The sequence below is a fragment of the Autumnicola musiva genome, from assembly GCF_031846585.1.
Taxonomy (GTDB): Bacteria; Bacteroidota; Bacteroidia; order Flavobacteriales; family Flavobacteriaceae; genus Autumnicola; species Autumnicola musiva.
The window spans coordinates 1-57,671 of the sequence record NZ_JAVRHK010000007.1; the positions used below are offsets into that span (position 1 = coordinate 1).

Here is a 57,671-nt window from a genome sequence, read left to right on the forward strand (position 1 = left end):
GCCTTCAGCTAAAAATTGATGATAATCAATTAAACTAACACTTGTAAACGGAACTTGGATCTATGTTTTGTTTAAAGAAAAATTGAAAATCAATAGGAAATATTTTACTCCGGTTATTCACAAGAAAATTCCATTTTGTATTGTATCTAGTTTTTAATATCGATTTAAATGCTTTATTTATTTCCTCATTGTCATATTTTTCAATAATCAACTTAGGTTTATCACAATTAAAATATAGCCTCATTTCCTTCTTAGTTAGTAGGCTGAGTTGAAATTTTGTATCGATTTTATTGCTTAAACTCGCTTTTCTGACTTCATTATATTTGTTTTTTTCGTACACCCATAGTCCAATATTTTCCGGAATCATCGCTAACGCATTGTCTAGATGAATTTTATCAATAACTAAGTAATTGAATTCAAACGCTTTTTGATAATCATTTAGCTGTTTGTTTAATTTATATAGGTTGTCTAATCTAGATTTAATTTCAAAACTGGTAGACACACCATTTATGGCAAGGAAATCTAGCCTGCTACTATTCACGTTTATTTCAAATGCTGCGGTTACTCGTTTAAGAGATTTGAATTTCTCAACTAATTTGTATTTATGTATATTTTCCCCGGAGTAATTATTCATTAGGAGGTTATTTATTATCCGGTGCAAGTCGAATTTAGAATGTCCATGAAAGTTCTTTTTTGGATATGCTTTTTCTAAATGCGACAATAGAGTTATTGGGTAATCAAGTGTATTATAGTCTTTTGCAATGCGTTTAACAATATCAATATCCAAGTTATCTTGTTTTATATTCATTATAATAAATCCACTCTTTTCATATTTCACAAATTAACTTTTAAATAATTAATAATTCAAATTAATTCTATGTCCACTATCTCTCTTACAAAATTACACACAACTCGTTCTACCCCATCTAAAATAACCATTTAATTTAAAGAATACCGGGATAAACCCAGTTTCCCTAAATATAAAACATTAAAATAATAGAAAAATACGGCAAACCGTAAAGAAAAGAGTTGTGAGCAAAGTTAGAGGATAAGCATTCAGTTGGAACTATAGACTTTTCAATTTGAAGTTGAGGTATACCATAATTACTTCTACAAGTAACAATTAGACCAGTTAGTTAAGCTTATTTGTTTCGAAATTGAATAATTATTTCCCCAATTTCTTGAAAAAATTATGAAGGCTAATTCCTTGACCATCACAAATTTTTTCGAGAGTTTCCACCGGAATACGATATTCTGCTTTTCCTCTAATTTTTCTTATGATTCCTTCTTCCACGTTACATTTATCAGCGAAAGAACGTTGCGATCGTTTCTGATCAAGCCATGGCTTTATCCACTCCCTATTTATAAAATCACAAATAATAAAATTTATACCAGCCATATAACAAAAGAAGAGGAACTTTGAAAAATAATTGCGCACGATCGTACGCACTTAAAAATTTTTATATATATTTGAGTGATATTATATTTGCGTTTACTTCTAAAAAATATAGAAGCATACGCTTTGAATCTCGTATAGGAAAACTGGCGTTTTAATATTACCACGGGATGATAAGTGATCATGCTCACGCTCATAAAACGGCGTGGGCTCACTTATTTGTGGTAAAGGTACCGCCAGTACCTCCTATACAATAAGTTGAGTTCCACGTCTATTTTTTAGTTCGAACTACGTCGTTTCTCTTCATAATTTTCAAGGTGATTTTCTACAATTTTTTAAGTTCCGCAACACCAAAATAATTGTTTTGGTTATCTAAAAGTATGTCTAATCTTAGGCTTGTTGCGGGACAGGCCAAAATTTTTACAATCCCGTGGGTGCTGTAATGCCCTACATTTTTTTACAGCTTGGGTTGGGAAAAGCCCCTTAAGGGCTTGGGATCATTAGTAATATTGCAGTTTCGGCTATAGGGAACCGGAATGCCACTATTCCTTCATAGAGGGTAAAGGGGCTATTTGAATTAAGCTAAAAGCCTTCCCTTACTAAAGATTGGCGTCTGGAGGGGAAGGCCTAAGCTTAAATAAAACAATGTTTCATTCAAAACACACGTAAAATTATGAAAAATAATTACTCGCGCCTTAAATGGGTGGCGCTAATTATTCTTGGCGGGATACTCTTCTTCCTGTCAAAGGCTGCCAATGCAGCACCTACTACTCCCCTATTTCAGCAACAACAGGAAGTCTCGGGAATAGTAACCGATACAAACGGCCTTCCTATCCCGGGCGTGAGCATAATAGTAAAGAATACAACACGAGGGGTAGTCACCAACCTGGACGGGGAATATTCCATTCCGGCAGCGCCAGGCGACACACTCGTCTTTTCTTACCTCGGCTTTAAACCCGTTGAAATCGTACTGCAACAGCAACAGCAGGTAAACGTGGAAATGGAAGAGGATATCTCCGCTTTGGGGGAAGTGGAGATCAATGCAGGGTACTACAACACCACCGAAAGGGAGCGTACGGGAAGTATCGCCAGGGTAACCAGCGAAGACATTGAGTTGCAACCCATTGTAAACCCAATTCAAGCGTTGCAAGGAAGAATGGCGGGGGTGGAAATAACCCAAAGAGGTGGGGCGCCAGGTATGGCTCCAAAAATCCGTATCCGGGGACAAAACAGTTTACGGGATACCCAGAACGACAATGGAAACCTACCACTATACATCATAGATGGGGTCCCAATCAATTCTGCACCCATACCCAGTTACACGGTGGATATTTCCAATACAGGTATAGATCCACTTAACACCATTGGATTATCCAATATTGCAAGTATCGAGATTTTAAAAGATGCCGATGCAACGGCAATTTATGGTTCCAGGGGTGCTAATGGAGTGGTACTTATCACCACTAAAAGAGGATACGCAAAAAAAACAGCAGTAAGTGCACGATATTATTCTGGAATGGGACAGGCTTCCCGAAAAATGGATTTGCTAAACACGCAGGAGTATATAAGCATAAGGGAACAAGCTTTCGAAAATGATGGAGTAGAACCAATTGTATCCAATGCTTTTGATTTACTGGTATGGGACCGGGATAGGTACACTGACTGGCAAAAAGATTTTTTTGGTGGGACAGCAGAAATTCAAAATGCACAACTTTCAGTCAGTGGTGGAAATAAGAACACCTCCCTGAGGTTGGGAAGTGGCTATCACAAGGAAGGAACGGTTTATCCAGGCGATTTGGATTACCAAAAAGTGACCACCTCCCTACAAGTAAACCACACCTCGGACAACGGGAAGTTCAATATGGATATTTCCCTAAATTATGGTGCTGATACCAATAACTTCCTCCATTCCTTAAATTCCTCACTGGTTTCCACAGCAGTTAACCTCCCCCCCAATGCGCCTTCTATCTACAATGAAGATGGCACCTTAAATTGGGAAGATTGGGAGGCTGGAAACAGGACCAATCCTCTTGCTGGCTTATATAATACAAGTACCACTAAATCGGAGAATTTATTGGCCAATGCGGGTTTGTTCTATGAATTAATGAAAGGTTTGAGGCTTAGGGCCAACCTGGGCTATACCAACTATAATAGTGACGAACTTCTAAAAATGCCCAAACGATCGTACAACCCAGAAAATTGGGGATCGGTCTCCGCCCGCTCCATCAATTCAATTGTAGGCCGAAAATCCTGGCTTGCAGAACCACAACTGATTTTTAACAAGCAGTTTGGCCAAAATGAATTGGACGTTCTTATTGGGGCTACTTTTCAGCAAAACAGTGATTCCCGCATCACCATGAGTGGTTATGGGTATAGTGCCGAAGCCCAAATTGGGAATTTAATGGTGGCCGAAGATGTCATTGTAAATACAGACCGTACCATCGATTATAGGTACAACGCATTGTTTGCCAGAATAGGATATAATTGGGAAAAGAAGCTGTTTTTAAACCTGACCGCTCGTCGTGATGGATCTTCGAGATTTGGATCGAACAAACGGTTTGCAAATTTTGGGGCTGTAGGTGCCGCATGGATATTTTCTGAAGAAAACTTTATAAGTGACAACTTGACCTTTCTAAGTTTTGGAAAGCTTCGAGGTAGTTTTGGTACAACAGGTAACGACCAGATTGGTGATTATGGGTACCTCGACGCCTACGAGTCGACACAGGCGCCGGGAGGGCTCATTCCAATACAACTCACCAATCCAAATTATTCCTGGGAAGAAAACAGGAAAATAGAAGCGGCAATTTCTTTGGGGTTCTTTGAGGATAAATTGAACACAGAAGTTAGTTGGTACCGGAACCGTTCTTCCAATCAGCTGGTTGGTTTTCCACTACCATCAACAACAGGCTTTAACACTATTTTGGCCAATCTCCCCGCCACAGTACAAAATACGGGTTGGGAATTCGTTTTTACAAGCCGGAATATTTCCACCAGGGATTTTAATTGGAGAACTTCATTCAACATTAGCTTCCCCCGGAACAAGCTCTTGGAATTTCCCGATATTGAGCAAACCGCTTATGCGAACATCTACCGCATTGGGGAACCTTTGAACATTAACCTCTTGTACCGCTACATAGGCATTGATCCTGAAACTGGTTTGTACAGTGTTGCGGATATCAACAATGATGGAAGTTTTGATTATCAAGATCGCACCGTGGTACGTAACAATGGGCGCAACTACTTTGGAGGAATTGACAACACTTTCATCTACAAAAATTTTTCAGCACAATTCCTATGGGAATTTGTAAAGCAAAAAGGGCGAAGTGCCTTTTTTCAAACGGGCAATGTTGGCAATATTGTTAACCAACTACAAGGTGTGGCCGACTCCAATAACCTACAGGTCCCTTCCCAAACCACCTTGGCAGGCAGACAGTATACACTGGCTTCCAATAGTAGCCTCACAACCACTGATGCTTCCTTTTTAAGGCTAAAAACCTTTTCTGTAGCCTATAATTTCCCCCAGGTTTTCACCCAAAGAATAGGATCAACCAATGGAAGGATTTTTCTGAACGGGCAGAACTTGCTCACTTTCACCCCATACAAGGGATTGGATCCACAAGACATAGGCACCTACCTGCCAGTATTGCGAACAGTAACCACTGGTATTGAATTAACTTTTTAAAATGAAAATTATGAAAATATCGATAAACATAAAGAGGCTCTTATTTTTAATGGGCACCTGTTTGTTAGCTTCCTGCGAAAGTTTTTTGGAGGTTGATGTTCCTGATGATAAAATGGTCACAGAAACGGTTTTTGCTTCTGATGAAACTGCTGAAAGTGCAATGCAGGGTATATACTACCAACTCTTCAATGCCACTTTTTCAGGGGGGACCACCAGCAGCATTTCTGTATTAGGTGGTCTATCTGCCGATCTACTGCAACCAGTGACCAGCAATAATGCTTTTTTGGTTGAGTTTTCTGAAAATGAAATCTTTACAGAAAATACCGGGGTCCTGGCGATTTGGAGAAGTACCTATAACATTGTTTACCTAGCCAACAACCTCCTGGAGGGTATAGAAAACTCAACAGGAATATCTGAGCCTGTTAGGGATAGACTTGAGGGGGAAGCCCTTTTTATAAGGGCCTTTTGCCATTTCTACCTGGTCAACCTTTATGGAGATGTCCCATTGGTCCTTTCTACCGACTATGACAAAAATTCCCTTATACCCCGTACTGAAACCTCCCAAGTTTATGAACAAATCATTCTTGATTTGGAACGGGCAAGGGAGGTATTGGATGAAGATTATATCAATAATGAACGTTACTATGTGAACCGATATGCTGCCACTGCCCTACTGGCACGGGTGAATCTATACCAGGAAAACTGGAACCAGGCCGAAGAATTGAGTTCCGAAGTTATTGATGCTTCTTCCCTATATAGCCTGCCATCCTTAAATGAAGTTTTTCTCGCCAATAGCTCTGAGGCAATCTGGCAAATCTCCCCAGCAGGGCGGGGAAACATATTGACATCAACCAATGAAGGCTATACGTTTATAGGCAGCTCTTCCACTTCCATTAAACTCAATCCCGAATTTGTTTCCACACTGGACAGCTCAGACTTAAGATCAACCAGTTGGATTGGCCATTTCTCTAACGAAAACTATGAATATGATTTTGTCCATAAATACAAAGATCGGTCCAGCATCAACAATATTACCGAGTATGCCACGGTTTTACGGCTTGGTGAACAATACTTAATAAGGGCGGAAGCACGTGCAAATTTGGGCAACATTTCAGGAGCCATTGATGATATAAGCAAAATAAGGGAAAGGGCTGGTATAGATTCAACATCTGATATAGATCCAAATCTAAACCTTTCAGAAATCATGGACCTAGTAATGAAGGAGCGTGCAAAAGAACTCTTTGCTGAATGGGGCCATCGATGGCTGGACCTTAAGCGTCTTGAAAATGCAACTGAAGTATTAGGTGAGACTCCAACTTGGCAAGAGACGGATGTGCTTTATCCTATTCCCGCAGAAGAAAGAAGCAAGAACCCTAATCTAGGCCAGAACCCCGGCTATTAAATATTGTCCCAGATGATCTATAACAAAATGCAAAATATGGTTTCAATCCCGTTGGTTGTTTTATGCTCCATAAACCTACTGTTGGGGCAGAACAACAAAATGGAAAACAGGAATTTGAATACGCTCGAAAACCACTTGCAATATGGAAAATTTGCCAATGGATTTTCCTACTATATCAAACAAAGTGGAGATAACAGCGGAAAAATCCATCTGAATTTACTGGTTAAGGTAGGAAGCCTCCAAGAAGATGAAAATCAAATGGATATTGCCCATGCAGTAGAGCATTTGGTTTCGGAAGGCAGTACAAATTTCCCAAGGGGTATTAAACAGGATTATGAAAAATTTGCCGGTAAGGGTGTGGCGTACAAAATATTCAATATAGGTTTGGACAAAACAGAATATCAATTGATCGTTCCTACAGGTAATGGGGAGGCTTTCAATGCAGCAATGCTATTCTACAAAGATATCCTTTCTGGTATAACCTTGAGCGAGACCGATATCAATTCTGAAAGAGGGGTTTTGCGACAGGAATTTATTTCCCAGACCGATCAAAACCTTGAGACAATAATGTTACAGTCCAGTTTACGGAGCCAACTGTTTCCTTGTAGAAATGATTTCAGCACCTTTTTTAGGCATAACAAAGATTTTCCCATAGAGGAAGTCAGGAAATTCTATAGAGATTGGTATCGCCCTGATCTCATGACTTTGATAGTGACCGGGGATATAGTTGATCCATTAAAACTTCAGAATACCATAACGAAAACTTTTTCAAATGTGCCTAACAAGCCAAATCCGCGCCCCATTAAAAATTGTGATTCACTTTACTTTACACAACCGGACCAATACGTGGTTATTGAGCGAAATAGTGATTCGATAAAACAACAGAAGCCAATTCGAACTGAAATACAATTATTTTTCCGTGACCCTAAAATGGCAAAAATGCCTTCGCCTTTTGGTAGGGCAAAACGAAAACTTATATGGGAGGCCATGACCCGAACATTAAATGATCGCTTTAAGGAACAATCAAACGAGTACCTAAACACCTTTGATATATTGTCCAGGTACTCTTACAAAAGTCATCCACCAGCTCTAAAACTGGAATTGAATTCCGATCCTGGGGAAGAAACTTTAGGGCTAAAACGGATGATGTACATTTTGAACCAGATGAAGGAATTCGGTTTAAAGCCAGAAGAATGGGCATTGGTTAAAAATGAACTGCTTTCAGGTTTACAAGGATTGAATTTCAAGGATTCATCCTTTTTGCTAAACCAGATTAGGGACTTTGAAATTTACTCAGAAGGTATGGGTGAAGAAGAAATTGAAAAACAAATCTATTGGTTATCCCATTTATCCTTGCCGGAACTTAACCGTTCGATTAAAAATATGATCCACCTTTCCCCAAATGACATTGGTATTATAACATCCCAAAATAGTGGGATCTCTAAATTTTCTGAACAGCAGTTCAGGAACGAGATTCAGAAAGTCCATAAGAGACCATTGCAGGAATATACCCCGCTTGAAACCCCAAATGTTTTGATGAACGAAAATACTAAAAAAGCATTGGAACCAGCCAATTATAAAACAATTGGTGTAGGGGCTTACGGGGAGAAAATTTTAGAGCTACAAAACGGTGTAAGGATTATTTTGATGAACTATACCCCAACATCTGGATTCAACCAGGAAAAGATCGTACTGCACGGATTCAGGAACCAAGGAGCTTCCTCTTTTCCAGAAGAGGATTATTTTTCTTCGATCAATGCACCCAAAATAGTAAAAAATTCCGGGGTTGGTAAATTTGACAAATTCCAGTTAAACCGTTTCCTTAAAAATAACAGTTTTTGGCAGGGGGTGCAGCCATATATTGAGTATGAAGAAACGGGAATAAAAGGTAGTGCAGACCCTCAAGATTTCGAAGGGTTGTTGCAGTTGATCTATTTGTTTATTACCCAACCACGGCAAGATCCTTTAGCTTTTAAAGACTGGAAGAAAAATGAAGAAGCATTCATTGAAAATCCGCCAAGTGACAAGGTCTACGCCTATTTGACCGACGCAATTGCGGAACTCCTGGATGACAAAGCAACAACTTTAAATGGAGCTAGAGCATTAAAAGGAATAGACAACACAAGAATGGATACTGCCTATAGAATATTCGATAGCCTTTATGGAAATGCCGATAGGTTCAGTTTTATTATAACCGGCGCATTTCAGGAGGAAAAAATAATATCCCTGGTCTCGAAATATTTAGGGAATTTGCCTTCAAACCGTCGTAGCTTACCGAAGCCGACCAGTACCGATTACAGTAAAATTCCTAAGGGCCCTATTTTTAAGGAATTCCATTCCCCCTTTCCCCAAACAAGTGACCGATATACCACCAAATTCATAATTAAGGAGAAAGGTGTTTATGATTGGCAAGAAGAAATCAAAGTCCAGTTATTGGGGATGATCACCAACCATAAAATACAGTTTTTAAGATATGAAAATAAACTCTCGGTCTATCAAAAAGGGGCTATGGGAATATTTGAAGACAAATTGGATCGTATGGAAGTTGGGGTTACCATAGCTTGTCAACAATCCGACTTTAAAGCTATTAGGGAAGCATGCAACCAAATTTATGTAGAAATAAAGAGAGGTGATTTTGAAAAAGCAATATTCGAGGATTCCAAAAGCAATTTAGCGAATTATTACCGTGAGGCTTATATGGAACGAAATGACCAAATGAACAACAAGCTATATGAGGTATATCGATACAATAGAATTTTACCAGATTCAAACCAGGCTTTAGATTATATTGCTACACTATCTAAAGAAGATATTACTGACCTGGCAAAAATTTATTTTCAGGAAAACAATAGGTATGAATTTGTATGGAGAGCAAATAATCAATAACAAAAAGGGAATACCGGGATATCCGGGTATTCCCTTACAACAAGTCCGATTTATGGATTAATTAAAATCGCTTCGGTCGCACCTCCGGTCCTCATGGTTTCCAGATCCGATTCAAAAACCGGATATTCCTGGCCATTCTGTGAAAATTTAACTTCACAGTTGAGTTCTCCGTCACCACAATCAACAGTAACAGGTTGCCATGCATCATTTCTGAAAATGTAACCCGTTGATTGATCTTCAACCACATCCGCTGATGTGAATGCCATACCGATTGCACAAATAAAAGCCATCATCGGTAACATTAATTTTCTAGTTTTCATAATATACATTTTTATGAATTCAAATTTTGCCTACTTTCTTTTACAGGTGTTCAGCTCACATTCCTGTCTTCATCGCGATAAAATTTATAATAGTTCATGTCTTCCTTTTGGCCAGATGGTATCCAAGAAATGACAGGAGGAGGCTCACTAAATTAAAAACCAAATGTTGCTTCCAAGACAGAAGTGCCAATAATCCTCCACAAGTACAGGGTTCATTAGGAGCAATCATTACAATATAGCCTGTATAAATCGTAAAAGCTGTTAGAAGAAGGATGGCACCTATCCATCCCACCAATCTGGTCTTTGAATATCCCAACATTGCGGCAATAATTATTTCTGTAATGGGTATCAATAGGGATAAGAAAGAAGCCAAAAACCCATTAAGGAAAAGTGGCGCATTGCTCAAGGTTGTATATAGAGATTGAGTATCTGTGAGTTTACTGAACCCCGTAAATACGAATAGGAAAATAAAGTAGAAGGCAAGTATGTTCAAAACAGTATTGGCTGCTGGAAATTTTAATCCTTGACCATATTTTAGCTCCTTTTCCATATCCTTAATTTTCACCGGACAACATGCCCAATAATTACATTTCCGATGGAATAAAGTTCTATTTTTCAAACCTTGACTTCTTGACTTTAAAGAATTTAGATTTGATCCTGAAGCTTTTTTTTATGAATTCCTGGCCTTCAACGGATTAATTCCATAAACTTTTTTAAAAGCCCTGGTGAAATGTGCAGCACTTTTAAAACCACATTCGCCAGCAATTATATTCAGGTGGGTATTTGAATTCTTCATTAACGTATAGGCTTTTTCCAATCGTTTGCGCCGGTGGTAAGTATAAATGGTGTCCCCATAGGCACGTTTGAATATGGTTTTGATTTTGCTCACACTGCAACCAACGTCCCTACCAATTTCACGGATTTTTGGCAGGCTTGTATCAAGCCTTTCCATGACGTACTGGTGCAGATCTTTGACTATTTCCCGTTGGTCGTGCAAAAGCAAACTTCGGTATTCACTCGGGTATTTCGCTGCCCTGGTCTTCTGACCACTAAGGTAATTGGTAAGTCTTTCGTTTTCATAAACAGCCTTGAAAACCGATAAGGTATAGGTTTTTATGCCACCAGAAACCAACTGGTGCAAATAGCCGTAGCCAGACCACAAATAGCCGTTGCGGTGCCTGAATTCGACTTTTAAACGAACATTCTTTTCTATACTGTGTTTCAATAATTTGTAAAGGTCGTCTGGCAGCTTTGTTTCCTCGCTAACCAGTAATTTTACAGGCTTGTTCAATAAATCCGCTGCGGAATATCCAAGGATTTCCGCTACATTGTCAGAATAGGAAATGATATGGAAATTACAATCTAGGTTGAAGATTACATTTTCAATCACCTCCTTGCTTTTTTCCAAATTGATTTGATGGACAGCGGTATCAACCTCCTCTACCATTGTATTTAGGGAAAGTACTATTTGTTCAAGTTCATCTTTCTGGTTTCTTAGAGGAAGTGTGTATGTATAGTTCCCTAAAGTAATTTCTGTAATGAAATTCAAGATTTCTTGTACGCGTATTTTTTGAATAGGAGTAAACATAATGATAAAACATAAAGAGGTTATTTATAGTCATTTAAAAATGCCAGAGCCTCAGAAATGGTAGAAAATCCCTTGGTGGGCACTGATGGATTGCTAATATTTATATAAGCTTTCAACAACGTACCTGTATATGCATCTTCCATTACTATGGCCACAGCCAAGGCTTTAAAACAGCCTTTTTCGGCCAAATATTCCCTCGCCGCTTTACTGGCAGTCTTCAACATCCTCACATCGCACAGGATAGGATAGGAAACCCCGTTTTGAAAACGGAGCCTCGCTTTTACCACTGCTTTGGCTGCATCTAGATCGAGTACGGTATTAGGTTTATAAACAAAGTTTAGAATACCCTCTTCAATCCAGAAGTGCGCATACTTGTCACCTTTAATCATTTGGGGCCTATTTATAACCTAATTTAATAAAATAATAATAACGATTTCTTAATAAGATTTCCGTTGGTGGATGGAATAAAGCAAACAGGGCGGTACTTCATTTGGAAAAATTGACTTTAAAGAACAAGAATTGACTTAGCAGCCATTTTTTTACGGAAAATTCTGATTTCCAAATTCTTTTTTTAGTTTTCCTGTTCCTTAAATCAAAACCCATGGCAAAGATCAAACACAACAACATTTTGGATACTGTGGTCTCGGTAATGACCAATGCCAAAGAATCAGGGGCTATTCATTTATATGCGGAAGGAGATCGCTTTGATGGCCGGCAAATCCAAATCAAGGGTAAAAAGCTATTTCATTTTGGGACTACTGGCTACTTAGGGCTGGAACAGGACAACCGTTTAAAGCAAGGGGCCATCAAAGCCATTGAAGCATACGGAACAGAATTCCCCCTATCCAAATCTTATATCTCCCATCCCTTATATGAAGAGCTGGAATCCTTAATGACAGAAATATTTGGAAGCCCCATTGTCATCACCAAAAACAGTACCCTGGGACATATGGGTGTAATCCCATCCGTTGTAGATGATGGGGATGGCGTCATTTTGGACCACCAGGTGCACTGGAGTGTTCAAAGTGCTGTAAATCCGCTAAAACTGCGATCTGTACCAGTGGAAATGATTAGGCACAATAATTTGGGGATGCTGGAGGACAAGATCAAAAAATTACAATCCAGGTGCAAAAAGATCTGGTATATGGCAGATGGCATGTATTCTATGTTTGGTGACTACGCCCCTATTAATGAATTGATGTCACTTTGCAACAAATATCCCCAACTGCACATCTATTTTGATGATGTACATGGAATGAGTTGGAAAGGCAAAAACGGTAGCGGTTACGTTATGAGTATCTTGAAGGAACTGCCCGAAAGGGTAATATTGTTTGGTACCATGAGCAAAACTTTTGGTGCCAGTGGGGCCGTAATGGTTTGCAAGGATAAGAAGATCCAGCAAAGGGTCAAAAATTTTGGTGGACCGCTGACTTTTTCCGTTCAATTGGAACCAGCCTCAGTCGGTGCCGCCATGGCATCAGCAAAGATTCATCTAAGCGATGAAATTTATAAAATGCAAAATGAACTTGCTGATCGGATTTCCTTTTTCAACCATTGTTTGAAAAATACGGATTTACCTGTAATCGTTGATAATGATTCCCCGGTGTTCTACATAGGTGCTGGTATGCCAGAGACTGGATTCAATCTAGTAAACCGGCTTATCACTACGGGATTTTATGTCAACATAGGCTTTTTCCCCGCAGTCCCTGTAAAAAATACAGGTCTCAGAATTACAATTTCAAGGCACAATCAAAAAGAAGAAATCAAGGATCTAGTGGAAGCCCTGGCCAAAGAATTCCCAAAAGCATTGGAGGATACAAACACAAACCTTGAACGTGTGAATTTTGCTTTCGGGCGAAACAGCAGTGAATCGAGCCCTTCCAAGGCAACTAAATCCAATTTAAAAATAGAAACCTATAGTTCTATCGCAGAAATCGATCCTGAATTATGGAATTCAACTGTAGGGGGACACGGGTTATATGACTGGAATGGCCTTGAATCGCTAGAAAAAATCCTTGATTCCCATAATTCCCCAGAACATAACAACAAGTTTTTCTACTTTATCGTACGGGATGAAAATCGAAAATGTATCCTTGCCACATTTTTCTCTTATGGCTTATGGAAGGAAGATATGCTCGCCCCAAGATCTGTTTCCCTTGCTTTGGAAAAAACAAGACAGATCGAACCTTATTATCATACCAGCTATTGTTTGAATATGGGTTCGATGATGACAGAGGGGGACCACCTTTATTTGTGCCAGGAAAAAGAGAATTGGAAAGAAGCCTTTGACCTGTTATTGGAACAAGTAGAAATATTGGAAAAGAAACTGAAACCGCAGTATTTAATCCTCCGGGATTTCGATTCAGATAATGATGCGATCAAAACATTTCTCCACAATAAAGGTTTCATTCAGGTGTCCATGCCCCAATCAGCGATTTACGATAATTTCATTTGGAATGATCCTCAAGATTATGTTGGCACCCTTAGCAAACGTTCAAGAAAACATTTCAGAAATGATATTGAACCCTACTTCGAAAAATTGAAGGTTCGGATCAAAGATAAATTAACAGACAAAGAATTAAACCAGAGCTATGAACTCTATTTGCAGGTAAAAGAAAACAATTTGGGATTGAACACTTTTAGGTATCCCTTCCCCCTTTTCGAACATATGGTCGTCTCATCACAATGGGAGTTCATAATGATTTATTTAAAAGAAACTGAAAAGCCCTTAGTTGGTGTGATGTTCTGTTATAAAAATAGCAGCAATATTTATTCCCCTGCCATTATTGGAATGGATTACGAATTCTCAGGGGAATATAACATCTATAGACAGCTGTTGTACCAAACAATAATACGTGCCAAGGAATTGGGCAGCTCCAGGATTGATTTTGGCTTGACAGCTGGTTTTGAAAAGCGAAAAGTTGGTGCCATGGTTTTAGATAAGTGTGCCTATATCCAGGCACGTGATAATTTTGCCCTTGAGTCTTTAGATTGGTTGAGAAAAGATTAGCTCCGCTACCCCTGTTTATGTTTTGGCCCTAATTTCTTACCATTTAAAAATTCATATTGAAGATAGCACAACAACGGCATTATTTGTTTTCCTTAAATACGAAGGTGATGTTCGAGAAAGCAATGTCCATATTTAGCGAACAGTTTGAATGCAACGGTTCTGAAGGTTCCGATACAAGAATGCAGAACGCGGTATAAAACCTCTGCATTAAATTTTACCCTCAATTACTAATTCTATTACCAAACTCATCTTATAACCAGTTTTTAGTAAAAAGAGAACCTATTCACAATTTGATTAAAAACTAAGTTTTTCAATAGAAAGTATTATTTTATGCAATTAGCCCTTACTAAATCTAAAATAACATTGAAAAATGAAAACCTACCATATCCTCTGGAATGGCTAGATCTGTTGATTACAATTACATTTAATCCTCATAGAACAGATATAGCTTCGATTAATAATGACCAGCTAAATCATATTCTAAACCGTGTTCCAAAAGAAAACCTTCGTCTACAATCACTTATAAAAAGTCAGATTTTCTCCAGCAACAATGAAGAGGAAATTACACTACTGATTAAACAATACCACTCCTCTCTTATAGCACTCCTTGACCACACCCTGGAGAACCAAAATTCCTCCTCACAAAAAAGCAATTTAGAAAATGTATATAAAGTATTAATTTCAAACATTGATGAACTCCTCTCCTTTATTGAAACACGTTTTCCCCACCATCTCAGTCCAGAAGAACGGGTTCCAAAAACCTATCTTTCTGTAACCCAACAAAAACTTAAGAAAAAGTTGCAAAAATTGGAATCGATTAACAGTAATAGCTCTACGTCCAATCCGGCTTTTGAAATAGTTATGACCAGATTATACCATTTTTTAAATACCCCTTGTCTTCGATACCAAGTTACATTTAGGGATGTTTTCTATAAAAAAACACTTGTACGCGGACTTGAAAATATTGATTGGACCAAAGAACAAAAAGAGGCATATTCTCATCTTGACGAGTTATTGATCTATCTTAACTACAATAGTAAGGCTTACATAAACTTACTTACTAATCATCTTGCCGAAAAAATTAACGATTGTGATACCGCCCGTGAAAAAATGGACATGCTGCTCTACTATTACAAAGCTTTCAAACAACTACATCGAAAGCCCAAGGTTATTCTAAATCCTAATTACCATGACCTGGAAACCGTGCTAGGGAATTGGTTCACACAAGAGATTCTTTACCTAGAAAAGAAATTGCACCTATCAGTAGTCCCGCTCCAAAGCAAAAAGGAGAACCCGGTAGAAAAGCAATCAACTGCAAAGGAGAAGCAAAAAGTACTTTGCATGCTTTCCACCGACCAGATGGGACTTATATTTCGTGCTTCCGATGAACTACGGATATTGGTTGCAAAATCCATGAGCCAGGTATTTAAAACCATTGTTCCCCATTTATCAACCCCTTATAAAGAAGATTTATCATACGATGGCATGCGTAGCAAATCTTATGTGGCAGAAGAACGCGATAAACAATTAGCTATTGAAACCCTGGAGCGGATTATTAAAAAAATTAAGGAATATTAAAATCATTATACCATGAAAAAACTGTTTCTCATATTCATGATCATCCCTGTGATTGGATGCCAAACAAATCAGAAACCTGATAAGGATACTGTCCTTAAAATAATCCGTAAAGAACTGAACTATCCACGTACTATTGATTATGATATCTTTTGCAGTGATCCCGCTCATGCTAAAAAGCTACTGGATCTAAAGCTTGATACCGCAGGTATGGTTACTATTCAAAAAACACAAAAATTAAAAGATATCGGTTCACCTTTGATTACTTTTACCAAAGCAGCGCAGCCCTACCTGATAAAACCTACAGAAAAGGAAAAGAAAGTGGACATACAAAAAGTAAAGATTGCAGAAGAAACTGTAAGCCATATAGAACTTGGAAATAGCACTGAATCCAATGGTAAAAAATCCATCCCTGTGACTTATACTGTAACCAGTACCAATGTTACTCCCTTTTCTGTTTTAATGAAACGTGATTTTTCAAAACCGATTGCGCGCTCTGCTACACTCCATTTTTCAGACGGGAAATGGAAATTGATGAAATAATAAAAATCACCCCTCCATACCATCCATACAAAAGAGAACTTTCTAAGAAGGTTCTCTTTTTTTTTAAAAAATTTTCTTCCCCGAAGCACATTCATTTAATTGAGGTTCCAAAGGTTACAAAAAGGTTCCAACAAAAAGTTGGACTTGTAGCAGCCCACCTTCATCCGTTTCTTTGCTATCGAGATTAATGTAAACGACCCGACATTAAATGCCGAGTTGAATTGTAGAACGATAAAAGAGAGGCGTATGTTTACTCAGATTTCATGGACGGACTACCTATTGGCAGTCTCCATACTACTAATTATTTATTACTTATTTGTTGGGGTACGGTATTTTTCGAGTGACCTCAAAGACCTGTTGGCAGGAAAACGAAAACCCACCCTAAAAACATCTGGTTTTACGCAACATGAACCCTTGCAAAATGATGATTCAGAAAATATTTCGGTAACTACTGATGAGGAAGCGAATGACGAATTTACCGAAGTAGAACACCTGATCGAGAAAATGAAAACCGTGATTACCGATGCGCTTGATAAACAACTTGTCAAGGAAGAATTCAGGCAGTACCTGCGCCTTGTCTTAAAAGAATTTCCTTCGGTAAAAACATCCGCGCTCCGCCCTTCGGTCAATGAACTGATTGTATCGGAGTGTGAAAAACAAGGGATTGTTGCCTTCAATGAAGAGGAAGTAGATGAATTGTGGAGTGACAAAAGGTAGCAGTCCCGGCGGAACGTGTTTCCCTTCCCTACCCCGAGCGTATGGGCAATGTGTGGCAGAAAAGGATGGGGCATGAGGTAGCGAAAACGTTCCGCTTTTTATTAAAAACTTTTGATTTTAAACTTTAATACAAGTGAGTTATGAAAATGTGCAGCAAGAAAACAACAAGGTTTACCCGCAAAAGAGTTATTTCAATTTGTGCCGCTATGGCATTAATGGCCATCCATTATAGTGTTTTTGCACAGGATGGTATTGAAGGTATTAATGAAGCCAACATGAAAGTACGGAGCTATTTTGCCGCAGGCACCAACCTGATGTATGCCGTAGGTGCCTTAGTAGGTTTAATCGGCGCCGTAAAGGTTTATCAGAAATGGAACAATGGCGATCAGGACACCGGCAAGGTAGCCGCCGCCTGGTTTGGCAGTTGTATTTTCCTGGTGGTCGTGGCTACTGTGATCCAGTCGTTCTTCGGTATCTAAAATCCAGGAATTATGCAGACGCTATTAAAAGAAAAGTTGTGGGCGTTTATCGTCCACAACAATCCCGAATTGATGTTCAATCTACAGGAAGACTACTCTGTGACCACTTATTTGGATTCAAAAGTGATGGAGATCATGCCTTTGGCGGAACAGTTACTTTCTGAAAACAGACCCGGCTATGTTGTGGAGGAATTGTGTCTGGATCGGATGACCGAAGAACTTAAACCTTCCCGTTACCACTACCTCCTTTCAGTACTTGAAGAAGAATTCCCAGCCGATTATGAGCAATTACGGGAAAGCGGCACACTCACCTATGAAGTCGTCAACCTGATTGATTATTGCAAGGACATTTTTGACGGATATGGATTCAACGCAGAAAACGAAGACGATAGGCAGTTGCGATACGCTATTATCGGACAGGTACAGGAATACAGCTACTTACTGACAAAATAGAGCTAGTCATCAGGAAAAGAGGACGGCTTTACAGCCATAAAGGAATTGGGAGAATGAATAATGTGTGGATATGGCTTACAATATTTCAGAAAAACTACAGGATAATATCAGGGCAATCCGAACCGCCCTGAACCATCAAGACGGTAAGGAACTAAGCCCGGATGAAGTTTCCAACCTAAATAAATTCTCAGGTTTTGGAGGCATCAAGGCTATCCTATATCCTTATGGTACAAAGGAAGAATGGTCAGCCAATGGAGGCACCAAAGAAGACCTGAAACACCATGCAGGTATTATGGAGCTTCATGACCTACTGAAGGAAAACTATACCGAAACTCAATATAAGAATATTATTTCTTCTTTGCGTAATAGTGTGCTGACCGCCTTTTATACCCCGCAGGTAGTTCCCGAAACTTTATATACTGTCCTAAAAGATCAAAACCTTCAACCCAAAAGATTGTACGAACCTTCGGCAGGTTCCGGTGTTTTTATCAGTGAAGCTGTAAGGGCTTTTCCTGACTTGGAAAAGATCACCGCCGTAGAGAAAGATATCCTTTCCGGATTGGTACTCTCCGCTATCAATAGTACGCTGCCTGTTCCGGCAGAAACACACATAACCGGTTTTGAAGAAACCCCAATAACCGAAAATTCGAGCTATGACCTGATGGTCAGCAATATCCCGTTCGGCAACTTTTCAGTTTATGATGAAGCCTATCCTGATAAAGCAATATCTGGAAAAATACACAATTACTTTTTTGCCAAAGGACTGGACAAACTGGCTGACGGCGGTCTCATGGCATATATTACCACCGATGCTTTCTTAAATAGCCCGTCCAACCAAAAAGCGAGGGAATACCTGTTTGAAAAATCGGATTTTATAAGCCTGTCCGTTATGCCCGATAACCTGATGAAGGATACCGGCAATACCGAAGCACCCAATCATCTGCTGATTGTCCAAAAGAATGCAACAAAAGAGACCCTGTCCGAAGAGGAAGCCTTACTGATTACTACCGTACCGTCAGAGAACGAATACGGAATCTACCATAGCAATGGCTATTTTCAACAGCATCGGAACATTATTACAGGTAATACCATACAACCGGGCAAAAATCAATACGGGCAGGCACACGAAACCGTATGGCAACATGGAAACCTCAATGCCATTCGTGAAAAACTCAGATACATCCTTGCCGAAGGGTTTAACACACGTTTGAATCGGGAGCGTTATTTCGAAAGTCAATCCCTACCAAAAGAAAAACAAGATTTTGGTGGCAGGAAGCTGACCTATCTTTCGATGCCCGAAAATAAAGCAGAAACCGTTTCGGTGCAGTTAGGACTTTTTGATACCGCTCCAGCTGAACAGAGCAACCGTGCCATAGCCTATATCAATCCTTTGGATGAAACTGTCGTTCGAAAAGAAAGTGCACGGATCATCAGTACACTCCGTACTACCGATAAACCTATGCACGAGAGTATTGTACTCCTGGCAGCCAAACAACAAAAATCAAATCGCTACCTGTATAAACTGTATTCCAATATCAAAGAGATTGATCATTTCTCTGCCAACTGGATGGATGCACGCTTATTGGGGCATGAACTGCAAAACCTGTCCGGGCAATTGCCAGGGTTTGGCCATGCATTTACCTACGAAGGCGACCAAACTTTAGAAGGAATATTTCAATTAAACAGCCAAGCAGCACGTCCCTTTACCGATATACAAGCCTTTCATAAAGAAGGTACACTAATCGTTTATCAGGGACAAGTGGGCACGCTTTCCGAAATTGATAATGATTTTAAGAATGCGGTGTTCCAGCCCCTAAGAATCCAAACCGACAAACGTTTCTACGAACACTATACCAACCTGCGGGATCAGTACCTTAAAGTCTCCTTACAAGAAACTACAGAAACTCCGGTTCCCAAAACCGAACGGCATGAATTGAGCCAAAGTTATGACCGGTTCATTTCCCAATACGGGCAGTTAAACAGCCAATCTAACCGCAGACTTATATTGGAAGATACTGCTTTCGGCTTGACCATGTTATCCTCTTTGGAACGCAGGGAAGGCGAACGTTTTGTCAAATCCGATATGCTGACCGGTACTGCTCAGGCATCCACAAAACGCTTTGTCACCGATGATCCGATAGAAGCTCTGGCACATAGCCTGAACGATACCGGAAAGGTGGATATCGGGTTTATTGGTGCGGCCATGGGATTGGAAGAACCGGAAACCATTGCCCGTTTGGGTGAACAAATCTACCTGAACCCGGTAAATAATGATTGGGAAACCGCAGATCAGTTCCTGAGCGGTAACGTAGTAGAAAAATTACGACAGGCAAAACAACAAACGGGTACTGAAAATGATACCCCACAAGTACAGCGAAGCCTGACTGCTTTGGAAAAAGTACAGCCGGAACGTATTCCTTTCGAACTATTGGATTTTAATCTGGGGGAACGATGGATTTCCGTGAGCTATTATGAACATTTTGCAGCAGAGCTTTTAGAGCAACAGACGGATATCAACTATTTCCCTTCCCTGGATGCCTTTAAGGTCACCACCGGGATGAATACCAAAGTAGCCCGGGAATTTGCCGTCACCCCAAAAAGCGGACGGACTACCTATGGTTATACCTTGCTCGAACATGCTTTGGAAAATACAACCCCGTTTTTTACCTATGAAGTATCCGTTGGAGATGGCAAAAGCATACGGGTTCCCGATAATGAAGCCATTCAACTGGCACACCAAAAGATTGACCAGATACGCAATGGCTTTATAGACTGGCTCAAGGAACTGCCGGATACCGATAAAAAGCATATCGAGAACCTGTACAACGATACTTTCAATTGTTATGTGCTTCGGGAGTTTGACGGCGGCCATCTGAACTTTCCGGGACTGGACAAAAAAGCATTAGGTATTGAAGATCTGTACAGCAGTCAGAAAAATGCCACATGGCGTATCATCCAGAACCGGGGGGCACTCATCGATCACGAAGTGGGATTGGGCAAAACGCTCACCATGATTGTTTCCGCTCAGGAAATGAAACGCCTCGATATTGTACAAAAACCTATGATCCTTGCCCTGAAGGCCAATGTCAATCAAATTGCGGAAACCTATCGCAAAGCCTATCCCAATGCCCGGATATTATCACCAGGGCAAAATGATTTTACCCCGGCTAAAAGGATGCGCTTATTCCATGAAATAAAAAACAACAACTGGGATTGCATCATCCTGACCCATGACCAGTTTGGTAAAATACCACAGTCCCCGGAAATACAGAAACAGATCTTCCAGACGGAACTGGATCATATCGAACGTGACCTGAATACCGTAAGGGAGTTGGGCGGGGGCGATTTCCAAAAAGATGCTCAAAGGTCTGGAAATCCGTAAGAACAACCTGGAGGGAAAATTAAAAACGGTACTCAAGGATATTGAAGAAAAGAAAGATACCGGCATCAACTTTAAGGAAATGGGCGTTGACCATTTGTTTGTGGACGAATCCCATAAATTCAAAAACCTGACCTTTACCACCCGCCATAATCGGGTGGCCGGACTGGGCAATATGGCAGGTAGCCAAAAGGCACTTAACATGCTTTTCGCTGTGCGCACCTTGCAGGAGCGTTTCAATTCCGATCTCTGTGTGACCTTCTTATCAGGTACGCCTATTTCCAACAGCCTAACGGAGATGTACCTGCTATTCAAATACCTGCGACCCAAAGAAATGGAACGCCAGCATATTGAGAATTTTGACGGCTGGGCAGCGGTATTTGCCCGTAAAACCACGGACTTTGAGTTTAGCGTCACCAATGAGATCATTGCCAAAGAACGCTTCCGCCATTTTATCAAAGTCCCTGAACTGGCTTTGTTCTATAACGAGGTTACCGATTATAAAACCGCCAGGCACATCAACCTGGATAAACCTGATCTGAACGAAACCCTGGTCAATATTCCGCCTACACCGGAACAATCGGTCTTTATTAAGAACCTGATGCAATTCGCCAAGACCGGGAATGGGGAATTGATCGGGCGTGGCAGGCTGACCCCGGAAGAAGATAAAGGGCGTATGCTTATTGCAACCAATTACGCCAAGAAAATGGCCGCCGATATGCGGATGGTGGATGACTGGAAATACGGAGACCATCCGGATAATAAAATCAACACCGCCGCAAGAAAGATCGCTGAAATTTATAACAATACCCAACCTCATAAAGGTACCCAAATTGTCTTTTCGGATATCGGGACACCCAAACCGGACCGCTTTAATATTTATGATACCCTGAAGGAAAAACTGGTGAGGGACTTTCATATGCCTGCCACGGAAGTCACTTTTATTCACGACTGGACGGATCGCAAGAAACCGGAACTCTTCCGTAAGATGAACCGGGGTGAAATCCGCATCCTGCTCGGAAGTACGGAAAAAGCGGGAACCGGTTTAAATGTACAGGAGCGTGTGGTAGCGATGCACCATCTGGACATACCCTGGAAGCCTTCGGAACTGGAACAACGCAACGGCCGTGGGGCAAGACAAGGTAACCGTATTGCCAAAGAACATTACGGCAATCAGGTACAAAATTATGTCTATGCCGTGGAGCAATCGCTGGACAACTATAAGTTCAACCTGCTTAAAAACAAGCAGACCTTTATTTCCCAAATGAAGAACAGTGAACTCAATGTCCGCACCATTGATGAAGGGGCTGTGGATGAAAAAAGCGGAATGAACTTTTCCGAATACATCGCCATCCTTTCCGGGGATACCTCCCTTTTGGAGAAAAGCAAACTGGAAAAGAAAGTGGCGGTGATGGAAAGCCTGAAACATTCCCACTTCCGGGAGCTCACCCGGAATAAACACCAGTTGGAAAAACTGCAAAACGATTACACTTCCACTGAAAAAACACTCGGAAAGCTCTCTGCCGATGCAGCCGTGTATAAAGACCGTCTCCAGATGACCAAGGAAGGTGCCAAAGCCAACCTTATTCAATTGGACGGAACAGCTGGTCGGGACAGTGAAGCTATAGGCAAACATATTATCCAGTTGTATCAAAACTGGAAGCCACAAACCGGGCAGCACGAAGAAAAAATTGGTCACCTATACGGTTTTCAGTTATACATCCGCAGGCAACAGGATACCTATGAAGAAAACGGATTGTTTGAATATCGGTATTCCAATAGCTTCTATGCAAAAAGGCAGGCTGAGGGTATCAAATACACCTACAATAAAGGTGTACCTAATACTGATAATCCGAAACTGGCAGCACGACATTTTTTAAATGCCCTTGACCGGGTGGAGCATCTTAAAGAGCGGTATGAACGGAACCTTTCCGATCTGAAAACAGAACTTCCCATGATTGAAAAGCTCACCACCAAACCTTTTACAAAAGAAAGCGAACTGCGTGAGCTGAAAACAGAACTTGCCAATCTGGAACGGCAGATCGCTATTAAAATTCAGGAAAACCAGTTAAAGCAACACCAACCCAATGAACCGGATGAAAAACAAACCCCGGTCATAAAACTCGGCGAACATCAAACAAACGGTCATTCCGTGAAAGAAACCGTAGTAGCTGCTTCGGTATCGGAACGCCCCCGTAGCAGGGTGCGATTGTAACATTAAAAAAGAAGCGTATGGCAAACAGTGTGTATCAGGTCAATAAAGGAATTAACCGCAGTATTGAATTTAAGGGGTTAAAAGCCCAATACATCTGGTATTTGGGTGCCGGTGTTGTGGGATTGCTCATTGTATTTACCATCATGTACATTATCGGGCTGCCCACCCTGGTATGTATCGGTGTCATTCTCGGGTCAGGAACCTTGCTGGTGATGAAGATCTACCGCATGAGCCATCAATATGGTGAACACGGACTCATGAAAACCCTGGCACGAAAACAGGTTCCCAAAGCGATCCGCTCCAGAAGCCGCAAGGCTTTCTTAAAACGATAAAAATAATGTGAAGATGGAAAAAATGTTGGATGATCTATTACCGATTATGGATGTGGAACATGACTGCATCCTGAGCAAACAAGGCGATGTCACGGTGGTGTTTAAAGCAGACCTGCCGGAGATCTTTACCCTTTCCGATCAGGAGTATGAGGCTTTTCATCAGGCTTGGGTAAAAGCCATTAAGGTATTGCCCAAATTCAGTGTACTGCATAAGCAGGACTGGTTTTTGCAAACCGGGCATCGGCCTGATTTTACCAAAGCGGATACCAGCTTTTTAAGCCGGGGAAGTGAGCGGTTTTTTAATGAACGTCCCTTTCTGGATCATAGCTGTTATATCCTGCTGACCAAAAAGCCGGATAACCGAAAAACGGCAACTTCTGCTTATTCAAGCCTGCTGCGCAGAAGAATTGTGCCTGAAGAAACGTTGAAGCCCTCCCTATTACAGGATTTTCTGGACTGCACCGGTCAGTTCCAACGCATCATCGAAGACAGTGGTTTTGTAAAACTGACCCGGTTACGGGAAAATGAACTTTGGAGTGGCAAACGGACAATAGGCATTATTGAAAAGTACTGCTATCTGTCCGAGCGCAATGACCAGTATCTCATAGGAGACATCAATTTTCAGGAATGTTTACAGGTAGGCTCAAAGCATTGCCAGCTTTACACCTTGGGAGATGCTGCCGACCTGCCGGCACTTTGCGGTAGTCGTATCAACTACGATAAATACAGTACGGATAAAACCAAATTCAGTATTGGCTTTGCCTCTACGCTGGGACAACTACTGCCCTGCAACCATATTTACAATCAGTACCTCTTTATCGAGGATGCCCAGAAGACTATTGCAAAGTTGGAATCCAAAAGGCTACGGTTGCAATCCCTATCCGCTTATAGTAGGGAAAATATGATTGGCCGTGATGCCACCAATAATTTTTTAAATGAAGCCATCAGTCAGCAACGCCTCCCCGTAAAAGCGCACTTTAATGTACTGGTATGGGCAGAAGATAAGGAAGAACTCAAAGACCTAAAAAACAAAGTGTCCTCCGCACTGGCACAAATGGATGCGGTAGCCAAACAGGAAACCATCGGAGCCCCCCAGATTTTCTGGGCGGGTATTCCGGGCAATGCCGCTGATTTTCCGATGAACGATACCTTCGACACGTTTGCCGAGCAGGCTACCTGTTTCCTGAATCTGGAAACGGGCTACCGTACTTCCTTAAGTCCTGTCGGGATTCGTTTGGGGGATCGGATGACGGGCAAACCCGTGCATGTGGACATCAGTGATGAACCCATGAAAATGGGGATTTGCACCAACCGTAACAAGTTTATATTGGGTCCCTCCGGTAGCGGAAAATCCTTTTTTACCAATCACATGGTCCGCAGCTATTATGAGCAGGGAACCCATATCGTACTGGTGGATGTGGGACATAGCTATAAAGGCCTGTGTGACATGGTCAACGGCTATTATTTTACCTATAGTGAAGATAACCCGATCCGTTTCAACCCCTTCTTTATTGGTGAAGGTGACAACCTGGACACGGAAAAGAAAGAAAGTATCAAAACACTGCTGCTCGCCCTTTGGAAAAAGGATGATGAAGCCTTTAAACGCAGTGAGTATGTGGCACTTTCCAATGCCATTACCGGATACTACCAGCACCTTGAAAAAAATCCGGCGGTGTTTCCTTGTTTCAACAGCTTTTATGAATTCCTGCGGGATGAGTATGTAGCAGTACTTCAACAGGATCGGGTAAAAGACCGGGATTTTGATATGGATAACTTCCTCTATGTACTCCGTCCGTATTACCAGGGAGGTGAATTCGATTACCTGCTCAATGCTACGGAAAACCTGAACCTTTTACAGGAGCGCTTTATCGTTTTTGAACTGGACAATATCAAAGATCATCCCATCCTCTTCCCGGTAGTGACCATCATTATCATGGAAGTCTTCATTAACAAGATGCGTAAAATGAAAGGCATCCGTAAAATGATCTTAATTGAAGAAGCCTGGAAAGCCCTGATGAAAGAAGGCTTTGCCGAATACATCAAATACCTCTTTAAAACGGTACGGAAATTCTTTGGTGAGGCTATCGTGGTGACCCAGGAAGTGGAAGATATTATTTCTTCCCCGGTTGTAAAACAGGCCATCATCAATAACAGCGATTGTAAAATACTGCTCGATCAGAGCAAGTACCAAAACAAATTTGACCAGATACAGGAACTCTTAGGCTTAACCGAAAAAGAAAAAGCCCTTGTGTTATCGGTCAATAAAGCCAACGACCCTACCCGAAAATACAAAGAGGTTTTTATCAGCCTCGGCGGAATGCTCAGCAAGGTGTACCGCACCGAAGTGAGCGTGGAAGAATACCTGGCTTACACCACTGAGCAAACCGAAAAGGTAAAACTGATGGAATATGCGGCAAAATTTGGTGGGGACATCCGCAAGGGCATTGCCGCAATGGCGGAAGATCTAAAACTTAAAAAAAGATAAACATGAAAAAATATGCAAGAATGTTACTACTTGCCCTTTGTATCTCCTTCACGGTACCACCGGTACAACAGGCGAATGCTATGCAGATACCAATCGTAGAGATCATCAAAGCAGGCATTAAAAAAGTAATTAAAGCCGTGGATTTAAAAATCCAACGCTTACAGAACAAGACCATCTGGTTACAGAACGCCCAGAAGACATTGGAAAACACACTTTCCAAACTCAAACTGGATGAGATTTCCGAGTGGACGGAAAAACAAAAAGAACAATACCGGGAGTATTACGAAGAGTTGGCTAAGGTAAAAGCAATTATTTCCTATTACCAGCGCATCCGGGATATTACTCTAAAACAGGTTCGGCTGGTCAATGAATACCAACATGCCTGGCAGCTTATTCAGCAGGATGACCACTTTACCTCGGATGAGATTGATTATATGTCCCAAGTGTACTCCGGTATACTGGAAGAAAGCCTGAACAACATCGACCAGATTACCCTGATCGTCCAATCCTTTACTACCACAATGAGCGATGCCAAACGCTTGGAGATCATCAACAATGCTGCCGATCAGGTCGATGCCAATTACGATGATCTGATGCGCTTTAATCAACAGAATGTATTGCTAAGCCTTTCCCGGGCAAAGAATTCCATTGAAGTGCAAACCGTGAAAAAATTATATGGACTCCCTTAAAAGCACAAACTATGAGAAAGATAATTTTAATAGTACTCATGATATTCTTGGCAGCCGGAACCGCTCAGGCACAGACTTTTTCGGAGTGGTTCCGCCAGAAAAAGACACAGAAGAAATACCTGCTTCAGCAGATTGCCGCTCTACAGGTATATATTGGATATGCCCAAAAAGGCTATCGTATTACCAAAGAGGGTTTGACCACCATCGGAGGGTTTACCAAAAGGGAATTTGACCTGCACAGTGATTTTATAAACTCCCTGAGTACGGTCAACCCTGAAATCAGACACTATGCAAAGGTAGCAGATATCATCGCCCTTCAAATACGCATTGTTCAAGATTACGGGCGAACCTACGGGCAACTTGACAATAGCGATGCTTTTACCGAAGCGGAACTCAGCTATATCCAACGGGTTTTTACCCGGCTCTTGGAGGATTGTGAACAAGCGCTGGATGAACTTATTGCGGTAACCACGGATACCGAGTTACAAATGGAAGACAATGAGCGCATGAACCGCATCGACAAGCTCTACTTGCGGATGCAGGACAATTACACCTTTTCGCAAAGTTTCGGCAATGAAGCCAAAGTGATGGCAGCCGTTCGAATCAGGGAATACCATGAAGTACAATACGGCAAAACACTTAGGAACCTTCAAAACGAATACCCATGAAAAAGACAGGAATAATTATAGGACTTATAATCTGCGGGTTCTTCTGCTCTTTCAGGGCATCAGCGCAATCCGCAGAGATACAACAGCTTTTGCTCAATGTAGAGAAACTGACCCAGTTCAAGCAGATATTGAGCGATATGAAAAAGGGCTACCAGATATTGGAAGGGGGTTACAATACCATCAAGGATATATCGGAAGGAAACTTTAGCCTACACAAAGTTTTTTTGGACGGGCTTATGGAAGTAAGCCCCACCGTTCGCAGTTACAAACGTGTGGGTGATATTGTGAATTATCAGATGATACTGGTTAGGGAATACCGGAATGTGTATGACCGGTTTCAAAGTGACGGGAATTTTAACCCACAGGAACTGGCGTATCTCGGACGGGTGTATGACAACCTCTTTGATGAAAGCCTGCGCAATCTCGATGAATTACTGGTAATTATCACAGCAGGTAAAGCCCGTATGAGTGATGATGAACGTTTACAGGCCATTGACCGGATTTATGCCGATATGCAGGAAAAACTGATGTTTCTCCGATACTTTAACAATAACACGACCATTCTTGCGGTGCAAAGGGCTAAAGAAAGAAATGATGCCCAGACCATCCGCAATATCTATGGGATAAACAACTAAAAAACAAAACTATGGCTACATATAGAAAAACCGTCTGGCTGGCGGTAACGGGATTGCTTTTGCCTTTTATGGGTAGTGCACAGGGAATTGCCGATGAAATGAACGGCTTGCATAGCGTATTGGAGCAACTCTATGATGAAATGATGCCACTATGCAGTCAACTCATTGGCGTAGGACAGGCACTGGCGGGATTTGCCGCCATGTGGTATATCGCTTCCAGGGTCTGGGGACATTTGTCAAGAGCGGAACCTATCGACTTTTATCCGCTTTTTCGTCCGTTTGTAATCGGGTTTTGTGTGCTGATATTCCCTTCCGTCCTGGGATTGATCAACGGGATCATGAAACCAACGGTGACCGCTACCGCTTCAATGGTGGAAGGCTCCGACAGGGCAATTGCGGTACTCTTGGAAAAGAAGGAAGAAGCCATCAAAAAAACGGATGTATGGCAGATGTATGTAGGTGAGAGCGGTGATGGTGACCGTGACAGGTGGTATAAATACACCCATGATAATGCCAGCCCTTCCGATGAAAGCTTTTTTGAAGGGATTGGCAACGACATCAAATTCGCCATGTCCAAAGCCTCCTACAATTTCCGCAATTCGGTCAAGGAATGGATGAGCGAAGTACTGCGGGTACTCTTTGAAGCCGCAGCCTTGTGTATCGATACCCTGCGAACCTTTCAATTAATAGTACTTGCCATTTTGGGTCCGCTGGTATTTGGGATTGCCGTTTTCGACGGGTTCCAACATACCCTGACCGTATGGATTGCCCGCTACATAAATATTTTTCTCTGGCTTCCGGTAGCCAATATTTTCGGAAGCATCATTGGAAAAATCCAGGAGAAAATGCTGGAAATGGACATTGCCCAGGTGCAGGATTATGGAGAAACCTTTTTCAGCCGGACGGATATGGCTTACCTGGTATTTATGATCATCGGCATTGTAGGATACTTTACCGTGCCTTCGGTAGCTAATTACATCGTCCATGCGGGAGGTGGCGGTGCTTTGGGACAGAAAGTGACCAGTATATTCAGCAGTTCCTCCAGTGCGGTTATGGGTGCAGCTACAGGCGGAGCCACTATGGCGGCGGATGCGATGGGCAATGCTGTCAGCCGCCTTTCCCAGGGTATGGCCAGCAATGGTACTTCCAACCCTTATTTCAAAGGTGGAACATCTGAAGGTGGTGGTTCAGGCTATATGAATGACAAACTGAAAGGCAATTCTTAACTGCAAAAAAGAGAACCCATGTTTAAAAAAATGAAAAATATCGATACGGCTTTTCGGCATATCCGGGGATTTACAATGCTCATTATTGCAGCCTCAGTGTTATTATCCTGCTTTGCACTCTATAAGAGTTTTAATCTGGTATCCCATATGCAGGACAGGATTTACATTCTTGCCAATGGCAAGGCACTAGAAGCCTATTCCGCGGGGCGCAAGGACAATATCCCTGTGGAAGCACGGGATCAAGTTAAAACCTTCCACCAATTGTTCTTTACCCTTGATCCAGATGATAAAGCGATAGCAGCCAATATCACCAAAGCTTTATACCTGGCTGACGGGAGTGCTAAACGAATCTATGACGACCTGAAGGAGAACGGGTATTATGCCGGGCTCATCTCAGGGAATGTAAACCAGACCATCCATGTGGATAGCGTGGCGGTGGACATTAATGAATACCCGTATAAATTTAGGTGCTATGCAACCCAGCGTATTGTCCGTCCCACTAGTATCACTACCCGAAGTTTGATTACCGAAGGGGGATTGCGCAATGTATCCCGCAGCGATAACAATCCGCATGGCTTTCTGATAGAACGGTGGACAACCATTGCTAACAAGGATTTGAAAACAACAGCTAGGCGGTATTAAGCCCATACCGGCATTTATCGATACAATCAAAGTCAAATGAGTGGCTTATAAAATTTTGTACAGATGAAAAGAAACGTAAAACAGAAAAAGGAGGCTTGTAAAAACGGACTGTTGATGCAGGGACTACTTGCCTTGTACAAATGGTTGCAAAAAGAATGGGCACAATGGATGTCCAATAAGACAAAGAGCATTTCTAAGCGGGCATTAACCATAGCACTTGTCGTTTTTGTAAGCTTCACAAGCAGTTACTGTATTTATCTAGGGATACATGCCATCACCGGAAAAAGTAAGGGAAATGCCTTTACGGTAACCTCGATCAAACGTCCCCGGCATCTTACAGTATCCGGGGATATGGAACCAACCCTTCCACCGGTATCTAGGAGAGACTATGAGCGCATTCAAAAGTTCCGGTTCTACATGGACAGTCTTGCCCGAAGCCCATCAGGCAGAAAACTGTATGACAGTATCATGGCAAACCGTCCGGAACTGATGGATTCGGTTCGCTATATCGAAGAAGAATATCTAAACTTTAAAAATCAATGACAATGGAAAAACAAGTAACAACACAGAAAATGAAAAGACAGCGCAAATTCCTATTGGTATTGCCGCTACTCGTACTTCCTTTCATAACCCTGATCTTTTGGGTATTGGGAGGTGGCCAGGTACAAGAATTACAGGCACAGGAAACTCCACAGAACGGGTTTAACCTTCACCTGCCGGAAGCAAAACTGACCGATGATAAGCAAATGAATAAAATGAGCTACTACAATCGGGCGGAACAGGATTCAGCAAAATTCAGGGAACTCCGTAAAAATGATCCGAATTATAAAAACAGTATTATTTCCGATACAGTTGAATTATTGTCCCAGCAGGAAGCAAAATCCGATCAATTATCTTCCGGTGGCTTGAATACTTCCCTGTATGGAAGCGGTCAGGGCAACGATCCGAATACCGATAAGATTTATAAAAAACTGGAAACCTTGAACAGGGAATTGAATAAGCCTGTAGAACGTAATAATGTTCCTGAAGATTCCCCAAAACAGGAAATCAAAGCCAATTATGGTAATACTTCCGTGAGTTCCAGTGATGTGGACAGGCTGGAAGAAATGATGGATATAATGACCCAGCCTGAAGCACCTGACCCGGAACTGGAACAACTCAACAGTATGCTGGAAAAGATTCTGGATGTGCAACATCCGGAGCGTGTTCAGGAGAAACTAAAACAACTATCTGAAGCTCGCAGGGAACAATTGTACGAAGTATCCACTGAGCAGGAAGACGATCGGATTTCCCTGATGCATAGAGGAAACTCCGTTACCGCCGCGGCAAATGGATTTTATTCCCTGGACGATGAACAAAGCTCCGAACAACCAGAAAATACCATACAGGCGGTCATTCACGAATCCCAGACCGTAGTGAACGGATCTACCGTAAAACTTCGCTTGGTCAATGATGTTTTTATTAAGAGGGTACATATTCCCAAAGACAACTTTGTGTTTGGGATCGCTTCCCTTAGTGGGGAAAGGTTGCATATCAAGATCAACAGTATAAGGAATGGTAATTCCCTCTTCCCGGTAGAACTTTCTGTGTACGATATGGATGGATTGGACGGGATTTATATTCCCGGTGCCATTACACGGGATGTTGCCAAACAATCGGCAGACCGCTCTATGCAGAACATAGGATTGACCTCCCTTGATCCTTCCTGGCAGGCACAGGCCGCAGGAGCCGGTATAGAAACAGCTAAATCACTTTTCAGTAAAAAAGTAAAACTGATAAAAGTAACCCTGAAAGCGGGCTATCAGGTATTGCTCCGAGATGAGAAACAAACACAAATCAATAATCAATAAGTAATAATCATTTAAAATTCCATAAAAATGAAAAAGATAAATGCACTTATGGTGATAGGATTTCTCCTGTTCCTTTTCGGATTGAATGTAAATGCTCAAAGCAGCACTAAGCTACAGCCCAAATCCATCGCTCCCTATCCTTTGGAGATTACTTATTTCAAAACGACCAATATTATATTTCCAAGTGCCATTGTAGGTGTGGACAGGGGTAGTAAAGATGTGTTGGCACAAAAAGCCAAGGGGGCTGCCAATATTCTACAATTGAAAGCGGCAAGGGACAGTTTTCCGGAGACCAATCTGACAGTGATTACCGCAGACGGAGAATTAAATTCCTTTGTGATCAACTATACGCCTAAACCTTCTGTATTAAATGTCTCCATGAAGGAAAGGAATAGTAAAAATGTTATTTTTCCTTCACCGGGATCGGTTAATGAAGCTGATGTCACAACATATGCTACACACGCCCTGTATTCCCAATACAAGGGGCGTAAAATAAAGCACAGCAAATATGGTATCCGTTTCGGATTGAACGGGATATTCATTCGGGACAATCTGATGTACCTGCGGTTAACCATTACTAACAAATCCAATATCAGCTATGATATTGACCAGTTACGCTTTTTTATCCGTGACCAGAAAAAAGCAAAACGGGCAGCTTCACAGGAAATTGAGATCACACCGGTACACATTCAAAATGAGGCAACAAAAATTGCCGGTCAGTCTTCACAAACTCTTGTGGTTGCTGTTCCCAAATTCACCATTCCCGATAAGAAATATTTCGCCATTCAGATATTCGAAGCAAACGGAGGTAGGCATCTCAAGCTGAGTGTAAAAAACAGTACGATCATAAAAGCATCTGTATTTCCAACATTAGAATCCAATGTAAAGTACAGTCATTAATAACTCTTAAATCAAAATATTATGAACCAGAAGAATTTTGAATACCTGAAAGACCAGATAAAATATACTGGCTTTGGCGAAGGACTCGGAGAAGTCCTAAAGCAAAAGATAGCAAAGGGACAACCTGAATTCAAGATACCGCACCAAACGCAGTTTGGTAACGACAAGGTAGATTCCACACTACATTTTAGCAAGTCCAAAAAAACGGATATGTATTTCTTTAACTCGTATCAAGTAAGTGTGCAGAAAGAAAATAAACCTGATGAAGCTATGAAACAAACCTTCTTTATCAACAAAGGCAATAATATTACCCTTAAAGAAGCCTATAATTTAATGGAAGGCCGGTCGGTTAATAAGGACCTGACCAACAAAGAGGGTCAATTATATAACGCCTGGTTAAAGATGGATTTTAAGCAAAGTGATGATAAGGGGAACTTTAAAATGCAACAATACCATCAGAATTATGGTTATGATCTGGAAACTATATTGAGTAAGCATCCCATTAAAGAACTAGGGAATGAAGAATATAAATCCAATCTGATCGATTCCCTGAAAAAAGGAAACCTGCAATCGGCTACTTTTCAAAAGGAAAGTTCGGAGCAGAAGCAATTTATTGAGGCCAATCCCCGCTTCAAGACCCTCAATATCTATGATGGCAATATGCAACGGGTGGATAACCGCCAGTCCAGGACTGAAAAAGAATCGGAAAAACAAGGCCGCTCTGCTAAACAGGAGCATAAAAGTCAGGAGCAGCCTATTTCCGATGATGCCCCGGATATACCAAAGGCAAAGAAAAAAAGTAAGAGACCAACAATAACGTAAATGGTATGGAACAGCTAAAGCCTTTATCTGACTTTTTTACGGCCATTGAGCAGGATGGCCGTATCAGTATTACACATATAGGAATTTATGCAGCCCTTTTGGAGTACCGCTCGCAGATAGGTAATGTCAATCCCATAGCGGTATTCAGTTATGACATTATGAAAATTGCAAAAATATCATCTGCCATGACCTACCATAAATGTGTAAAGGATCTTAATGAATTTGGTTACATACGATATGTGCCCTCATTCAATAAAAACAGGGGAAGTAGGATCTATTTCCCATAAAGCAATGGGTAAAGTAAATTAAATTTTTCGGTACGGGCCCTGCATAGGGCCTTTGCTGTTTTAAAGCGGAGGTGTGAGATGGAAAGTGAAGTGAAAAAAATTCCGCCTGAAAAAGCAATAGCACTATTGAAAGAAGACGGTATAGAAGTAACAGCGGAACAGGTGAAAGTCATCCTGGATTTTATGTATGAGATCGCAGATATTGTAGTCGATCAGTATCTGGCAAAACCTGCCTGAATTTCGTATATTTATGAACAGCATCAGGCTGTTATATGGTACATCATTAATACGTTAGAAAGATGAAAATTGCAGATTTATACATACGGGTAAGCACCGATGAACAGGCCGACAAGGGATATTCGCAACGGGACCAGGAAGAACGTTTGCGCAAGTATTGTGAAATTAACCATATTCAGGTACGGAAAGTAATCTATGAAGATCATTCAGCAAAAACCTTTATACGTCCTTCCTGGACAAAACTGCTGAGTATCCTTCGTAAATCCAGGGGTCAATCAGATTTGATATTGTTTACCAAGTGGGACAGGTTTAGCCGGAATGCCGGAGATGCATATCAAATGATTGCCACACTAAGACGTTTAGGTGTGGAACCTCAGGCGGTAGAACAACCGCTGGATCTAACGATTCCTGAAAATAAGATGATGCTGGCCTTCTATCTTGCTGCTCCTGAAGTAGAAAACGATAGAAGGGCATTAAACGTATTCCATGGAATGCGCAGGGCAAAAAAGGAAGGCCGATGGATGGCAACCGCACCAATCGGCTACGTCAATAGAATAAATGAAAGTGGCAGAAAATATATTGCTCCCAAAGAAGGCCAGAGTGATATTATAAAATGGGCTTTCAAAGAATTGGCAAAAAATACCTTTAACACTGAACAGGTATGGAAAATGGCTAAGGAAAAAGGCCTAAAATGTAGCAAGAATAATTTCTGGAGAGCCATTCGCAATCCGGTATATTGTGGTAAAATATCCATCCCAAAATACAAAGATGAAGAAATCCAACTGGTTACGGGACAACACGAACCACTAATATCCGAAGCTTTATTTTATGAGGTTCAGGATGTTCTTGATTGTCGTAAGAAGGTCATGCGCACAAAAATGACTGTGGATGAGAACTACCCTTTGAGAGGATTTTTGAAATGCCCTGAATGCGACCGTATGCTTACAGGTAGTAAGTCAAAAGGACGTTCAAAGCATTACTATTATTACCATTGTTCAGGCGGTTGCAAGTTCAGACTAAAGGCACCGGATATGAACGATAAAATTATTTCCGAAATCAGAAGGTATGTTCGTCCATTGCCAAAACTCAAATTGTATAAGGAAGTTATTGCTTCAGTATATAAAGCAAAGACAAAAGACCGTACTGTAACCATCCAGCAACTGAAAGTTCATCTACAGGAAGAAAACAACAAACTAAGTAAAGCTAGGGAGTTACTTTTGTGCGGTGATATTGAAGCAGTTGATTATCGAATGATGAAAGCGGATGCTGAAAAAACAATAAACAGGATTGAGGCTAAACTAACAAGTACAGTAACCGACACGCAGAACGTTGAACCCTTATGGGATAAGGCCATCAGTAATCTTTCACAGTTAGATTATCTATATGAATCAGGCTCAACAATACAAAAAAGAAAAATAATTGGTTCGATCTTTCCTGAAAATTTGACTTTTGACGGTTTTAAATATCGAACCACAAGAGTCAATGAAGCTATGCAGTATATCATGCTGATTGACAGAGATTTAAATGAAAATAAAAATGGGACAAATTCATCATTTCTGAATTTGTCCCATAAGGTGACCCCGGCAGGATTCAAACCTGCAACCCTCAGAGCCGAAATCTGATGCGCTATTCAGTTGCGCCACGGGGCCTTTAATATTTATAAGGAGTTAAAGAAATTTTAACTTTCTAACTTAATTTTCTTTTTACTATTGAAGAAATGGTCTTTCCATCTGCTCTTCCGGCTATTTCGCCTGTAACCGTGCCCATTACTTTCCCCATATCCTGCATTCCGCTGGCACCGGTTTTAGCAATAACTTCATCTACCCTGGCTTCAATTTCAGCTTCACTCATTTGCTCTGGTAAAAAGCTCTCAATGACTTCCGCCTGTTTTTCTTCAGGTTCAGCCAAATCTGCTCTTCCCTGTTCTTTATAAATAGCTGCACTTTCTTTTCGTTGCTTTACCAGTTTTTGCAAAAGTTTCAGCTCCTCATCTTCAGAAAGGCCATTTTTAGAAGAACTTTCAGTGTTTGCTAAGAGAATTGCACTCTTAACTGCTCTTAGTGCTTCAAGCTTTGTGCTGTCTTTGGCTTTCATGGCAGCTTTCATTTCTGCCATCACTTTTTCCTGTAGACTCATTTCTTTAAATTCTAGGTGCGAAGATAAAATATAAATATTAAAATTACCACTTAAATCCCGCCTGAAATAAACTATATTGATTTTCTTTAAAAATCAGCAATAATGAAAAAAATATTTCTCCTCTTGTTTCTACTACTTACTCTTTCTTCTTATTCACAAAACAGGTATTTGGATAATCTTTTTGAAAATGATAAGGCTGTAACAAGAACTTATGCTCACAAAGATGGTAAGGAACTTACACTTGATATTTATGAACCTAAAAAGGACACAGCTTCTTTACGTCCGGCAATAATTTTTATGCATGGCGGGGGATTTTCCGGCGGAAGTCCCAAAAATGAAGGAGAAGTAACTTTTGCAAAAATGGCTGCCAAAAAAGGTTATGTAGCTATCCAGATTTCCTATAGACTTACACGAAAAGGACAATCTTTTGGCTGTGACTATCAGGCTTCAGGGAAAATTGAGACCTTCAGGAAAGCTGCAGATGATTTTTTGGATGCAGTAGATTATATAGTTGCGCACAATAAGGAATTTAGAATCGATACTTCAAAGATAATAGTTGGTGGAAGTAGTGCCGGGGCCGAGGCGGTGCTAAATGCTGTATATAACAGGAGCCTGTTATTTTCAAATTCCACTAGAAAATTTAATAATTTCGCAGTTGTTTTTTCTCTTGCGGGTGCGATATTGGATTCCCGTTATATAAATGAAAATAATGTTGTACCGGCGATTCTTTTCCACGGAACGGCAGACAAGCTCGTACCTTATGCTACCGCTCCCCATCATTTTTGTTCTGCTGAAGATCCGGGGTATCTTATTCTTGATGGTTCGCGAACCATTGCCGATATGCTGAAGGAATTAAATTCCGCATACCAAATATATACCTTCCAAGGAGCGGGACATGAAATTTCGGGGATGCCGATTAAACAGCTTCCACAGGTTTTTCAGTTTTTAAAAGAAGTCGGCATAGACCAAAAAGTTATTCAGGCGGAAATAAATTTATAGCCCAAAATCTTCCAAAAACTTCCTTTGAAATAAATATAGGAATATTTCCATACAAAGGGATTATTTCCTATTTTTGAAGAAATTGTTAATGATGGATTTTGAACGCATAAAAGAAAAACTTGCTATTCTAGCTGATGCTGCAAAGTATGATGTATCCTGCTCCAGCAGCGGTAGCAATCGCAAGAACAAAGGGAAAGGGCTTGGCGATTCTTCAGGAATGGGAATTTGCCATAGCTACACGGAAGATGGCAGATGTATTTCCCTACTCAAAATCCTGCTGACTAACCATTGTATTTTTGATTGCGCCTATTGTGTTACCAGAAAAAGCAACGATATCAAACGTGCTGCTTTCAAGGTACAGGAAGTGGTAGATCTCACCATCAACTTCTATCGCAGAAATTACATTGAAGGGCTTTTTCTAAGTTCCGGTATTTTTAAAGATGCCGACTATACTATGGAAAGGCTTATCCAGGTGGCTAAAAAATTGCGACTGGAAGAAAACTTCAACGGGTATATCCATTTAAAATCTATACCCGGATCGAGTGATGAACTAATGCAGGAAGCGGGATTATATGCAGACCGGCTAAGTGTAAATATTGAAATTCCTACCGTTTCCGGTCTAAAATTACTGGCTCCCGATAAAAATCACGAAGATTTCATGAAGCCAATGAACAAGGTGAAAAATGAAATATTAAGAAACAGGGAAGAGAAAAAAATTTTGAAATCTACCCAAAAATATGCCCCGGCAGGACAAAGCACACAAATGATAGTTGGAGCAACCGGCGAAACAGATAGGGATATTATGTACACCGCTACTCATTTCTACAGGAATTATAATATGAAAAGAGTGTATTATTCCGGCTATGTCCCCGTAACTACAGATCCCCGACTTCCTGCACTTACCTCTGCCGTTCCTATGCTTCGGGAAAACCGGCTTTATCAAACAGATTGGTTGCTTCGCTTTTATGGATTTGATATTAGAGAACTGCTGAATGAAGATCACAAGAATCTGGAAACTGATATAGACCCAAAATTAAGCTGGGCACTTAGGAACATGCAGCATTTTCCTGTAGATATTAATAAAGCCGAAAAGCAAATGCTCGCAAGAATTCCCGGTATAGGATTAAAATCTGTCCAGAAAATTATTAAAGCCCGTAGATTCCGTAGTTTAAACTGGGAACATCTTAAAAACATTGGAGTTGCCCTTAATCGCGCGAGATACTTTATTACCTGCAACTCTAACAATTGGGAGAAAAAGGATTTGACTTCAGAAAGAATAAAAAATCTAATCCTGAAAAGTTCCGGTAGCAAATTTTCCAAAAATTACAGTCCGCAATTATCAATGTTCGACACATGAAAACGGTTTTAAGTTATGATGGCAGCATGGCAGGTTTTCTCACCTGTGTATTTGTTGCTTATGAAGAGAAGCTGGAGGTTATTAATATACAGGTACAGGAAAAGGCTTCAAAGCAATTATTTGGAGATTTTCAGGATGTTATCACACAGGACGCTATGGCTTCCCGTGTTAACCTGGCTATTAAAAAAAGGTGTTCAGCTGCAGGAAGAAGAAATTTATTTTGGGCGTTCCTTAGCGAAGAACAAGGTATTGAACTTACAATGTTCCACTATCTGCAATATGTTTTTAAAACTCAGGATCAAGTCGATGAAGATTTTAGCCATCCTGCTGTGCTAAAAATTACTCAAACCGCTAAAAAAGTCGGCCGGGAAAAGCATCGGATGGAAGCCTTTGTCAGGTTTAAATTAACCAAAGATCAGATTTATTTTGCCAGCATCGAACCAGATTTTAATGTTTTGCCGATTATACAAATGCATTTCGAACAAAGATATGCCGATCAATGCTGGATTATTTATGACCTTAAACGCAGGTATGGATTATATTATGACCTTCAGAAGGTTGACAGAATAACACTAGAATTTTCCGATCATTTTGATCATAACCCTAATAATAACACGGCTTTTGATCTACAGGAGATAGAATTTCAAAAGCTATGGAAAAAATATTTTGACTGTACCAATATTCCATCAAGAAAAAACATGAAGCTGCACCTTCAACATGTGCCAAAAAGATATTGGAAATATTTAACTGAAAAGAGCCCATTGCATAATTAAAAAATAGTTTAAATTTGTTGTTTCAACTAATTAAACAAATATTACAATGAAAAAATTATTTTTATTATTCGCAGTAGCAACTATGTCTTTATCAATCTACTCTTGTAGAGAAACAACTCAGGAAGATGCTGAAAACGATGTTGAAGAAATAGGAAACGAAATTGAAGAATCTGCAGAGGAAGCAGGTAACAATATCGAAAATGCTGCTGAAGATGCAGGAAATGAAGTGGAAGACGAAATGGAGAACACTGACGATAATATGTAAATATCCATTCTTCGGAACTAATAAAGGAAGCCATCTTGCACGACCTGCAGATGGCTTTTTTTGAACTTTAAATATAAGACGATGAAAAATCAGATTTTTTTTGCCTTAACTCTTGCTGCTATGCTTCTTGTATCCTGCCGGGAAAGCACCCAGGATAAAACTAAAGATGCAGTTGAGGCAATAGGAGAAGACATTGAAGACAATGCCCGTAAAGCGGGGGAAAAATTAAAAGATGGCGCTAAAAAGGTAGAAGAGGAAATTGATGAAGAAATTCATGAAACCGATGATATCAACGGCGAAGAAGCCAGTGAAGATTTCTAAAATTCTAAACCGCTCTAGCCTGATAATATAAAACGATTTCAAAATCTGAAAGCTAAATACAGGGAATTAAGCCTTTTAATGAGGGATTAAATTTTGTATAGGTTATCAGAAGGAACAATAAACTTTTGAAATGTATGTTTTACCTGCCTCAAAAAAGCTGAGTGAAATTACTTTTTCCTTTCTATAACATAATTAACCATTAATTCCAAAGCATTACGATAGGGAGAAGAAGAATAGCTTTCCAGAATTAGAAGTGCCTCTTTTTGAAATTTCATCATTTTTTTTTCCGCATAATCAAGTCCACCACTTTCTTTTACAAAAACAATTACTTCCTTCACCCGCTTCTTATCTTTGTTATGGTTCTTAACCGAATTAATCAGCCAGGACTTTTCTTTATCAGAACAATTATTTAGGGTGTAAATAAGCGGCAAGGTCATTTTTTGCTCTTTAATGTCTATACCCGTTGGTTTACCAATTTTTTCTTCACCGTAATCAAACAAATCGTCCTTTATTTGGAAGGCCATACCTATTAATTCACCAAACCTTCTCATCTTAGGGATTTCGTCACTATCAGGTTTTACCGAGGCTGCACCCAGGCTACAACAAGCTGCAATTAAAGTCGCTGTTTTTTGCCGGATAATATCATAATATATCGCTTCGGTAATATCCAGCCTTCTTGCCTTTTCAATCTGTAGCAACTCCCCTTCGCTCATTTCCCGTACTGCTACAGAAATAATTTTTAAAAGGTCAAAGTCATTATTATCGATAGAAAGCAGCAGGCCTTTGGACAAAAGATAATCTCCAACCAATACGGCAATCTTGTTTTTCCAAAGGGCATTTATACTGAAAAAGCCGCGCCGGCGGTTAGAATCATCAACCACATCATCATGTACAAGTGTTGCGGTATGAATAAGCTCAATAACAGAGGCTCCACGGTAGGTTCTTTCATTTACAGTGCCTTCAGAAACCATCTTAGCCACTAAAAACACAAACATAGGGCGCATTTGTTTCCCCTTACGATTTACTATATAGTGGGTGATACGGTTGAGCAGCGCAACTTTTGAAGACATAGACTGGAAGAACTTTTTTTCGAAAAGTTCCATCTCTTTTTCCACCGGAAGTTTTATTTGGGAAATCACCTTCATAAAGCAGTCAGCAAAGATAAGTTTTTATGTGAACTTTAATAACTGCTTTCTGCAATGGCATTTAAGCCGATTTATTTGCAAGCTGGCCGCAAGCTGCATCAATATCTTTACCCCTGGAGCGCCGGACGGTGACGGTTATTCCATTTCTTTCAAGCATATTTTGATACATATCTGTGGCCTGAGCAGATGCCTGCTGAAAATGCCCGTCATCTATAGGATTATATTCTATAAGATTTACCTTACAGGGTACGGCTTTACAAAAATCAACCAAAGCCCTTGCTGCAGCTTCATTATCGTTAATTCCTTTCCATACGATATACTCATAGGTAATACGGCTTTTGGTTTTAGAATACCAGTATTCCAAAGCTTCCTTTAAATCTTTAAGTGGAAAAGTGGCATTAAAAGGCATAATTTGCGTACGTACTTCGTCTATAGCAGAATGAAGCGACACAGCAAGTTTAATTTTCGCCTCATCATCTGCCAGTTTTTTAATCATTTTCGGCACCCCCGAGGTTGAAACTGTTATACGTTTTGGAGACATTCCCAATCCATCCTTTGAGGTAATTTTTTCAATTGATTTCATTACGTTTTTGTAATTCATCAGTGGCTCCCCCATACCCATAAAAACTATATTGGAAAGTGGCTTATCAAAATACAGCCGACTCTCGTTGTCTATAGCCACTACCTGATCATAAATCTCATCAGGATTCAGATTACGCATGCGCTTTAGTTTTGCCGTAGCACAAAACTGGCAATCCAGGCTACAGCCAACCTGGGAGGATACACATGCGGTAGTACGCTTAGGAGTAGGAATAAGAACCGATTCTACTGTAAGACTGTCATGCAACTTTACAGCATTTTTTATGGTACCATCGCTGCTACGCTGCATCTGGTCTACGCGAATATGATTAATAACAAAATTATTCTTCAGCATCTCCCGTGTTTCCTTGGAAACATTCGTCATTTCCTCGAATGTATGGGCACTTTTATTCCACAGCCATTCATAAACCTGTGTTCCCCTAAAAGATTTATCCCCCTGGGAAACAAAGAATTCCTGAAGTTGCTTTTTGGTTAAAGCCCGTATATCTTTTTTGTCATTTTTCACACTGCAAAAATACAAAAGACCTCACAGGATTTAGAAACCTGTGAGGCCTATTTCAAAAATAATAGTTTTAACGGCTACAATATCAGCATTGCATCACCGTAAGTATAAAATTTATAATTTTCTTTCACCGCTTCATCATAAGCTCTTTTCATAAAATCATGTCCTGCAAAAGCCGAAACCATCATAAGCAAAGTAGATTTTGGAGTATGGAAATTGGTTACCATACAATTTGCAATGCTAAAATCGTAAGGAGGAAAAATAAATTTATTAGTCCATCCGGCAAATTCATTCAGTGTTAGATTAGAAGAAACAGAACTTTCAAGAGCTCTCATTACCGTGGTTCCCACTGCACAAACTTTACGTTTTTCAATTTTTGCCTTATTAATGGTGCCTACAGCTGTCTTATCAATAAATGCTTCTTCACTGTCCATTTTATGTTTGGAAAGATCTTCCACCTCTACGGGGCTAAATGTTCCAAGTCCAACATGCAGGGTCACTTCAGCAAAATCAATTCCCTTAATTTCAAGTCGTTTCAAAAGGTGTTTTGAAAAATGAAGACCGGCAGTAGGCGCAGCAACTGCTCCTTCTTTCTTGGCATAAATTGTTTGATAACGTTCCTCATCTGAAGGCTCGACTTCTCTTTTGATATACTTCGGAAGTGGGGTTTCCCCTAAATCATTCAATTTTTGCCTGAAATCTACATAAGAACCATCATACAAAAATCTTAGGGTACGCCCTCTGGAAGTGGTATTATCTATAACTTCAGCTACAAGGCTTTCATCATCGCCAAAATAAAGTTTGTTCCCAATCCTTATTTTTCGGGCGGGATCTACCAACACATCCCACAATTTTGTTTCAGGATTCAACTCCCTTAAAAGAAAAACCTCAATTCTGGCCCCTGTTTTTTCTTTATTTCCAAAAAGCCTGGCGGGAAATACTTTGGTATTGTTCAATACCATTACATCCTGCGGATTGAAATAATCTAAAATATCCTTAAATTGTTTGTGTTCAATAGTTTGATCTTTCCTGTTAAGAACCATTAGCCTTGCTTCATCCCTGTTTTCAGAAGGATATTCAGCCAAAAGTTCTTTTGGAAGTTCAAAATTGAAGTGTGAAAGTTTCATTCCCATAATTGAGTTTTTAAAGGGCGCAAATATACAACCTCAACATAGGGGTTGTCAAGTAAATAAGGTTTTATTTAGAAATTGATTTATTCCTGGCTTCATTCCACTGAAAATTGCAGTTTTTCCAGGTCTTCCCAAAAAGATGGATAAGATTTGGAAACTACTCCTGCATCTTTAATATTCAGGCTCACTCTAAGGGCCAAAGGTGCAAATGCCATGGCCATTCTGTGGTCATTATATGTTTCTACGGAAACATTTGCGGCCAGTTCTTTTAATGGAAAAAGTCTAAGACTGTTCTGGGTAATATCTATCCTTGCCCCAAATTTTTCCATTTCAGTTTTTAAAGCTACCAGGCGGTCAGTTTCTTTAATTTTAAGAGTATGCAGGCCATCAAGCTGGCATTCAATCCCCAAAGCCAGGCAGGTTACTGCAATTGTCTGCGCAATATCTGGTGAATTGTGAAGGTTTTCAGAAATCAGCTTAGGTCTTTTCCACGGCTTTTTCCGCAGAATAACAGTATCTTTATCATATTCGGTCTCCACCCCAAATTTTTCGTAAATTTCGGCCAAACAGGAATCGCCCTGCAGACTTGTTTTGCGATAGTTGGAAAGTTTTATTTCCGCTTCTTCACAAACGGCCGCAATACTGTAAAAATAAGAAGCCGAACTCCAGTCGGATTCAATATTGATGGTCTTTGAAGACAATTCTTTTTCCGGCTGAATTTGAATTATGTTCTTCTTAAAATCACCTTTAATTCCGGCATTTTGTAATATTTCCAGCGTCATTTGAATATAGGGCGTTGAAGTGATTTGCCCCTCCAGTTTTATTTCCAGTCCATCAGGCATCGAAGGGGCAATAAGCATTAAAGCTGAAATATACTGGCTACTGATATTGGCCTGAAGCGCCACCCGGTTTTTTTCCAGTTTTCTGCCTTTTATTCGTAAAGGAGGAAATCCTTCATTTTTTTCATAAGAGATATCTGCTCCAAGACTTTCCAGGGCATCTACAAGTAATTTTACCGGCCGCTCTTGCATTCGCTTGCTTCCCGTAAGCACTACTTCCCTGCCTTCACGAGATGCAAAATATGCGGTAAGAAAACGCATTGCAGTGCCCGCATGATGAATATCAATTTCTTCATCTTTAGAATTTAATGCTTTTTGCATGACCTGGGTGTCATCACTATTGGAAATATTCTCTACTTCAATATTAGGGTACAATGCCTTCAGGATAAGGAGCCGGTTAGATTCGCTTTTTGAACCGGTAATCTGTAGATTTCCGGAAAGGTTTTTTTGATCATGTGATATTTTAATATCCATTTTTTCTAATTTGAATTCTTCTCCCGTTTTTCCTTTGCACGAAATTGCCCATAGGACACAATTAGCCCATAAAAAAGAGCCGCCCCAATCTGGCCAATCACATATTTTACCGTGTTATTCGCAATATGATCTTTGTAATATTGTTCGAATGCAAAGTTCCCGTATTCAAAAATAATTGAGATAAGGGTGTAGATAACTGCAAACACCAGGCCCAGTACAATTACCGATCGCCAGTATTTTCTCTGTGACATGATACTTTTAAAGCCCATCCTTTAGCTTTTCGTTATTATGGTGACGGTCATGGTCCCTCTTCGTTTTAAGATCAAGCTTCTTATCAAAAGATTCCTGCAGGTTCACACCGGTTTGGTTTGCGAGGCATAAAACTACAAAAAGCACATCTGCCAGTTCCTCTCCAAGGTCTTTATTTTTATCACTTTCTTTCTCGCTCTGTTCCCCATACCGCCGGGCAATGATCCTGGCTACCTCTCCTACTTCTTCGGTAAGCTGGGCCATGTTGGTAAGTTCATTAAAATAACGAACGCCGTGTTCATTAATCCATTCGTCAACCGCTTTTTGAGCGTCCTGTATATTCATTTTTATTCTTTATTTTTAGAGTCCATTAAAATTGTTACCGGGCCATCGTTAACTAGTGAAACTTTCATATCTGCTCCAAACTCTCCCGTACCTACCATTTTATCCAGCTTTTCTTCCAGCACTTCAATAAATTTCTCGTAAAGCGGAATGGCCACCTCAGGTCTGGCTGCTCTAATATAACTGGGGCGGTTGCCCTTTTTAGTGCCGGCATGCAGCGTAAACTGACTTACCACAATGGCATCTCCATCAATATCCAGTAGGGAAAGGTTCATTACATCCTCATCATCATTAAAAATGCGCATTTTCACAATCTTGTTGCACAGCCACTCAATATCCTCATCCCCATCTTTATCTTCTATTCCCAGCAAGATCAATAATCCTTCTTCTATTACTGCATTCACCCTGTGGTTGATGGTTACTGATGCTTCTGAAACTCGTTGTAATACTACTCTCATTATTTTGAATAATTATCTATCCGGTAATTTTCGTCTTCGCCTTCCATAATCTGCAAATAACTTTTATACCGGGACCAGGCTACTTCTCCTTCTTCCAAAGCCTCTTTTACGGCACATTTTGGCTCTTCCAGGTGCAGGCAATTGTAAAATTTACAATCCTGCTTCAGCTCAAAAAATTCAGGAAAATAATCACCGATTTCTTCTTTCTCCATATCTACCACGCCAAAACCTTTTATTCCGGGAGTATCAATAATACGCGCATCAAAACTCAGGTCGAACATTTCTGCAAAGGTGGTCGTATGTTGGCCCTGCCGGTGCTGCTCAGAAATTTCCGAAGTTTTTAACTGCAGAGAAGGTTCCAGGGCATTTATAAGCGTAGACTTTCCCGTTCCACTATGCCCGGAAAACATGCTGATATTACCAAGCATCATCTCCTTTACCTTGTCAACATTTTTGCCGGTTTTTGCTGAAATACCTATGCACTCATACCCGATATCCCGATAAAGTTTGGCCAGGAATTTAATTTCAAGCGTCTCCTCTTCATTATAAGTATCTATTTTATTGAAAAGGATAACTGCTTTTATATCATAAGCTTCAGCAGTTACCAGAAAGCGGTCTATAAAACTGGTAAAGGTTGGCGGATTGTTAAGCGTGACCATCAGAAAAACCTGATCTATGTTGGATGCTATAATGTGGGTTTGCTTGGAAAGATTTACCGATTTGCGAATAATGTAATTCTCCCGCTCTTCTATTTTTTTTATCACGCCCTGCTGCTCCTCACCCTGCTGCTCTTCAGGATCAAAAACCACCCTGTCACCAACAGCAACAGGATTTGTATTCTTTATTCCCTTAATGCGGAATTTCCCTTTAATGCGGCAGTTGTAGAGCGCTCCTGTTTCAGTTTTTACCTGATACCAGCTTCCTGTGGATTTATATACCGTGCCTTTCATTTATGCTCATTTAGACCTCACAGGTTCTGGAAACCCGTAAGGTCTGCTAAAATAGAAATTACTGCTTGCTTTTAAAGCAAAAAACAATGTAAACAAACCATGTTAAGCTTTCATAACCTTCTCCTGGTGATTAATAGATTCCTGATGCACGGCCTTAAAAAGACGCAGGATAAATTCTTCACTCAGGCCATGTTGCTCACCTTCCAGCACCATTTTTCCTAGAATTTCATTCCATCTCTTGGTTTGAAGAACTGAAACATTCTGAGATTTCTTCACCTTTCCAATTTCATCAGAAACTCTCATTCTTTTAGCAAGCAACTCAATTAGCTGATTATCGGCAACATCAATTTGCGCTCTCAGGTTATTCAGTTTTTTTTGAAATTCTTCACTTTCTGAAACTTCTTTTCTGATTTTTAAATCTTTCATAATCTGAACTAATGTTTCCGGCGTTATCTGCTGTTTGGCATCACTCCATGCTTCATCAGGAGTGTGATGGGTTTCCACCATTAATCCGTCGTAATTCAAATCCAGGGCAGTCTGGCATAGATCAAAAATAATGTCACGGCGACCGGCAATGTGAGAAGGATCAAGAATCAACGGAAGGTCTGGAAATTTATTCTGAAGTTCAATAACTATCTGCCACTCCGGATTGTTTCGATATTTAGTCTTTTCGTAAGCCGAAAATCCACGGTGAATCACTCCTAGATTTTTAATATCTGCAGTATAAAAACGTTCCACAGCTCCTAACCAAAGGGAAAGATCTGGGTTTACAGGATTTTTCACCAGTACCACTTTATCTGTTCCCTTCAGGGCATCTGCAATTTCCTGAACAATAAAAGGAGAAACTGTGGTACGTGCGCCAATCCAAAGAATATCCACATCATTTTCCAGCGCCAGGTCTACGTGGGCAGTATTGGCAACTTCAGTAGTGGTAAGCATTCCGGTCTCTTCCTTGGCTTTTTTTAGCCATTTTAAACCAAGTGCGCCAACACCTTCAAAATTTCCAGGCCTTGTTCTGGGTTTCCAGATTCCCGCACGTAAAACCGTGGCATCTGTATCTTTAAGCTGGTGCGCGATTTTCAAAACCTGGTCCTCGGTCTCTGCGCTACATGGGCCGGCAATCACAAGGGGATGATCCAGTCCAAAATTGTCCAGCCAGTTTCTAAGTTCTTTCTTGTTTTCCATTTTAATGTAATTTAAGTAGTATTAGTTGATTCCGTTTAAAATTGATTTTATGTGATTTGTCCTTTCCATTTCCTTAAAAACTTCTTCAAAATCTTCATTTTCAATAAGCGTTTTAAATTGCGTAAGATTATGAATATATTCATTTAAAGTCTCCAGGACATTTTCTTTATTTTGCTGAAAAATGGGCGACCACATGGCCGGGGAACTTTTAGCCAATCTTACCGTGGAAGCAAATCCACTGCCGGCCAGATCAAAAATATCCCGCTCATTTTTCTCTTTTTCCAGCACGGTTTTTCCTAACATAAAGGAGCTGATGTGCGATAAATGTGAAACATAAGCAATATGCCGGTCGTGGGATTCAGGATCCATATACCTAATGCGCATGCCCAGTTTGCTGAAAATTTCCATTGCTCTTTCCTGAAGTTTAAAAGCCGTTTTCTCCACTTCGCAAATAATATTGGTTTTTCCGCGGAAAAGATCCGGGATAGCCGCTTCCGGCCCCGAATATTCTGTTCCCGAAATAGGATGAGCGGCCAGGAAGTTTCTTCTTTTCGCATGTTCTGAAACCGCCGCGCATAATTTAGATTTTGTAGAACCCGCATCAATCACCAATGTATTTTCCCCAATTTCATCCAGCACTTTTTTGGTCACCTCAATACTCGCGTCTACCGGCACAGCGATAAAAACCACGTCGGCATTTTTTAAATCAGCCATTACAGCCGATTCGCTGATGAGCTTTAATTCTTTGGCTTTGGAAATATGCGGCTCGCTGGCATCTATTCCAAAAACTTTAGCTTCGGGAAAATTTTCCTTTACATCCAGCGCAAAAGAACCGCCTATTAATCCTATTCCTATAATATAGACTTTCATCTGTTCATTATTTTAATCCCATTTTGGAAATTCTTCACAGGCTTATAATCCTCCTGTTTGTAGCTAATTTTTTGCGTCCGGCATCATGCGGATTTCTTTACGCGTTTAACAGCTTCTGCTATATTTTCTTCCGAAGTACAAAGCGAAAACCTGATGTAGCCTTCTCCCTGGCTCCCGAAAATAAATCCGGGTGCGGTAAACATATCATAGGTATGCAATAGCTCGTCCACAAATCCTTCCGAAGTTTTTCCTTCCGGTACTCTTGCCCAGATAAACATTCCCTGCTGGTCTTTTTCGGGCACACAATTTAATGCCGCAGCAAGTTCAAGTACTTTATCTTTCCTGCTTTTATAAATCTTGTTTTGATCAGCAAACCATTTTTTGTCCAATCTTAAGGCTTCAGCGGCCCCTGCCTGTAAAGGAAAAAACATCCCGCTGTCCATATTGGTTTTCACCTTCAGGATGGTATCGATATTGCTTTCGCTCCCGCACACCATACCAATCCGCCAGCCGGCCATATTAAAACTTTTGCTAAGGGAATTCAGCTCCAGCACCACTTCTTTGACTCCTTCAGTTTTCAAGATACTTTGCGGATTATCATTCAGAATAAAACTGTAAGGATTATCATTTACAATAAGAATCTCATGTTTTTTGGCAAAAGCAATAAGTTCAGCAAAAAATTCATCATTTGCGGAAGCTCCGGTAGGCATATGAGGATAATTCACCCACATTAATTTCACCTTGCTCAGGTCTTTTTCGGCAAGCTTTTTTAAATCCGGAAGCCAGCCGCCTTCAGCATTCAGTTCATAATAAACTGCTTCGGCTTCAACTAAATTTGTAACCGAAGAATAAGTTGGATATCCGGGATTGGGAATTAAAACCTGGTCCCCTTCATTTAAAAAGGCCATGGAAATATGGGTAATCCCCTCCTTGCTTCCCATTAAAGGCAGAATTTCAGTTTCAGCATTTAATGCTACGGAATAGTGGTTTTTATAAAAATCTCTAATGGCATTCCGGAATTCCGCTGTACCCTTATACGGCTGATATTGATGCGCGCCCGGGTTTGACAGGGCTTCATTCAATTTCGAAATTACCTGCTGTGGCGGTGCCAGATCTGGACTGCCGATTCCCAAATTAATAATGGGTTTCCCAGCGGCTTCAAGCGCCCGCACCTCGCGTAATTTGCCGGAAAAATAATATTCCTGCACATTGTCTAATCTTCTTGCCTGTAGTACCATTACAAACTGTTTTTATAAGTCCCAAAAATTTTTAACTGCTCTGTCATTACTTTTAGAATTTCCATCGCTTTCTGAAATTCTTCGTATTCTTCAAAAATCACATCTATAAAAAATGAGTACCGCCAGGGTGTTTCAATAATTGGCATACTCTGAATCTTGGTCATATCCAGGTTAAAATCCCTGATAATATTCAATACCGAAACCAGACTACCGCGTTTGCTTTCCAGTTCAAATTTTAAAGATGCCTTGTCTATCTTTTCTCCATTTGGCTCCTTCTTTTTCATACTAAGCAAAAGGAACCTGGTGGCATTATTCTTTTTAGTATGGATGCTTTCAGCTAAAGTTTCCAATTCAAAAATATCGGCTGCCGCTTTGCTGGCCACGGCTCCAACGTGTTTTAGTTGCTGCTCATGAATTCTTTTAGCCACTTCCGCAGTATCAGCATCCTCGATCAGTTTTATATGCGGATATTTTTTAAAGAAATCTTTACATTGTAACAAAGCCATAGGATGAGAAAACACTTTTTTAATCTTCTCAATGCTCTGCCCCGGCAAAGCCATCAGGTTCATATCAATAGGAATGTAATGCTCGCCGATTACCTTTACATTATTCTCATCTACCATTGCGTAATTCGGTAAAATAGAGCCGGCGATAGAATTTTCTATAGCCATCACCGCTTCATCTGCCTCCCCTGAAACCAACGCAGCAATTAACTCTCTAAAGGACATACATTCCAGCACCTCCACATTTTCGTGATAATATTGCTGGGCCACCAGATGATGAAAGGAACCCTGGATTCCCTGAATTGCTATTTTCTTATTCATTTAAAACTGATCTAAAAAAAAAGTCCCGATTTTAGATCGGGACTTTATATAATTTTCAGCTTATTTAATTACATAGCATTCCCGATCCTATCTCTGGTAAAGAAATAAAAATAATAGAATGCGTTCCAGGTAATTAAATTGCTCATTGTTTCATTGTTACAGGGCTAAAATAATATTTAATTTCAGAATAAAACCTTGTTTTCTTCTGTTTTTTACGCTTTTTACCAAATCCTTTTCCGGAATCACATATTGCAAAAAAATTCCTAAAATTAATCTTTATCACCTATAATTTTTTCCGAATCATTTAAAGACTGAATAGTAAAATGTAATCCTCTTCTGCTTAAAAACGAACTAATAAATACTTATTTTTGGGAAAAAGAGCAAAATGTCCATTTCAGTAGAAGGAATTTCTAAATATTACGGAGAACAGAAAGCCCTGGATAAGGTTTCATTTTCTATAGCCCGCGGTGAAATTGTTGGTTTTTTAGGCCCCAATGGAGCGGGAAAATCTACTTTGATGAAAATCCTTACCGGATATTTGCCTGCTTCGGAAGGGAAAGCTGCCGTAAACGGAATCCCGCTAAACGAGGATATTCATAAAATTCAGAAAGGAACAGGCTATTTACCGGAACATAATCCGCTTTATCCTGAAATGTACGTCAGGGAATATCTTGCTTTTAATGCTAACATCTATAATATAGACAAAAACAGAATTGAGGAGGTAATTGAACTTACCCGCCTTACTCCCGAAGCAAACAAGAAAATTGAGCAGCTTTCTAAAGGTTACCGGCAGCGCGTGGGCCTGGCTTCAGCTTTGCTTCACGACCCGGAAGTTCTTATTTTAGATGAACCCACTACCGGACTGGATCCAAATCAGCTCGTGGAAATCCGCAATCTCATCCGGAATATCGGGAAAGACAAAACCATTTTTCTTTCTACTCATATTATGCAGGAAGTGGAGGCTATTTGTGAAAGGGTGATTATTATTGACCACGGAAAAGTGGTGGCCGACAAGAAAATAGCTGAACTCCGGGATGAAAATGAGCAAATTATAACGGTGGAATTTGATTACCGAATTGAAGAAGTGGCTTTACAAAGCATTCCTCATATAATTAAGGTAAAAAACACCGGCGGTTTTATGTATGAACTGACTTTTAATACTGAAAAAGACATGCGGCCTGCTGTTTTTGATTTCGCGCATGATAACGGATTAAAAACGCTTCAACTAAACCGGAAAACAAAGAACCTGGAAAGTTTATTTGCTGAATTGACTAATCCCTCAATCCCCCCAGCCCCCGAAGGGGGAGTTACGTAGAAAAAATTTCACAAGTGAAATTTTTCAATCTAAAAGCGCGGTTCTGAATTTTATTATCATCCTGAAAAAGAACCTCTCGACTCCGCTCGAGGTGACCTAATACTAGAAGCCCCCTTCGGGGGTTGGGGGAAAAATCAGTTTACCTTTATAAAACTCTTCCACATTTACCACAGACGGTCGGTTTACGCAAATCACATCTCCAAAACTCCTTATTTCACCAATAATTGATTGCTGCGGATTCAGGATCATTTTATTGGTGCCGCGGTGAAAAATATCATAATGCTGAACGATTAAATTTTCGGCTTCCAGCCTGCCGTCGCCCGCTGCGAAAAATGCATTTATATTTTCTACTTTCCCCGAAAGAAAATAGTTTGAATATTGATCATTGGTAATCCTTAGGTTTTCCACATCAAGATTCAGCTTAAAATCTCCCACTGTAAGAATATCAGGATCTTCCTCCTGATTGAATGAACGCAGCCACAAATTTTCAAATTTCAGCACGCCAATACTCTCAACAGTGCTGCCGCTGCTGTTCTGCAACCAGGTAAGGTCAGGAACGGTCACATAAACTTTTGTGATTTCATAATCCCGAAAGAGGTTGCAGGAATTGTTGTTCCTAATATTCAGTCTTCCATTCTCCACATCTACCGAAACCTCATTCCTTAAATTCTCCCCGGTTTCTATCACCACTTTTTGCTCCGGCCCCTGCTGAATAAATAATTTCACCCTTTCATACACTATAATTTCATCAAAAACAGCTACTTCTACTTCATCTTTAACAATATCTCCTGCACTGTTAAAGCAGGTTGCCGCTTCTTCAGGAGAACAACCTGTAAAACTCAGGCTCAGCAATAATATGTACAGCAATTTTTTCATAACCTGTATCCTAAAGAGAATTCCACAGCTTCCGCATTGGCGCCATGGGATCGTACCGTAGCCGAGACCCACCAGTCTTCAGTAATTTTTCGACCCAATCCAATCCTGTTATATAACTGGCTTACATATTCGGTGTATGGGTAATAAACATAATAGCCTAACTGGGTGATCACCGAAAGTTTATTAAAACTAAGCTGATGCCCCACAAAAATCCCTACCCGGTTAGAATCTTCGTTACCCGTGGTATGCCCTGCAGGAAAAGCAACCGACTGGTAATAAATATATTCCTTCAGGGCTTTGGAATAGAAAAATTCGGCACCGGCCTGCAGCGTACTTTTACGGTTTAAAATTTTATCGGCAAAAACGGCAGCGGTAAAAAACGGATAATGTTCTGATCCTATCACCCCCATAGTGTTTATGCCCCCTCTTAAAGCGAAATTAAAATGAACTGGTTCGGTATAATTTATATCTCCCTCTTGCTTCGGAATATAAGCCGGAATCTCTTCATAATCCAGTGTATAATTCATCCCAATATTAAAAGCAAAAGTATTCGTGCTGGAATTGGGCGATTTAAAGTCGGCGTTGGAATAATGCAAAAGCGACACACCGGCCTGGATTCCGAAGCCATTAAAAAGATTCTCCTTGCGATAATTCCCCATCAAATAAGTGGAGCTTAAAATACGGGAACCGTAGGCGTTATTCTGGTAATTCTCATCTGCATCATAAGGATTGGAGGCATAGGCCAGTCCCTGTCCTACCCGCAGCATAAGATTCCGCTTTAAAAAATAGAAATTCAGGTGTGCATAAAGTCCGTAATTCTGCCCTAAATGTTCATTTTTTAAATTCTGATAAGTAAAGGAATAGCCAACGTCGGGATAATTATAACGGCGTTCCCATGCCTTATATCCAAAAGTTTTTTTCTGAAAACTCACAATTAAGCCCGTAGGATGGCCCGTTATTAAATGGGCAATATCGGGGCTGTGTTGTATAATGCTGCCATAGAAATAGCTGGCTTCAAGAGAATACATCTCCGGATCCTTCTCCTGGGCACTCAAAAATCCACAACATAAAATAAGCAGGTACGGGGCAAATCTACTCATGCCCGCAAAGCTAAACTATTTAGGCAAAAGGTTCTTAATCAAAGCTTCTAAAAAATTGCGTTGGCTATTTTTTGAATATTGGAACTTTTCCCCATGGAATAATAATGCAGCACCGGCACACCAGCATCCATCAATTCTTTAGATTGGGTAATGCACCAGTCAACTCCCACCTGTCTTACCTCAGCATTGGTATCGCATTTTTCCACTTCTAAAATCAATTCCTCGGGAAGATCTATTCTAAACACCTGGGGCAGCAACTGCAGATGCCGTTTAGTAGCAATTGGTTTAATCCCCGGAATAATTGGTACGTTAATGCCTGCTTTTTTGGCATCTTCCACAAATTTGAAAAATTTGGAATTATCAAAAAACATCTGGGTCACAATATAGTCGGCGCCTTTATCCACTTTTTCCTTTAGCCGCCTCATATCTGAATTTAATGATGGCGCTTCCAGGTGTTTTTCGGGATATCCGGCCACTCCTATGCAAAAATCAGATTTATGGTCGGCTTCAATAACATCGTGCAGATATTTGCCATTATTAAGGTTCTGAATTTGCTCCACCAGTTCGCAGGCATAATTATTACCACCTTCCGAAGGTTCAAAATATTTTTGATGGCTCATGGCATCCCCCCTCAACGCCATTACATTTTCGATTCCAAGGTAATGACAATCAACCAGCAAATATTCTGTTTCCTGTTTGGTAAAACCGCCACAAAGCACATGTGGCACAGTATCTACATTATATTTATGTTTTATGGCCGCACAAATTCCAACCGTTCCAGGCCGCATACGCGTAATTTGCCGGTCTAGCAGCCCTTCCCTTTCCACATAAACATATTCTTCACGCGAAGTGGTCACATCAATAAAAGGTGGTTTAAACTCCATTAAAGGATCTATATTATCATATAATTCCTGAATATTTTTTCCCTTTTTTGGCGGAATTATCTCGAAGGAAAACAAAGTTTTACCATTCGCTTTTTTAATGTGTTCTGTAACTTTCATGTAAATCTAAAATCTTTTATTTTTTTGGCGTTGCCTTACAGGCCCGGGCTTTCCGCTTTATCTTTTTCACTGTACTCCGCTGCGCTGCGTACAGTAAAAAAGGATGCCGCTGCAATCCCTAACGCGATTATTTCATCTATTAATTTTCAATCTCCACTTCCTCACAGCAATATTTCTTTCAAGACCTACAAGGTTTTAAAAACCTTGCAGGTCTAACCAAATTTTCTTCCGGGCCTAACGCGATTATTTTCTAATTTTCAAGCCCGTCATTCTTAACTTGTTTCAGAATCTTTGAGAAGCTGAAATAAATTCAGCTTGACGTTGCCAAACTTATTTTTGGAAGACCTCACGGGTTTTAAAAACCTGTGAGGTCTCAATCTTTAACTCAATCAGCAATATTAGGATTGAGCCATTTTTCGGCCTTTTTTAAACTGATGCCTTTTCTTTCAGCAAAATCCTTTACCTGGTCTTCTTTAATTTTTCCCAATCCGAAATACCTGGCCTCGGGATTGGCAAAATAATAACCACTAACACTCGCTGCCGGCCACATTGCCAGGCTTTCGGTTAGTTTTACCCCGATTTTCTCCTCCACTTTCAACAGTTCCCAAATATTCAGTTTCTCCAGATGGTCCGGACAGGCAGGATAACCCGGTGCGGGCCGAATCCCTTTGTACGTTTCTTTGATCAATTCTTCATTAGAAAGATTTTCATCCGGAGCATAACCCCAGTCCTCAGTACGAACCTGCTTATGAAGATATTCTGCAAAAGCTTCCGCTAAACGATCAGCAAGGGCCTTGATCATAATTGAGTTATAATCGTCATGATTTTTTTCAAATTCTGAAGCCAACTCCTGGGTCCCGAAGCCGGTACTTACACAGAAAAATCCCAGATAATCCTGAATTCCAGTTTCCTTTGGCGCAATAAAATCTGCCAGGGCGAAATTTGGCTTTTCTCCATGCTTCTTTAGTTGCTGTCTTAACGTTCTGAAAAGTTTTGTCTTTTCTTCGGAACCTTCCTTATAACGGACTTCAATATCATCGTCGTTAACAGAATTGGCTTCAAAAATGCCAAATATCGCCTTCGCTTTCAGCAGTTTATTATCCAGAATCCTTTTCAGTAAAACCTGGGCATCGTCAAAAAGGATTTGCGCCTGCTCTCCCACTTTTTCATCCTTCAAAATATTGGGATAACGGCCATGCAAATCCCAGCTTCTGAAAAACGGTGACCAGTCAATATATTTTTCCAGTTTCTTCAGGTCGAATTCTTCAAGTATCTGTACGCCGGGTTTATGCGGTTTACAAATTGAAGTTTTTTGCCAATCTATTTTATACTTATTCCGGCGGGCCTGGGAAATATTCAGAAAACTTTTGACTTTGCTCCTCTTTTTAAAGTTTGCCCGAAATTTGTCATATTCCGCTTTCAGGTCACTTTTATATTTTTCGCGGGTAGTTTCTTTCAGCAAATCACCTACTACCGTAACTGCACGGGAAGCATCATTCACATGTGCCACCGCATGGTGATACTGCGGGTCTATCTTTACCGCCGTATGCGCTTTGGAAGTAGTAGCGCCGCCAATTAACAACGGAACTTCAAAATTTTGTCGCTGCATCTCTTTGGCCAGAAAAACCATTTCGTCCAGCGACGGTGTAATTAATCCGCTTAAACCTATGGCGTCCACATTTTCAGCTTTGGCGGTTTCAATAATTTTCTCAGGAGGGACCATTACTCCCAAATCGATAATTTCATAATTATTACAACCCAGCACCACGCTTACTATGTTTTTACCAATATCGTGTACATCTCCTTTCACAGTTGCCATTAACACCTTTCCAGCCGACTGCCTTTTATTGGATTTATCGGCTTCAATATAAGGAAGTAAATAGGCCACAGCTTTTTTCATTACCCTCGCCGACTTTACCACCTGCGGCAGGAACATTTTTCCGCTTCCGAAGAGATCTCCAACCACATTCATCCCAATCATCAGGTTTCCTTCAATCACCTCAATTGGTTTATCGGCTTCCAAACGGGCAGCTTCAATATCTTCTATAATATAAGCGTCAATCCCTTTCACCAACGCATGAGTAATTCTGTCCTGCAGCGGATTTTCCCTCCAGGAAAGATCTACTTTATTCTCACGTTTTGTGCCTACCACATTTTCAGCAAAAGATAGCAGGCGTTCGGTCGCGTCCTCTCTTCTGTCCAAAATCACATCTTCCACATGCTCCAGTAAATCCTTCGGGATATTATCGTACACATCCAAAAGCGCCGGATTCACAATTCCCATATTCATCCCGGCCTTAATGG

The 57,671-nt window shown here is 40.5% G+C and carries 54 protein-coding genes and 1 tRNA gene (1 of these 55 running past the window's edge); 31 read left to right on the top strand and 24 right to left on the bottom strand.

What is annotated here, in order from left to right; all coding sequences use genetic code 11:
* Nucleotides 1-34: 34 nt before the first annotated feature.
* Together RM539_RS10560 and RM539_RS10565 are read right to left on the bottom strand one after the other, a co-directional pair.
* Entirely contained in the window at nucleotides 35-838 is an 804-nt protein-coding gene (locus RM539_RS10560; protein WP_311503368.1) for a sce7726 family protein, read from the bottom strand.
* Between the two features lie 327 nt (nucleotides 839-1,165).
* Complete coding sequence (locus RM539_RS10565) at nucleotides 1,166-1,399, bottom strand: transcriptional regulator (protein WP_311503369.1); 234 nt, start codon at nucleotides 1,397-1,399, stop codon at nucleotides 1,166-1,168.
* A 670-nt stretch (nucleotides 1,400-2,069) separates the two neighbouring features.
* Between RM539_RS10565 and RM539_RS10570 the strand changes: the two genes are divergently transcribed.
* Genes RM539_RS10570 through RM539_RS10580 form a run of 3 tightly spaced genes read left to right on the top strand, consistent with a single transcriptional unit; the run spans nucleotide 2,070 to nucleotide 9,366 of the window.
* Nucleotides 2,070-5,078 carry a SusC/RagA family TonB-linked outer membrane protein gene (locus tag RM539_RS10570; RefSeq protein ID WP_311503370.1) on the top strand — a complete coding sequence of 1,003 codons (3,009 nt, stop codon included), beginning with the start codon at nucleotides 2,070-2,072 and terminating at the stop codon, nucleotides 5,076-5,078.
* A gap of 10 nt (nucleotides 5,079-5,088) precedes the next feature.
* Nucleotides 5,089-6,480: a RagB/SusD family nutrient uptake outer membrane protein gene (locus RM539_RS10575; RefSeq protein ID WP_311503371.1), complete on the top strand. Its 1,392-nt coding sequence runs from the start codon at nucleotides 5,089-5,091 to the stop codon at nucleotides 6,478-6,480.
* A gap of 12 nt (nucleotides 6,481-6,492) precedes the next feature.
* Entirely contained in the window at nucleotides 6,493-9,366 is a 2,874-nt protein-coding gene (locus RM539_RS10580; protein ID WP_311503372.1) for a M16 family metallopeptidase, read from the top strand.
* A gap of 50 nt (nucleotides 9,367-9,416) precedes the next feature.
* Here RM539_RS10580 and RM539_RS10585 read toward each other — a convergent pair whose 3' ends face one another.
* The 4 genes from RM539_RS10585 to RM539_RS10600 all read right to left on the bottom strand — a co-directional run bounded on the left by RM539_RS10585 (nucleotide 9,417) and on the right by RM539_RS10600 (nucleotide 11,663).
* Complete coding sequence (locus RM539_RS10585; protein WP_311503373.1) at nucleotides 9,417-9,686, bottom strand: DUF6520 family protein; 270 nt, start codon at nucleotides 9,684-9,686, stop codon at nucleotides 9,417-9,419.
* Between the two features lie 94 nt (nucleotides 9,687-9,780).
* A complete protein-coding gene (locus RM539_RS10590; RefSeq protein ID WP_311503374.1) occupies nucleotides 9,781-10,236 on the bottom strand; it encodes a MauE/DoxX family redox-associated membrane protein in 456 nt (151 codons plus the stop codon).
* Nucleotides 10,237-10,356: 120 nt separating this feature from the next.
* Nucleotides 10,357-11,235 (bottom strand): AraC family transcriptional regulator, encoded by an 879-nt coding sequence (locus RM539_RS10595; RefSeq protein WP_311503375.1) that lies wholly within the window; start codon nucleotides 11,233-11,235, stop codon nucleotides 10,357-10,359.
* A gap of 59 nt (nucleotides 11,236-11,294) precedes the next feature.
* Nucleotides 11,295-11,663, bottom strand: coding sequence for a DUF7793 family protein (locus RM539_RS10600; protein ID WP_311503376.1), 369 nt, complete (start codon nucleotides 11,661-11,663; stop codon nucleotides 11,295-11,297).
* Between the two features lie 212 nt (nucleotides 11,664-11,875).
* On the opposite strand from RM539_RS10600, the gene RM539_RS10605 reads away from it, so the two are divergent.
* The 22 genes from RM539_RS10605 (at nucleotide 11,876) to RM539_RS10710 (ending at nucleotide 36,040) form a co-directional block, all read left to right on the top strand.
* The gene (locus RM539_RS10605) at nucleotides 11,876-14,284 is read left to right on the top strand and encodes an aminotransferase class I/II-fold pyridoxal phosphate-dependent enzyme (RefSeq protein ID WP_311503377.1); all 2,409 of its coding nucleotides are present in this window, start codon (nucleotides 11,876-11,878) and stop codon (nucleotides 14,282-14,284) included.
* A 330-nt stretch (nucleotides 14,285-14,614) separates the two neighbouring features.
* Nucleotides 14,615-15,862 (top strand): hypothetical protein, encoded by a 1,248-nt coding sequence (locus RM539_RS10610; protein WP_311503378.1) that lies wholly within the window; start codon nucleotides 14,615-14,617, stop codon nucleotides 15,860-15,862.
* A 12-nt stretch (nucleotides 15,863-15,874) separates the two neighbouring features.
* On the top strand, nucleotides 15,875-16,402 hold the full coding sequence (locus RM539_RS10615; protein ID WP_311503379.1) for a hypothetical protein: 528 nt from the start codon (nucleotides 15,875-15,877) through the stop codon (nucleotides 16,400-16,402).
* A gap of 216 nt (nucleotides 16,403-16,618) precedes the next feature.
* Complete coding sequence (locus tag RM539_RS10620; protein WP_311503380.1) at nucleotides 16,619-17,119, top strand: hypothetical protein; 501 nt, start codon at nucleotides 16,619-16,621, stop codon at nucleotides 17,117-17,119.
* A gap of 206 nt (nucleotides 17,120-17,325) precedes the next feature.
* Nucleotides 17,326-17,598 carry a DUF4134 domain-containing protein gene (locus RM539_RS10625; RefSeq protein WP_349254718.1) on the top strand — a complete coding sequence of 91 codons (273 nt, stop codon included), beginning with the start codon at nucleotides 17,326-17,328 and terminating at the stop codon, nucleotides 17,596-17,598.
* A 12-nt stretch (nucleotides 17,599-17,610) separates the two neighbouring features.
* Complete coding sequence (locus RM539_RS10630) at nucleotides 17,611-18,051, top strand: hypothetical protein (protein ID WP_311503381.1); 441 nt, start codon at nucleotides 17,611-17,613, stop codon at nucleotides 18,049-18,051.
* Between the two features lie 70 nt (nucleotides 18,052-18,121).
* A complete protein-coding gene (locus RM539_RS10635; RefSeq protein WP_311503382.1) occupies nucleotides 18,122-21,433 on the top strand; it encodes an Eco57I restriction-modification methylase domain-containing protein in 3,312 nt (1,103 codons plus the stop codon).
* The gene (locus RM539_RS10640; protein WP_311503383.1) at nucleotides 21,408-23,645 is read left to right on the top strand and encodes a helicase-related protein; all 2,238 of its coding nucleotides are present in this window, start codon (nucleotides 21,408-21,410) and stop codon (nucleotides 23,643-23,645) included. The genes RM539_RS10635 and RM539_RS10640 overlap by 26 nt, the downstream gene beginning before the upstream one ends.
* Nucleotides 23,646-23,662: 17 nt before the next feature.
* Nucleotides 23,663-23,977: a DUF4133 domain-containing protein gene (locus tag RM539_RS10645; protein ID WP_311503384.1), complete on the top strand. Its 315-nt coding sequence runs from the start codon at nucleotides 23,663-23,665 to the stop codon at nucleotides 23,975-23,977.
* Nucleotides 23,978-23,990: 13 nt separating this feature from the next.
* On the top strand, nucleotides 23,991-26,462 hold the full coding sequence (locus tag RM539_RS10650) for a TraG family conjugative transposon ATPase (RefSeq protein WP_311503385.1): 2,472 nt from the start codon (nucleotides 23,991-23,993) through the stop codon (nucleotides 26,460-26,462).
* Nucleotides 26,463-26,464: 2 nt separating this feature from the next.
* Complete coding sequence (locus tag RM539_RS10655; protein ID WP_489752680.1) at nucleotides 26,465-27,151, top strand: conjugal transfer protein TraI; 687 nt, start codon at nucleotides 26,465-26,467, stop codon at nucleotides 27,149-27,151.
* Nucleotides 27,152-27,162: 11 nt separating this feature from the next.
* A complete protein-coding gene (locus RM539_RS10660) occupies nucleotides 27,163-27,819 on the top strand; it encodes a hypothetical protein (RefSeq protein WP_311503387.1) in 657 nt (218 codons plus the stop codon).
* Nucleotides 27,816-28,454: a tellurite resistance TerB family protein gene (locus tag RM539_RS10665; RefSeq protein WP_311503388.1), complete on the top strand. Its 639-nt coding sequence runs from the start codon at nucleotides 27,816-27,818 to the stop codon at nucleotides 28,452-28,454. The genes RM539_RS10660 and RM539_RS10665 overlap by 4 nt, the downstream gene beginning before the upstream one ends.
* A 143-nt stretch (nucleotides 28,455-28,597) precedes the next feature.
* The gene (gene traJ / locus RM539_RS10670; RefSeq protein WP_432264624.1) at nucleotides 28,598-29,680 is read left to right on the top strand and encodes a conjugative transposon protein TraJ; all 1,083 of its coding nucleotides are present in this window, start codon (nucleotides 28,598-28,600) and stop codon (nucleotides 29,678-29,680) included.
* A gap of 30 nt (nucleotides 29,681-29,710) precedes the next feature.
* On the top strand, nucleotides 29,711-30,322 hold the full coding sequence (gene traK / locus RM539_RS10675) for a conjugative transposon protein TraK (protein WP_311503551.1): 612 nt from the start codon (nucleotides 29,711-29,713) through the stop codon (nucleotides 30,320-30,322).
* Between the two features lie 63 nt (nucleotides 30,323-30,385).
* On the top strand, nucleotides 30,386-30,865 hold the full coding sequence (locus tag RM539_RS10680; RefSeq protein WP_311503389.1) for a hypothetical protein: 480 nt from the start codon (nucleotides 30,386-30,388) through the stop codon (nucleotides 30,863-30,865).
* 2 nt (nucleotides 30,866-30,867) lie between these two features.
* Complete coding sequence (gene traM / locus RM539_RS10685; RefSeq protein WP_311503390.1) at nucleotides 30,868-32,172, top strand: conjugative transposon protein TraM; 1,305 nt, start codon at nucleotides 30,868-30,870, stop codon at nucleotides 32,170-32,172.
* A gap of 27 nt (nucleotides 32,173-32,199) precedes the next feature.
* Entirely contained in the window at nucleotides 32,200-33,072 is an 873-nt protein-coding gene (gene traN / locus RM539_RS10690) for a conjugative transposon protein TraN (RefSeq protein ID WP_311503391.1), read from the top strand.
* A gap of 21 nt (nucleotides 33,073-33,093) precedes the next feature.
* The gene (locus RM539_RS10695; protein ID WP_311503392.1) at nucleotides 33,094-33,894 is read left to right on the top strand and encodes a hypothetical protein; all 801 of its coding nucleotides are present in this window, start codon (nucleotides 33,094-33,096) and stop codon (nucleotides 33,892-33,894) included.
* A 5-nt stretch (nucleotides 33,895-33,899) separates the two neighbouring features.
* Nucleotides 33,900-34,181 (top strand): hypothetical protein, encoded by a 282-nt coding sequence (locus tag RM539_RS10700; RefSeq protein WP_311503393.1) that lies wholly within the window; start codon nucleotides 33,900-33,902, stop codon nucleotides 34,179-34,181.
* A gap of 78 nt (nucleotides 34,182-34,259) precedes the next feature.
* Entirely contained in the window at nucleotides 34,260-34,418 is a 159-nt protein-coding gene (locus RM539_RS10705) for a hypothetical protein (RefSeq protein ID WP_311503394.1), read from the top strand.
* Nucleotides 34,419-34,480: 62 nt separating this feature from the next.
* Nucleotides 34,481-36,040 (top strand): recombinase family protein, encoded by a 1,560-nt coding sequence (locus RM539_RS10710; protein WP_311503552.1) that lies wholly within the window; start codon nucleotides 34,481-34,483, stop codon nucleotides 36,038-36,040.
* On the opposite strand, the gene RM539_RS10715 is transcribed toward RM539_RS10710, so the two are convergent.
* Nucleotides 35,994-36,067, bottom strand: a tRNA-Arg gene (locus tag RM539_RS10715). The two genes, RM539_RS10710 and RM539_RS10715, sit on opposite strands and share 47 nt — an antisense overlap.
* 37 nt (nucleotides 36,068-36,104) lie before the next feature.
* Entirely contained in the window at nucleotides 36,105-36,554 is a 450-nt protein-coding gene (locus RM539_RS10720) for a GatB/YqeY domain-containing protein (protein WP_311503395.1), read from the bottom strand.
* A gap of 102 nt (nucleotides 36,555-36,656) precedes the next feature.
* Between RM539_RS10720 and RM539_RS10725 the strand changes: the two genes are divergently transcribed.
* The 5 genes from RM539_RS10725 (at nucleotide 36,657) to RM539_RS10745 (ending at nucleotide 40,269) form a co-directional block, all read left to right on the top strand.
* On the top strand, nucleotides 36,657-37,553 hold the full coding sequence (locus RM539_RS10725) for an alpha/beta hydrolase (RefSeq protein WP_311503396.1): 897 nt from the start codon (nucleotides 36,657-36,659) through the stop codon (nucleotides 37,551-37,553).
* A gap of 91 nt (nucleotides 37,554-37,644) precedes the next feature.
* Nucleotides 37,645-38,910 (top strand): putative DNA modification/repair radical SAM protein, encoded by a 1,266-nt coding sequence (locus RM539_RS10730; RefSeq protein ID WP_311503553.1) that lies wholly within the window; start codon nucleotides 37,645-37,647, stop codon nucleotides 38,908-38,910.
* The gene (locus RM539_RS10735) at nucleotides 38,907-39,683 is read left to right on the top strand and encodes a TIGR03915 family putative DNA repair protein (protein WP_311503397.1); all 777 of its coding nucleotides are present in this window, start codon (nucleotides 38,907-38,909) and stop codon (nucleotides 39,681-39,683) included. The genes RM539_RS10730 and RM539_RS10735 overlap by 4 nt, the downstream gene beginning before the upstream one ends.
* A gap of 46 nt (nucleotides 39,684-39,729) precedes the next feature.
* Complete coding sequence (locus tag RM539_RS10740; RefSeq protein WP_311503398.1) at nucleotides 39,730-39,948, top strand: hypothetical protein; 219 nt, start codon at nucleotides 39,730-39,732, stop codon at nucleotides 39,946-39,948.
* 81 nt (nucleotides 39,949-40,029) lie between these two features.
* Nucleotides 40,030-40,269 carry a hypothetical protein gene (locus tag RM539_RS10745; RefSeq protein ID WP_311503399.1) on the top strand — a complete coding sequence of 80 codons (240 nt, stop codon included), beginning with the start codon at nucleotides 40,030-40,032 and terminating at the stop codon, nucleotides 40,267-40,269.
* A 167-nt stretch (nucleotides 40,270-40,436) separates the two neighbouring features.
* Here the strand turns inward: RM539_RS10745 and RM539_RS10750 are convergent, their stop codons facing one another.
* The 12 genes from RM539_RS10750 to RM539_RS10805 all read right to left on the bottom strand — a co-directional run bounded on the left by RM539_RS10750 (nucleotide 40,437) and on the right by RM539_RS10805 (nucleotide 51,075).
* The gene (locus tag RM539_RS10750) at nucleotides 40,437-41,414 is read right to left on the bottom strand and encodes a polyprenyl synthetase family protein (protein ID WP_311503400.1); all 978 of its coding nucleotides are present in this window, start codon (nucleotides 41,412-41,414) and stop codon (nucleotides 40,437-40,439) included.
* Nucleotides 41,415-41,475: 61 nt separating this feature from the next.
* Nucleotides 41,476-42,519 (bottom strand): dual-specificity RNA methyltransferase RlmN, encoded by a 1,044-nt coding sequence (gene rlmN / locus RM539_RS10755; protein ID WP_311503401.1) that lies wholly within the window; start codon nucleotides 42,517-42,519, stop codon nucleotides 41,476-41,478.
* Nucleotides 42,520-42,593: 74 nt separating this feature from the next.
* Nucleotides 42,594-43,643 carry a tRNA preQ1(34) S-adenosylmethionine ribosyltransferase-isomerase QueA gene (queA, locus tag RM539_RS10760; protein WP_311503402.1) on the bottom strand — a complete coding sequence of 350 codons (1,050 nt, stop codon included), beginning with the start codon at nucleotides 43,641-43,643 and terminating at the stop codon, nucleotides 42,594-42,596.
* Between the two features lie 98 nt (nucleotides 43,644-43,741).
* Entirely contained in the window at nucleotides 43,742-44,959 is a 1,218-nt protein-coding gene (gene aroA, locus RM539_RS10765; RefSeq protein ID WP_311503403.1) for a 3-phosphoshikimate 1-carboxyvinyltransferase, read from the bottom strand.
* 5 nt (nucleotides 44,960-44,964) lie between these two features.
* Entirely contained in the window at nucleotides 44,965-45,210 is a 246-nt protein-coding gene (locus RM539_RS10770; protein ID WP_311503404.1) for a hypothetical protein, read from the bottom strand.
* Nucleotides 45,211-45,217: 7 nt separating this feature from the next.
* Nucleotides 45,218-45,553 carry a nucleotide pyrophosphohydrolase gene (locus RM539_RS10775; protein ID WP_311503405.1) on the bottom strand — a complete coding sequence of 112 codons (336 nt, stop codon included), beginning with the start codon at nucleotides 45,551-45,553 and terminating at the stop codon, nucleotides 45,218-45,220.
* A 2-nt stretch (nucleotides 45,554-45,555) separates the two neighbouring features.
* Nucleotides 45,556-46,008, bottom strand: a complete 453-nt coding sequence (gene dtd / locus RM539_RS10780; RefSeq protein ID WP_311503406.1) for a D-aminoacyl-tRNA deacylase — start codon at nucleotides 46,006-46,008, stop codon at nucleotides 45,556-45,558.
* Nucleotides 46,008-46,958 carry a ribosome small subunit-dependent GTPase A gene (gene rsgA / locus RM539_RS10785; RefSeq protein WP_311503407.1) on the bottom strand — a complete coding sequence of 317 codons (951 nt, stop codon included), beginning with the start codon at nucleotides 46,956-46,958 and terminating at the stop codon, nucleotides 46,008-46,010. Before rsgA ends, dtd begins: the two co-directional genes overlap by 1 nt.
* 102 nt (nucleotides 46,959-47,060) lie before the next feature.
* Nucleotides 47,061-48,143, bottom strand: a complete 1,083-nt coding sequence (locus tag RM539_RS10790; RefSeq protein ID WP_311503408.1) for a bifunctional 3-deoxy-7-phosphoheptulonate synthase/chorismate mutase type II — start codon at nucleotides 48,141-48,143, stop codon at nucleotides 47,061-47,063.
* Nucleotides 48,144-48,164: 21 nt separating this feature from the next.
* The gene (locus RM539_RS10795; RefSeq protein WP_311503409.1) at nucleotides 48,165-49,013 is read right to left on the bottom strand and encodes a prephenate dehydrogenase; all 849 of its coding nucleotides are present in this window, start codon (nucleotides 49,011-49,013) and stop codon (nucleotides 48,165-48,167) included.
* An 83-nt stretch (nucleotides 49,014-49,096) separates the two neighbouring features.
* On the bottom strand, nucleotides 49,097-50,251 hold the full coding sequence (locus RM539_RS10800; RefSeq protein WP_311503410.1) for a pyridoxal phosphate-dependent aminotransferase: 1,155 nt from the start codon (nucleotides 50,249-50,251) through the stop codon (nucleotides 49,097-49,099).
* Nucleotides 50,251-51,075, bottom strand: a complete 825-nt coding sequence (locus RM539_RS10805; protein WP_311503411.1) for a prephenate dehydratase — start codon at nucleotides 51,073-51,075, stop codon at nucleotides 50,251-50,253. Before RM539_RS10805 ends, RM539_RS10800 begins: the two co-directional genes overlap by 1 nt.
* A 385-nt stretch (nucleotides 51,076-51,460) precedes the next feature.
* Between RM539_RS10805 and gldA the strand changes: the two genes are divergently transcribed.
* Nucleotides 51,461-52,390 (top strand): gliding motility-associated ABC transporter ATP-binding subunit GldA, encoded by a 930-nt coding sequence (gene gldA / locus RM539_RS10810; RefSeq protein ID WP_311503412.1) that lies wholly within the window; start codon nucleotides 51,461-51,463, stop codon nucleotides 52,388-52,390.
* Between the two features lie 102 nt (nucleotides 52,391-52,492).
* Here gldA and RM539_RS10815 read toward each other — a convergent pair whose 3' ends face one another.
* The 4 genes from RM539_RS10815 to metH all read right to left on the bottom strand — a co-directional run.
* Nucleotides 52,493-53,266 carry a head GIN domain-containing protein gene (locus RM539_RS10815; protein ID WP_311503413.1) on the bottom strand — a complete coding sequence of 258 codons (774 nt, stop codon included), beginning with the start codon at nucleotides 53,264-53,266 and terminating at the stop codon, nucleotides 52,493-52,495.
* The gene (locus RM539_RS10820) at nucleotides 53,263-54,366 is read right to left on the bottom strand and encodes an acyloxyacyl hydrolase (protein WP_311503414.1); all 1,104 of its coding nucleotides are present in this window, start codon (nucleotides 54,364-54,366) and stop codon (nucleotides 53,263-53,265) included. Before RM539_RS10820 ends, RM539_RS10815 begins: the two co-directional genes overlap by 4 nt.
* A gap of 47 nt (nucleotides 54,367-54,413) precedes the next feature.
* A complete protein-coding gene (gene metF, locus RM539_RS10825) occupies nucleotides 54,414-55,367 on the bottom strand; it encodes a methylenetetrahydrofolate reductase [NAD(P)H] (RefSeq protein ID WP_311503415.1) in 954 nt (317 codons plus the stop codon).
* A gap of 385 nt (nucleotides 55,368-55,752) precedes the next feature.
* Nucleotides 55,753-57,671: the 3' portion of a methionine synthase gene (gene metH / locus RM539_RS10830; RefSeq protein ID WP_311503416.1), read on the bottom strand. The gene runs 823 nt beyond the window's last position; only the last 1,919 of its 2,742 coding nucleotides appear in the window; its start codon lies beyond the right edge, outside the window — the gene reads right to left on this strand; the stop codon is at nucleotides 55,753-55,755.

Coding starts and splice junctions, on each gene's coding strand:
- RM539_RS10565 (WP_311503369.1), bottom strand. CDS start 1,399: ATGGCTGGTATAAATTTTATTATTTGTGATTTTATAAATAGGGAGTGG.
- RM539_RS10570 (WP_311503370.1), top strand. CDS start 2,070: ATGAAAAATAATTACTCGCGCCTTAAATGGGTGGCGCTAATTATTCTT.
- RM539_RS10575 (WP_311503371.1), top strand. CDS start 5,089: ATGAAAATATCGATAAACATAAAGAGGCTCTTATTTTTAATGGGCACC.
- RM539_RS10580 (WP_311503372.1), top strand. CDS start 6,493: ATGATCTATAACAAAATGCAAAATATGGTTTCAATCCCGTTGGTTGTT.
- RM539_RS10585 (WP_311503373.1), bottom strand. CDS start 9,686: ATGAAAACTAGAAAATTAATGTTACCGATGATGGCTTTTATTTGTGCA.
- RM539_RS10590 (WP_311503374.1), bottom strand. CDS start 10,236: ATGGAAAAGGAGCTAAAATATGGTCAAGGATTAAAATTTCCAGCAGCC.
- RM539_RS10600 (WP_311503376.1), bottom strand. CDS start 11,663: ATGATTAAAGGTGACAAGTATGCGCACTTCTGGATTGAAGAGGGTATT.
- RM539_RS10605 (WP_311503377.1), top strand. CDS start 11,876: ATGGCAAAGATCAAACACAACAACATTTTGGATACTGTGGTCTCGGTA.
- RM539_RS10610 (WP_311503378.1), top strand. CDS start 14,615: ATGCAATTAGCCCTTACTAAATCTAAAATAACATTGAAAAATGAAAAC.
- RM539_RS10615 (WP_311503379.1), top strand. CDS start 15,875: ATGAAAAAACTGTTTCTCATATTCATGATCATCCCTGTGATTGGATGC.
- RM539_RS10625 (WP_349254718.1), top strand. CDS start 17,326: ATGGCATTAATGGCCATCCATTATAGTGTTTTTGCACAGGATGGTATT.
- RM539_RS10630 (WP_311503381.1), top strand. CDS start 17,611: ATGCAGACGCTATTAAAAGAAAAGTTGTGGGCGTTTATCGTCCACAAC.
- RM539_RS10635 (WP_311503382.1), top strand. CDS start 18,122: ATGGCTTACAATATTTCAGAAAAACTACAGGATAATATCAGGGCAATC.
- RM539_RS10640 (WP_311503383.1), top strand. CDS start 21,408: ATGCTCAAAGGTCTGGAAATCCGTAAGAACAACCTGGAGGGAAAATTA.
- RM539_RS10645 (WP_311503384.1), top strand. CDS start 23,663: ATGGCAAACAGTGTGTATCAGGTCAATAAAGGAATTAACCGCAGTATT.
- RM539_RS10650 (WP_311503385.1), top strand. CDS start 23,991: ATGGAAAAAATGTTGGATGATCTATTACCGATTATGGATGTGGAACAT.
- RM539_RS10655 (WP_489752680.1), top strand. CDS start 26,465: ATGAAAAAATATGCAAGAATGTTACTACTTGCCCTTTGTATCTCCTTC.
- RM539_RS10660 (WP_311503387.1), top strand. CDS start 27,163: ATGAGAAAGATAATTTTAATAGTACTCATGATATTCTTGGCAGCCGGA.
- RM539_RS10665 (WP_311503388.1), top strand. CDS start 27,816: ATGAAAAAGACAGGAATAATTATAGGACTTATAATCTGCGGGTTCTTC.
- traJ (WP_432264624.1), top strand. CDS start 28,598: ATGCCACTATGCAGTCAACTCATTGGCGTAGGACAGGCACTGGCGGGA.
- traK (WP_311503551.1), top strand. CDS start 29,711: ATGAAAAATATCGATACGGCTTTTCGGCATATCCGGGGATTTACAATG.
- RM539_RS10680 (WP_311503389.1), top strand. CDS start 30,386: ATGAAAAGAAACGTAAAACAGAAAAAGGAGGCTTGTAAAAACGGACTG.
- traM (WP_311503390.1), top strand. CDS start 30,868: ATGGAAAAACAAGTAACAACACAGAAAATGAAAAGACAGCGCAAATTC.
- traN (WP_311503391.1), top strand. CDS start 32,200: ATGAAAAAGATAAATGCACTTATGGTGATAGGATTTCTCCTGTTCCTT.
- RM539_RS10695 (WP_311503392.1), top strand. CDS start 33,094: ATGAACCAGAAGAATTTTGAATACCTGAAAGACCAGATAAAATATACT.
- RM539_RS10700 (WP_311503393.1), top strand. CDS start 33,900: ATGGAACAGCTAAAGCCTTTATCTGACTTTTTTACGGCCATTGAGCAG.
- RM539_RS10705 (WP_311503394.1), top strand. CDS start 34,260: ATGGAAAGTGAAGTGAAAAAAATTCCGCCTGAAAAAGCAATAGCACTA.
- RM539_RS10710 (WP_311503552.1), top strand. CDS start 34,481: ATGAAAATTGCAGATTTATACATACGGGTAAGCACCGATGAACAGGCC.
- RM539_RS10720 (WP_311503395.1), bottom strand. CDS start 36,554: ATGAGTCTACAGGAAAAAGTGATGGCAGAAATGAAAGCTGCCATGAAA.
- RM539_RS10725 (WP_311503396.1), top strand. CDS start 36,657: ATGAAAAAAATATTTCTCCTCTTGTTTCTACTACTTACTCTTTCTTCT.
- RM539_RS10730 (WP_311503553.1), top strand. CDS start 37,645: ATGGATTTTGAACGCATAAAAGAAAAACTTGCTATTCTAGCTGATGCT.
- RM539_RS10735 (WP_311503397.1), top strand. CDS start 38,907: ATGAAAACGGTTTTAAGTTATGATGGCAGCATGGCAGGTTTTCTCACC.
- RM539_RS10740 (WP_311503398.1), top strand. CDS start 39,730: ATGAAAAAATTATTTTTATTATTCGCAGTAGCAACTATGTCTTTATCA.
- RM539_RS10745 (WP_311503399.1), top strand. CDS start 40,030: ATGAAAAATCAGATTTTTTTTGCCTTAACTCTTGCTGCTATGCTTCTT.
- RM539_RS10750 (WP_311503400.1), bottom strand. CDS start 41,414: ATGAAGGTGATTTCCCAAATAAAACTTCCGGTGGAAAAAGAGATGGAA.
- queA (WP_311503402.1), bottom strand. CDS start 43,643: ATGAAACTTTCACACTTCAATTTTGAACTTCCAAAAGAACTTTTGGCT.
- aroA (WP_311503403.1), bottom strand. CDS start 44,959: ATGGATATTAAAATATCACATGATCAAAAAAACCTTTCCGGAAATCTA.
- RM539_RS10770 (WP_311503404.1), bottom strand. CDS start 45,210: ATGTCACAGAGAAAATACTGGCGATCGGTAATTGTACTGGGCCTGGTG.
- RM539_RS10775 (WP_311503405.1), bottom strand. CDS start 45,553: ATGAATATACAGGACGCTCAAAAAGCGGTTGACGAATGGATTAATGAA.
- dtd (WP_311503406.1), bottom strand. CDS start 46,008: ATGAGAGTAGTATTACAACGAGTTTCAGAAGCATCAGTAACCATCAAC.
- rsgA (WP_311503407.1), bottom strand. CDS start 46,958: ATGAAAGGCACGGTATATAAATCCACAGGAAGCTGGTATCAGGTAAAA.
- RM539_RS10790 (WP_311503408.1), bottom strand. CDS start 48,143: ATGGAAAACAAGAAAGAACTTAGAAACTGGCTGGACAATTTTGGACTG.
- RM539_RS10795 (WP_311503409.1), bottom strand. CDS start 49,013: ATGAAAGTCTATATTATAGGAATAGGATTAATAGGCGGTTCTTTTGCG.
- RM539_RS10800 (WP_311503410.1), bottom strand. CDS start 50,251: ATGGTACTACAGGCAAGAAGATTAGACAATGTGCAGGAATATTATTTT.
- RM539_RS10805 (WP_311503411.1), bottom strand. CDS start 51,075: ATGAATAAGAAAATAGCAATTCAGGGAATCCAGGGTTCCTTTCATCAT.
- gldA (WP_311503412.1), top strand. CDS start 51,461: ATGTCCATTTCAGTAGAAGGAATTTCTAAATATTACGGAGAACAGAAA.
- RM539_RS10815 (WP_311503413.1), bottom strand. CDS start 53,266: ATGAAAAAATTGCTGTACATATTATTGCTGAGCCTGAGTTTTACAGGT.
- RM539_RS10820 (WP_311503414.1), bottom strand. CDS start 54,366: ATGAGTAGATTTGCCCCGTACCTGCTTATTTTATGTTGTGGATTTTTG.
- metF (WP_311503415.1), bottom strand. CDS start 55,367: ATGAAAGTTACAGAACACATTAAAAAAGCGAATGGTAAAACTTTGTTT.